This is a genomic window from Pseudomonas sp. GM60 (assembly GCF_000282415.1).
GTDB lineage: Bacteria > Pseudomonadota > Gammaproteobacteria > Pseudomonadales > Pseudomonadaceae > Aquipseudomonas > Aquipseudomonas migulae.
Map to the genome: position 1 here is coordinate 1 of NZ_AKJI01000039.1, position 57,001 is coordinate 57,001.

At 59.7% G+C, this 57,001-nt stretch carries 52 protein-coding genes and 1 pseudogene (1 of these 53 cut by a window edge); 20 read left to right on the forward strand and 33 right to left on the reverse strand.

What is annotated here, in order from left to right; all coding sequences use genetic code 11:
• Positions 1-71 precede the first annotated feature (71 nt).
• The gene (hexR, locus tag PMI32_RS19470) at positions 72-938 is read right to left on the reverse strand and encodes a transcriptional regulator HexR (RefSeq protein WP_008027445.1); all 867 of its coding nucleotides are present in this window, start codon (positions 936-938) and stop codon (positions 72-74) included.
• Positions 939-1,291: 353 nt separating this feature from the next.
• On the opposite strand from hexR, the gene PMI32_RS19465 reads away from it, so the two are divergent.
• Positions 1,292-1,606, forward strand: a complete 315-nt coding sequence (locus PMI32_RS19465) for a hypothetical protein (RefSeq protein ID WP_008027448.1) — start codon at positions 1,292-1,294, stop codon at positions 1,604-1,606.
• Positions 1,607-1,665: 59 nt separating this feature from the next.
• Here the strand turns inward: PMI32_RS19465 and PMI32_RS19460 are convergent, their stop codons facing one another.
• Complete coding sequence (locus PMI32_RS19460; RefSeq protein ID WP_008027449.1) at positions 1,666-4,533, reverse strand: EAL domain-containing protein; 2,868 nt, start codon at positions 4,531-4,533, stop codon at positions 1,666-1,668.
• 258 nt (positions 4,534-4,791) lie between these two features.
• Between PMI32_RS19460 and uvrD the strand changes: the two genes are divergently transcribed.
• From uvrD to PMI32_RS19440, 4 genes are all read left to right on the forward strand, one after another.
• Positions 4,792-6,975: a DNA helicase II gene (uvrD, locus tag PMI32_RS19455; protein ID WP_008027451.1), complete on the forward strand. Its 2,184-nt coding sequence runs from the start codon at positions 4,792-4,794 to the stop codon at positions 6,973-6,975.
• 155 nt (positions 6,976-7,130) lie between these two features.
• A complete protein-coding gene (locus PMI32_RS19450; protein WP_007934436.1) occupies positions 7,131-7,571 on the forward strand; it encodes an EamA family transporter in 441 nt (146 codons plus the stop codon).
• A gap of 178 nt (positions 7,572-7,749) precedes the next feature.
• Positions 7,750-8,622 (forward strand): Tim44 domain-containing protein, encoded by an 873-nt coding sequence (locus PMI32_RS19445; protein WP_008027453.1) that lies wholly within the window; start codon positions 7,750-7,752, stop codon positions 8,620-8,622.
• Between the two features lie 137 nt (positions 8,623-8,759).
• Positions 8,760-9,167, forward strand: a complete 408-nt coding sequence (locus PMI32_RS19440) for an SMI1/KNR4 family protein (protein ID WP_003187120.1) — start codon at positions 8,760-8,762, stop codon at positions 9,165-9,167.
• A 21-nt stretch (positions 9,168-9,188) separates the two neighbouring features.
• Here the strand turns inward: PMI32_RS19440 and PMI32_RS19435 are convergent, their stop codons facing one another.
• Complete coding sequence (locus tag PMI32_RS19435; protein WP_008027455.1) at positions 9,189-10,952, reverse strand: cation:proton antiporter; 1,764 nt, start codon at positions 10,950-10,952, stop codon at positions 9,189-9,191.
• Between the two features lie 202 nt (positions 10,953-11,154).
• Here PMI32_RS19435 and PMI32_RS19430 point away from each other — a divergent pair, with 202 nt between their 5' ends.
• The gene (locus tag PMI32_RS19430) at positions 11,155-11,637 is read left to right on the forward strand and encodes an acyl-CoA thioesterase (protein ID WP_008027457.1); all 483 of its coding nucleotides are present in this window, start codon (positions 11,155-11,157) and stop codon (positions 11,635-11,637) included.
• Positions 11,638-11,771: 134 nt separating this feature from the next.
• Here the strand turns inward: PMI32_RS19430 and pdxY are convergent, their stop codons facing one another.
• Positions 11,772-12,644 carry a pyridoxal kinase PdxY gene (pdxY, locus tag PMI32_RS19425; protein ID WP_008027459.1) on the reverse strand — a complete coding sequence of 291 codons (873 nt, stop codon included), beginning with the start codon at positions 12,642-12,644 and terminating at the stop codon, positions 11,772-11,774.
• Between the two features lie 120 nt (positions 12,645-12,764).
• On the opposite strand from pdxY, the gene PMI32_RS19420 reads away from it, so the two are divergent.
• Positions 12,765-13,178, forward strand: a complete 414-nt coding sequence (locus PMI32_RS19420; RefSeq protein ID WP_008027461.1) for a DUF3301 domain-containing protein — start codon at positions 12,765-12,767, stop codon at positions 13,176-13,178.
• Here PMI32_RS19420 and PMI32_RS19415 read toward each other — a convergent pair.
• On the reverse strand, positions 13,175-14,140 hold the full coding sequence (locus tag PMI32_RS19415) for a CobW family GTP-binding protein (RefSeq protein ID WP_008027464.1): 966 nt from the start codon (positions 14,138-14,140) through the stop codon (positions 13,175-13,177). The two genes, PMI32_RS19420 and PMI32_RS19415, sit on opposite strands and share 4 nt — an antisense overlap.
• Positions 14,141-14,167: 27 nt before the next feature.
• Between PMI32_RS19415 and PMI32_RS19410 the strand changes: the two genes are divergently transcribed.
• Positions 14,168-14,524 carry a hypothetical protein gene (locus PMI32_RS19410; RefSeq protein WP_008027465.1) on the forward strand — a complete coding sequence of 119 codons (357 nt, stop codon included), beginning with the start codon at positions 14,168-14,170 and terminating at the stop codon, positions 14,522-14,524.
• A gap of 4 nt (positions 14,525-14,528) precedes the next feature.
• Here PMI32_RS19410 and PMI32_RS19405 read toward each other — a convergent pair whose 3' ends face one another.
• On the reverse strand, positions 14,529-15,179 hold the full coding sequence (locus PMI32_RS19405; protein WP_008027467.1) for a DUF1826 domain-containing protein: 651 nt from the start codon (positions 15,177-15,179) through the stop codon (positions 14,529-14,531).
• Complete coding sequence (zigA, locus tag PMI32_RS19400) at positions 15,179-16,387, reverse strand: zinc metallochaperone GTPase ZigA (RefSeq protein ID WP_008027470.1); 1,209 nt, start codon at positions 16,385-16,387, stop codon at positions 15,179-15,181. Before zigA ends, PMI32_RS19405 begins: the two co-directional genes overlap by 1 nt.
• 144 nt (positions 16,388-16,531) lie before the next feature.
• Here zigA and PMI32_RS19395 point away from each other — a divergent pair, with 144 nt between their 5' ends.
• Positions 16,532-16,909, forward strand: a complete 378-nt coding sequence (locus PMI32_RS19395; RefSeq protein WP_008027472.1) for a hypothetical protein — start codon at positions 16,532-16,534, stop codon at positions 16,907-16,909.
• Here PMI32_RS19395 and PMI32_RS19390 read toward each other — a convergent pair.
• A complete protein-coding gene (locus PMI32_RS19390; protein WP_008027474.1) occupies positions 16,906-18,102 on the reverse strand; it encodes an N-acetylmuramoyl-L-alanine amidase in 1,197 nt (398 codons plus the stop codon). The genes PMI32_RS19395 and PMI32_RS19390 overlap by 4 nt on opposite strands.
• Before the next feature lie 85 nt (positions 18,103-18,187).
• Here PMI32_RS19390 and folE2 point away from each other — a divergent pair, with 85 nt between their 5' ends.
• From folE2 to PMI32_RS19355, 7 genes are read left to right on the forward strand one after another with little or no spacing between them, the layout of a single operon-like run.
• Positions 18,188-19,084, forward strand: coding sequence for a GTP cyclohydrolase FolE2 (gene folE2, locus PMI32_RS19385; protein WP_008027475.1), 897 nt, complete (start codon positions 18,188-18,190; stop codon positions 19,082-19,084).
• Positions 19,081-19,749 (forward strand): metal ABC transporter ATP-binding protein, encoded by a 669-nt coding sequence (locus PMI32_RS19380; RefSeq protein ID WP_008027477.1) that lies wholly within the window; start codon positions 19,081-19,083, stop codon positions 19,747-19,749. The genes folE2 and PMI32_RS19380 overlap by 4 nt, the downstream gene beginning before the upstream one ends.
• Positions 19,749-20,615: a metal ABC transporter permease gene (locus PMI32_RS19375; RefSeq protein ID WP_008027479.1), complete on the forward strand. Its 867-nt coding sequence runs from the start codon at positions 19,749-19,751 to the stop codon at positions 20,613-20,615. Before PMI32_RS19380 ends, PMI32_RS19375 begins: the two co-directional genes overlap by 1 nt.
• 11 nt (positions 20,616-20,626) lie before the next feature.
• On the forward strand, positions 20,627-21,502 hold the full coding sequence (locus PMI32_RS19370; protein ID WP_008027481.1) for a metal ABC transporter substrate-binding protein: 876 nt from the start codon (positions 20,627-20,629) through the stop codon (positions 21,500-21,502).
• Positions 21,499-22,059: a gamma carbonic anhydrase family protein gene (locus PMI32_RS19365; RefSeq protein WP_008027482.1), complete on the forward strand. Its 561-nt coding sequence runs from the start codon at positions 21,499-21,501 to the stop codon at positions 22,057-22,059. Before PMI32_RS19370 ends, PMI32_RS19365 begins: the two co-directional genes overlap by 4 nt.
• Positions 22,060-22,061: 2 nt before the next feature.
• Positions 22,062-23,399, forward strand: a complete 1,338-nt coding sequence (locus PMI32_RS19360; protein ID WP_008027484.1) for a dihydroorotase — start codon at positions 22,062-22,064, stop codon at positions 23,397-23,399.
• Between the two features lie 22 nt (positions 23,400-23,421).
• Positions 23,422-24,327 (forward strand): His/Gly/Thr/Pro-type tRNA ligase C-terminal domain-containing protein, encoded by a 906-nt coding sequence (locus tag PMI32_RS19355; RefSeq protein WP_008027486.1) that lies wholly within the window; start codon positions 23,422-23,424, stop codon positions 24,325-24,327.
• Positions 24,328-24,406: 79 nt separating this feature from the next.
• Here PMI32_RS19355 and PMI32_RS19350 read toward each other — a convergent pair whose 3' ends face one another.
• On the reverse strand, positions 24,407-24,928 hold the full coding sequence (locus PMI32_RS19350) for a DUF3617 domain-containing protein (RefSeq protein ID WP_008027488.1): 522 nt from the start codon (positions 24,926-24,928) through the stop codon (positions 24,407-24,409).
• A gap of 132 nt (positions 24,929-25,060) precedes the next feature.
• Between PMI32_RS19350 and cls the strand changes: the two genes are divergently transcribed.
• Positions 25,061-26,500 (forward strand): cardiolipin synthase, encoded by a 1,440-nt coding sequence (cls, locus tag PMI32_RS19345; RefSeq protein WP_008027490.1) that lies wholly within the window; start codon positions 25,061-25,063, stop codon positions 26,498-26,500.
• On the opposite strand, the gene cfaB is transcribed toward cls, so the two are convergent.
• From cfaB to hflK (PMI32_RS19320), 5 genes are all read right to left on the reverse strand, one after another.
• Positions 26,497-27,681: a C17 cyclopropane fatty acid synthase CfaB gene (gene cfaB / locus PMI32_RS19340; RefSeq protein WP_008027492.1), complete on the reverse strand. Its 1,185-nt coding sequence runs from the start codon at positions 27,679-27,681 to the stop codon at positions 26,497-26,499. The two genes, cls and cfaB, sit on opposite strands and share 4 nt — an antisense overlap.
• A gap of 190 nt (positions 27,682-27,871) precedes the next feature.
• On the reverse strand, positions 27,872-29,782 hold the full coding sequence (locus PMI32_RS19335; RefSeq protein WP_008027494.1) for a cation-translocating P-type ATPase: 1,911 nt from the start codon (positions 29,780-29,782) through the stop codon (positions 27,872-27,874).
• The gene (hflK, locus tag PMI32_RS19330; protein WP_008027495.1) at positions 29,779-30,837 is read right to left on the reverse strand and encodes a protease modulator HflK; all 1,059 of its coding nucleotides are present in this window, start codon (positions 30,835-30,837) and stop codon (positions 29,779-29,781) included. The genes PMI32_RS19335 and hflK (PMI32_RS19330) overlap by 4 nt, the downstream gene beginning before the upstream one ends.
• Positions 30,834-31,874: a protease modulator HflC gene (gene hflC, locus PMI32_RS19325; RefSeq protein ID WP_032828679.1), complete on the reverse strand. Its 1,041-nt coding sequence runs from the start codon at positions 31,872-31,874 to the stop codon at positions 30,834-30,836. Before hflC ends, hflK (PMI32_RS19330) begins: the two co-directional genes overlap by 4 nt.
• Positions 31,871-33,829 (reverse strand): protease modulator HflK, encoded by a 1,959-nt coding sequence (hflK, locus tag PMI32_RS19320; protein ID WP_008027501.1) that lies wholly within the window; start codon positions 33,827-33,829, stop codon positions 31,871-31,873. The genes hflC and hflK (PMI32_RS19320) overlap by 4 nt, the downstream gene beginning before the upstream one ends.
• 217 nt (positions 33,830-34,046) lie before the next feature.
• Here hflK (PMI32_RS19320) and lpdA point away from each other — a divergent pair, with 217 nt between their 5' ends.
• Positions 34,047-35,447 carry a dihydrolipoyl dehydrogenase gene (gene lpdA / locus PMI32_RS19315; protein ID WP_008027503.1) on the forward strand — a complete coding sequence of 467 codons (1,401 nt, stop codon included), beginning with the start codon at positions 34,047-34,049 and terminating at the stop codon, positions 35,445-35,447.
• 121 nt (positions 35,448-35,568) lie between these two features.
• Here lpdA and PMI32_RS19310 read toward each other — a convergent pair whose 3' ends face one another.
• A complete protein-coding gene (locus PMI32_RS19310; protein ID WP_008027506.1) occupies positions 35,569-36,042 on the reverse strand; it encodes an Lrp/AsnC family transcriptional regulator in 474 nt (157 codons plus the stop codon).
• Between the two features lie 144 nt (positions 36,043-36,186).
• On the opposite strand from PMI32_RS19310, the gene PMI32_RS19305 reads away from it, so the two are divergent.
• A complete protein-coding gene (locus tag PMI32_RS19305) occupies positions 36,187-36,816 on the forward strand; it encodes a LysE family translocator (RefSeq protein WP_008027508.1) in 630 nt (209 codons plus the stop codon).
• On the opposite strand, the pseudogene PMI32_RS19300 reads toward PMI32_RS19305, so the two are convergent.
• The 5 genes and pseudogenes from PMI32_RS19300 to PMI32_RS19280 form a co-directional block, all read right to left on the reverse strand.
• Positions 36,817-38,937, reverse strand: a pseudogene (locus PMI32_RS19300) (hypothetical protein).
• A complete protein-coding gene (locus PMI32_RS19295; RefSeq protein ID WP_008027511.1) occupies positions 38,924-40,120 on the reverse strand; it encodes a DUF3142 domain-containing protein in 1,197 nt (398 codons plus the stop codon). Before PMI32_RS19295 ends, PMI32_RS19300 begins: the two are co-directional and overlap by 14 nt.
• 115 nt (positions 40,121-40,235) lie before the next feature.
• Positions 40,236-42,266: a 2Fe-2S iron-sulfur cluster-binding protein gene (locus PMI32_RS19290; RefSeq protein ID WP_008027513.1), complete on the reverse strand. Its 2,031-nt coding sequence runs from the start codon at positions 42,264-42,266 to the stop codon at positions 40,236-40,238.
• 63 nt (positions 42,267-42,329) lie between these two features.
• The gene (locus PMI32_RS19285) at positions 42,330-42,956 is read right to left on the reverse strand and encodes a glutathione S-transferase family protein (RefSeq protein WP_008027515.1); all 627 of its coding nucleotides are present in this window, start codon (positions 42,954-42,956) and stop codon (positions 42,330-42,332) included.
• Between the two features lie 130 nt (positions 42,957-43,086).
• Complete coding sequence (locus PMI32_RS19280) at positions 43,087-43,989, reverse strand: LysR family transcriptional regulator (RefSeq protein WP_008027518.1); 903 nt, start codon at positions 43,987-43,989, stop codon at positions 43,087-43,089.
• 106 nt (positions 43,990-44,095) lie between these two features.
• On the opposite strand from PMI32_RS19280, the gene ppk2 reads away from it, so the two are divergent.
• Complete coding sequence (gene ppk2, locus PMI32_RS19275; RefSeq protein ID WP_008027519.1) at positions 44,096-44,917, forward strand: polyphosphate kinase 2; 822 nt, start codon at positions 44,096-44,098, stop codon at positions 44,915-44,917.
• A gap of 69 nt (positions 44,918-44,986) precedes the next feature.
• On the opposite strand, the gene glmS is transcribed toward ppk2, so the two are convergent.
• From glmS to PMI32_RS19210, 13 genes are all read right to left on the reverse strand, one after another.
• On the reverse strand, positions 44,987-46,819 hold the full coding sequence (gene glmS, locus PMI32_RS19270; protein ID WP_008027520.1) for a glutamine--fructose-6-phosphate transaminase (isomerizing): 1,833 nt from the start codon (positions 46,817-46,819) through the stop codon (positions 44,987-44,989).
• Position 46,820: 1 nt separating this feature from the next.
• The gene (locus PMI32_RS19265; protein WP_008027522.1) at positions 46,821-47,597 is read right to left on the reverse strand and encodes a DeoR family transcriptional regulator; all 777 of its coding nucleotides are present in this window, start codon (positions 47,595-47,597) and stop codon (positions 46,821-46,823) included.
• Positions 47,598-47,788: 191 nt separating this feature from the next.
• A complete protein-coding gene (gene glmU, locus PMI32_RS19260; protein WP_032828681.1) occupies positions 47,789-49,156 on the reverse strand; it encodes a bifunctional UDP-N-acetylglucosamine diphosphorylase/glucosamine-1-phosphate N-acetyltransferase GlmU in 1,368 nt (455 codons plus the stop codon).
• Positions 49,157-49,272: 116 nt separating this feature from the next.
• Entirely contained in the window at positions 49,273-49,698 is a 426-nt protein-coding gene (locus PMI32_RS19255) for a F0F1 ATP synthase subunit epsilon (RefSeq protein ID WP_007969909.1), read from the reverse strand.
• 45 nt (positions 49,699-49,743) lie between these two features.
• Positions 49,744-51,123 carry a F0F1 ATP synthase subunit beta gene (atpD, locus tag PMI32_RS19250; protein WP_008027526.1) on the reverse strand — a complete coding sequence of 460 codons (1,380 nt, stop codon included), beginning with the start codon at positions 51,121-51,123 and terminating at the stop codon, positions 49,744-49,746.
• Positions 51,124-51,150: 27 nt separating this feature from the next.
• Positions 51,151-52,011, reverse strand: a complete 861-nt coding sequence (gene atpG / locus PMI32_RS19245; protein ID WP_008027528.1) for a F0F1 ATP synthase subunit gamma — start codon at positions 52,009-52,011, stop codon at positions 51,151-51,153.
• Between the two features lie 50 nt (positions 52,012-52,061).
• Positions 52,062-53,606: a F0F1 ATP synthase subunit alpha gene (gene atpA / locus PMI32_RS19240; RefSeq protein ID WP_008027530.1), complete on the reverse strand. Its 1,545-nt coding sequence runs from the start codon at positions 53,604-53,606 to the stop codon at positions 52,062-52,064.
• Between the two features lie 21 nt (positions 53,607-53,627).
• A complete protein-coding gene (locus PMI32_RS19235; protein WP_008027533.1) occupies positions 53,628-54,164 on the reverse strand; it encodes a F0F1 ATP synthase subunit delta in 537 nt (178 codons plus the stop codon).
• Between the two features lie 12 nt (positions 54,165-54,176).
• Complete coding sequence (locus PMI32_RS19230; protein WP_008027535.1) at positions 54,177-54,647, reverse strand: F0F1 ATP synthase subunit B; 471 nt, start codon at positions 54,645-54,647, stop codon at positions 54,177-54,179.
• Positions 54,648-54,703: 56 nt separating this feature from the next.
• Complete coding sequence (gene atpE, locus PMI32_RS19225) at positions 54,704-54,961, reverse strand: F0F1 ATP synthase subunit C (protein ID WP_002555987.1); 258 nt, start codon at positions 54,959-54,961, stop codon at positions 54,704-54,706.
• A 133-nt stretch (positions 54,962-55,094) separates the two neighbouring features.
• Entirely contained in the window at positions 55,095-55,964 is an 870-nt protein-coding gene (atpB, locus tag PMI32_RS19220) for a F0F1 ATP synthase subunit A (RefSeq protein ID WP_008027537.1), read from the reverse strand.
• 16 nt (positions 55,965-55,980) lie between these two features.
• Complete coding sequence (locus PMI32_RS19215) at positions 55,981-56,388, reverse strand: F0F1 ATP synthase subunit I (protein WP_008027539.1); 408 nt, start codon at positions 56,386-56,388, stop codon at positions 55,981-55,983.
• Positions 56,389-56,536: 148 nt separating this feature from the next.
• Positions 56,537-57,001: the 3' portion of a ParB/RepB/Spo0J family partition protein gene (locus PMI32_RS19210; protein ID WP_008027541.1), read on the reverse strand. It continues 408 nt past the right edge of the window; only the last 465 of its 873 coding nucleotides appear in the window; its start codon lies beyond the right edge, outside the window; its stop codon occupies positions 56,537-56,539.

The window sequence follows — 57,001 nt, forward strand, 5'->3', positions numbered from 1 at the left end:
AAGCCTCGCTCCTACAAATTACACATACCCGTAGGAGCGAGGCTTGCCCGCGAAGACGCCCTCAAGACGAATCAGTCGTCCAGGGCTTTCACCGATTTGGGCGACAACCGCAAGCTGCGCAGGCTGCGCTTGACGCTCTTGAGGTGGTTGACCAGGCTCGGCCCGCGCGCCATGGCTACGCCCATCGCCAACACGTCGATCACCACCAAATGAGCGATGCGCGAGGTCAGCGGTGTATAGATTTCGGTGTCTTCATGCACGTCGATGGCCAGGTTGACGGTCGACAGCTCGGCCAACGGAGTCTGGCTCGGGCACAAGGTGATCAACGAGGCACCGCTTTCACGCACCAGATTCGCGGTAATCAACAGATCCTTGGAACGCCCGGACTGGGAAATGCAGATCGCCACGTCAGTCGGCTTCAAGGTGACCGCCGACATCGCCTGCATGTGCGGGTCGGAATACGCGGCCGCCGTCAGTAGCAACCGGAAGAATTTGTGCTGGGCATCCGCCGCCACCGCACCTGAGGCGCCAAAGCCATAAAACTCGACACGCTGGGCCTGGGACATCAGCGATACCGCTCGCTGCAACTCCACCGGGTCGAGCTTCTCGCGAACCTCCATCAGGGTGTGCAGTGTGGTGTCGAAAATCTTCAGGCTGTAGTCGGCGACCGAATCGTCTTCATGGATCGCGAACTGGCCGAAGCTCGCACCGGCGGCCAGGCTTTGCGCCAGCTTCAGTTTCAGATCCTGAAACCCGGAACAACCGATGGCGCGGCAGAACCGAACGATGGTCGGCTCGCTGATGCCCACGCTGTGGGCCAGGTCGGCCATGGAGCTGTGCATCACCGCCGCCGGGTCAAGCAGCACGTGGTCGGCGACCTTGAGCTCCGACTTGCGTAACAGGTGGCGTGACTGGGCGATGTGTTGCAGCAGATTCAAGGGGCTGGACTCTTTGTTATTGGCAGGCGCCGGGGATGTAGCAAGCTTGTAGTTATACTACATGAATCGGCTTTTTGCCTGCTCAATGCGCAACCGAATCCCTCGTTTTCAGGCGTGCGCGCTTCATGTAGCACTCATTATCAGAGCGGCAACGCAACCGAAGCACACCCTTAGGCTAACAACCCTCCCTGATCGACTCACTCAAAGTAGCAGGGCCTTAGTTGCTATAAGAGCAAAAAAACAAAACACTCAAACTTACAAATACAAATAACAACCCTCTTCCAAAAACAACTTCGCCTAGTTACCTTGATCGTGCAGGAAGCAATCAAACTTAATTAAAGGAGTTACACACTATGAGCATTAAAACCAAAGACTGGACCGCACAAATTGACCGCATGCCTGGCGCCGCTTCTTTCCGCGCCTTCGGCACCGTAACCGTTGCAAACACAGGCATTACCCCTAAGCTGGTATTGACCGATCTTCAGGATAAATCCTTTGATCTGCGACTGGAGTTGATTCTTGAAAACTCCAACGGAATTTCGCTGCAAGTTGAAACAGACAAAGTTGTCGAATATAAAGCGCTGGGCAATTCCAATGTTTCCGGCGTGAGCATTTTCTATAAAGGTGAAAAAATTCACCACATCGATAAAGTTCTGATTACAAACTAAGTTTATAAACACCTTCCCGTCATTTTAGTGGCGGGAAGGTGTGATTGTGCGGCACACCTTCAGTAGGCGGATTGCGCTCGCAGAAGGTCCGCCAACCCACCCGCTTCTATCGGGCGACTGATCAAATACCCCTGCACTTCATCGCAGCGCTCAGCCTGCAAAAACTCAAGCTGCTCCGACCGCTCCACGCCTTCAGCCACCACCTTCAACGACAACCCGTGGGCCATCGCAATGATCGCCCGGGTGATCGCCGCATCCACGCTCCCCTCCCCCAGGCCGCGAATGAATGCCTGATCGATCTTCACGTAATCCACCGGGATGCGCTTGAGGTAGCTCAGGGACGAATAGCCGGTGCCGAAATCGTCGATGGCCAGCTTCACCCCAAGATCACGCAGCTGCTGGAACGTCGCGATGATGTGCTCAACGCTGTCCAGCAACTGGCTTTCGGTAAGCTCCAGTTCGAGGTAGTGCGGTGCCAGGCCGGTTTCTTCCAATACCTGACGCACCAGACTGACCAGCTTGCCCTGGCGCAATTGATGCACCGACAAATTGACCGACACCCGAATCGGTTCCAGCCCCTGACGCTGCCATTCGCAGGCTTGCCAGCACGCCTGTCGCAACACGAACTCGCCGATCGGGCCGATCAGCCCGGTTTCCTCGGCCAGGCCGATGAAGTCCGACGGCGGCACGCGGCCCATGGTCGGGTGATCCCAGCGCACCAATGCCTCGGCGGCATTCAGCCGGCCTGTGGCGAGGCAAAGCTTGGGTTGGTAAAACACTTTCAGTTGTTTTTCTTCGATGGCTTTACGCAGCTGGTTTTCCAGCTGCAAACGCTCAAGCGTGCTGGCTTGCAGACTGTCGGTGTAGAACTGGAAATTGTTGCCGCCCAAGTGTTTGGCGTGTTGCATGGCCATGTTCGACTGACTCACCAGCGCGGAGATTTCCCGTGCGTTGTCCGGCAACATGCTGATGCCCATGGACGCGCTGACCACCAGCTCATGCCCCTCGACCGTCACCGGCAAACGCAGCTTGGCCGACAGGCGAGTCGCCACCCGCGCCAGGCTCGAAAGGTTGCCGTAAGCGTCGAACAGCACGGCGAACTCATCGCCGGACAATCGGGCGATGGTGTCTGCTTCCGGCAGAGCATTGACCAGCCGCCGGGACATTTTCTGCAACAGCTGATCGGCGATTTCATGGCCAAGGCTGTCGTTGAGCAACTTGAAGCGATCAAGGTTGATGTGCAACAGCGCCAGACTGCGCCCGCCCTGGCGCACGCGCTGATGGGCTTCACGCAACCTTTCGCGGAACAATGAACGGTTGGCCAGGCCAGTCAGTTCATCGTAGTGCGTCAGGTAGCGCATGCGCTCTTCGGATTCGCGCCGCGCCGAGAGATCGGCGAAGAAGCCGACGATATGGCTGACATTTCCCCGCGTATCGCGCACGGCGTTCAATTGCAGCCATTGCGGATACAGCTCGCCGTTCTTGCGCGTTTCCACCAGCTCGCCCTGCCAACTGCCGTGTTGCTCCAGCGCCTGATGAATCGCCCCGTAGTGGCGACGGGCATCGCGACTGCACGGCAGCTCCACGACGTTACGCCCGAGCATGTCGTCGATGTCGTAGCCCGTTAAGCGGCTGAACGCCTGGTTTACCGCGATAAGTGCGTAATTCGGATCGAAAATCATGATGCCTTCGCTGGCGGCCTCGAACACCGTCGCCGCCAGTTGCTGCTGGGCTTCCAGACTTTTGCTGGCGCTGATGTCGCGGCGGGTGCCGACCATGCGGATCACCCGACCGCCGTCACTGCGCTCCACCGCTCGACCGCGGTCCTCGATCCAGACCCAATGACCATCGCCATGGCGCACGCGGTATTCGATCTGATAGTCCTCGCTGCGGCCCTTCAGATGCTCGACCAGTGCGCGCCTCAGCGACGGCAAGTCCTCGGGATGCAGGCGCGGCTTGAGGTGACGCAGCATGGCCGTCACGAATTCCGGCTCCAGGCCGAACAACTCTTGAATATGGGTGTGATGGACTTCGTCGGTTTGCAGGTTCCAGTCCCACAGCCCCAGTTCACTGGCCTTCAAGGCCAGCGCCAGGCGCGCCTCGCTTTTGCTCAGAGCCTGGTTGGCAGCATCCAGCTCCAGGCTGCGCTGGGCGACGCGGCTTTCCAGCCCAATCTGAATTTCTCGCAACTCGTCTTCGGCACGACGGCGCTGTTCGATTTCTTTGGCAAGATCATGGTTCAGCTGGTCGCTACGGCTCTGGGCCTGCTGCAAGTGCTCGATCAATGCCTGATTCTGGAAGCGGCGCAACAACCCACGATCAATCAGCCGATTGACCTGCCAGGCGACCACGCTCAACGCCCCCAGCAAAATCAGGCCGAACCAGCCCCAGCCCTGCTCCTGCTCGTCACCGCCCCAGAACAGATAGGCGATGGCCGGTAACAGGCACGGCAAGGTGAAGGACAGGAAGGCTGGCAGGCTGACGGCGTAAGCGACGCTGGCCGAGAGGGCTGCCGCGCCGATCAGGCCGAACACCCAGGCTTGCTGGATGAAATTGTCGGCGGGCACCAGGGCAATGCCGGCGCCGGCCAGGGTCAGGCCGGTCATGGCCGAACCGAGCAAAAACATGCGACGCCAGACCGGATGGGCCTGGCGATTGGGAATGGCCGAATCGAAAGCGGCGACCTGAATCACCCGCAGCGCCACCAGCGACAACAGCCACACCAGCCAGACGCTGACCAGGAAGTAGCGCTGCGGACTCCAGAGCAGTCCCGCACACACCAGGCCATTGATCAGCATGAACAGCGTCGGCAGCAACGAGCCTTGATAAAGCAGGCGCGTGCGCTCGACCGCCATTTCCATGGCGTACTGTTTGCGGATAACCCGGGGCTCCACAGTGGGGCCCGACAGGTCGGAGCTGAGGGTCATAGGCAATGTTCTTGTTCTTATAATGATGAGCATGAGCCCGAAACGTGGACGGAGCATACACAAGCCAATGCCCTTACCAAACTGCTCCAGATCATAATTTCTGCAAAAGCCCGGAGCCCTTTTACCCCCTGAAAACGCTGGAAGCGAGCCCCGTCAACGCCTGCAGCCAGTGACCGACCGGTCGTCCTTCGCGTTTCTTTCATCGGCTAAAGCAAAGCGGGGTTTGCCCGGTGTGGCGCCGCCCCCTAGAATGCCCCGATGCGCGATGATCTCTCCCTTCTGCTGAACTCCCTCAACGATGCCCAACGCCAGGCCGTAGCTGCCTCCGTGGGTCGTCAGTTGGTCCTGGCCGGTGCTGGTTCCGGTAAAACCCGAGTGCTGGTGCACCGTATCGCCTGGTTGATCCAGGTCGAAAACGCCTCGCCCCACTCAATCCTGTCGGTGACCTTCACCAACAAGGCCGCTGCCGAGATGCGTCATCGCATCGAGCAGTTGATGGGTATTAACCCGGCCGGCATGTGGGTCGGCACTTTCCACGGCCTGGCGCACCGCTTGCTGCGGGCGCACTGGCAGGAAGCCGGCCTGAGCCAGACCTTCCAGATTCTCGACAGCGACGACCAGCAACGCCTGGTCAAACGCGTTATTCGCGAATTGGGTCTGGACGAGCAACGCTGGCCGGCCCGTCAGGCCCAGTGGTTCATCAACGGGCAGAAAGACGAAGGTCTGCGTCCGCAACACATTCAAGCCAGCGGCGACCTGTTCCTGGCGACCATGCGCAGCATTTATGAGGCCTACGAGGCCGCGTGCCTGCGCGCTGGCGTGATCGATTTCTCCGAATTGCTGCTGCGCGCCCTCGACCTGTGGCGCGATCACCCGGGTTTGCTGGCGCACTATCAGAAGCGCTTCCGGCACATTCTGGTGGACGAATTCCAGGACACCAACGCCGTGCAGTACGCCTGGCTGCGACTGTTGGCCAAGGGCGGCGACAGCCTGATGGTGGTGGGCGACGACGATCAGTCGATCTACGGCTGGCGCGGCGCGAAAATCGAGAACATCTATCAGTACTCCGACGATTTCCCGGACGCCGAGACCATTCGTCTGGAGCAGAACTACCGCTCCACTGCCGGCATCCTCAAGGCAGCCAACGCCCTGATCGCCAACAACACTGGGCGCATGGGCAAAGAGCTGTGGACCGACGGCGGCGAAGGCGAAGCGATCAATCTGTACGCGGCGTTCAACGAACACGATGAAGCGCGCTACGTGGTGGAAACCATCGAAAGCGCGCTGAAAACCGGCTTGGCTCGCAGCGATATCGCGATTTTGTACCGCTCCAACGCCCAATCCCGCGTTTTGGAAGAAGCCTTGCTGCGCGAGCGCATCCCGTACCGCATCTATGGCGGTCAGCGCTTCTTCGAGCGGGCTGAAATCAAGAACGCCATGGCTTACCTGCGCTTGCTGGAAGGCCGGGGCAACGATGCGGCGCTGGAGCGGGTGATCAACGTTCCGGCACGCGGCATCGGCGAAAAAACCGTTGAAGCGATTCGCGACCATGCGCGCCACAGTGATGTGTCGATGTGGGAAGCCATGCGCCTGCTGGTCGCCAATAAAGGCCTGACCGGTCGCGCAGCGGGTGCGCTTGGCGCGTTTATCGAGCTGATCGAGAACCTCGCCGCCAAGTGCATGGAAATGCCGCTGCACCTGATGACCCAGACCGTCATCGAGCAGTCCGGACTGATTGCCTATCACGAAGCGGAAAAAGGCGAAAAAGGCCAGGCCCGGGTAGAAAACCTTGAGGAGCTGGTCAGCGCAGCGCGCAACTTCGAGAACGCTGAAGAAGACGAGGACCTGACCCCACTGGCGGCGTTCCTCGGTCATGCGTCGCTGGAGGCGGGTGACACTCAGGCCGATGAGCACGAAGACAGCATTCAGCTGATGACGTTGCACAGCGCCAAAGGCCTGGAATTCCCTTACGTGTTCCTGGTGGGCATGGAAGAAGGCCTGTTCCCGCACAAGATGAGCCTGGAAGAGCCGGGTCGTCTTGAGGAAGAGCGCCGTTTGGCCTACGTCGGCATTACCCGGGCGATGCAGAACCTGGTGATGACCTATGCTGAAACCCGACGCCTGTATGGCAGCGAAACCTACAACAAGGTGTCGCGTTTCGTACGTGAAGTGCCGAAAGGCCTGATTCAGGAAGTGCGCCTGTCCAACAGTGTCAGTCGCCCGTTTGGCGGCGGCCAGCAGCAGAGTTCCAGCAGCCTGTTTGGCGGCAGCGAGATTCCCGACACCGGGTTCAGCCTCGGTCAGACCGTACGGCATTCGGTGTTTGGCGACGGCGTGATCCTGAACTTCGAAGGTGCCGGCGCGCAGGCCCGGGTGCAGGTGAACTTCAGCGAAGGCAGCAAGTGGCTGATGTTGGGTTACGCCAAACTGGAAGCGATCTAAGGGCCACAGAGGTCCAATGTGGGAGCGGGCTTGCTCGCGAAGGCAGCACCGCGGTTTGTCAGAAACACCGCGTTATCGTTCTTCGCGAGCAAGCCCGCTCCCACAGGGTTTCACGTTGAACCTACCTCAACGGGCTGATCTGAAAAGGCGAAATCATGGGCTCAGGTTTCTTTTCTTCCTGGACATTCTGGGCCCTGATGTCGGCAGCCTTTGCCGCCATGACCGCGATCTTTGCCAAAATTGGTATCGAAAACGTCAACTCCGACTTCGCCACTTTGCTGCGCACTGTGGTGGTGTTGGTCAGCCTGGCCTTGATTTTGTACGCCACGGGCCAATATCAGTCATTAGGATCGATCTCGGCCAGGAGCTACCTGTTCCTGCTGCTGTCGGGACTGGCCACCGGCGCCTCGTGGATCTGCTACTTCCGCGCATTGAAACTGGGGCCGGCCTCGCTGGTCGCTCCGGTGGACAAACTCAGTGTGGTACTGGTGGCGGTGCTCGGCGTGATCTTGCTGGGTGAAAAACTCGACCTGCGCCAATGGGGCGGAATCGGCCTGATCACGGCCGGTGTGGTCATGCTTGCGCTACGACGCTAGGCCCCTTCCTACAGAACCTATCCACTCGTCCTACGGGCCGAAGTTAACAGGCCTTATTGCCCTGACTGAAGCTGAACACGACCTGTCAGGCAAAAGCCCGAAACACTCTGCCGCTAGCCAGTAACACTTCAGCTGTGCAACATGGCGCGCGTGCCATCCACAAATGGGAATTCCCTTTATGAAACGTTTTCTTAGCATCGCCATGGCGTTGTGCATCGGCCTGACGATGAGCCTCGACGCCAACGCCAAGCGCTTTGGTGGCGGCAAGAGCTCCGGCGCTGCGCCGACTCACCAGACCAGCCAAATGGCTCCTTCTTCTGCTGCAGGTGGCGCTGCTGCCACTGCAGGCGCGGCCGGTGCCGCTGGCGCTGCCACCAAGGCCGGCGGTGCTTCGCGCTGGCTCGGCCCTCTGGCCGGTATCGCGGCCGGTGGCCTGCTGGCTTCCATGTTCATGGGCGGCGGCTTCGAGGGCATGCAGTTCTTCGACATCCTGATCATGGCCGTCATTGCCTTCCTGGTCTTCCGTTTCATCGCCGCTCGTCGTCGCAAGCAACAGGAGCACCTGGCTCCGGCTGGCGCACCGATGCAGCGTGAAGTGTTCGAGCAGAAGCCAAGCGCAATGGGTTCGATCTTCGGTGGTTCGGCCGCTCCGGTTGCCGCCCGTCCGGTCATCAACGCGCCAGCCTGGTTCAATGAAAAGAACTTCATTGAAGCGGCCCGCAACCACTTCCAGTCCCTGCAGCAACACTGGGACGCCAACGAAATGGACAAGATCGCCGAGTTCGTGACCCCGCAGCTGCTTGAGTTCCTCAAGCGCGAACGTGCCGATCTGGGTGAGGGCTTCCAGTCCACCTACATTGATAACCTCAATGTTCAACTGGATGGCGTCGATGATCGCGCCGACAAGACCATCGCCACCCTGACCTTCAGCGGTGTGTCGAAAACCTCGCGTTTCGACCAGGGCGAAGTGTTCAGTGAAAGCTGGAACATGGAACGTCCACAGGGCGAAAACCAGCCTTGGCTGGTTGCCGGTATCCGCCAGAACGGCTGAACCGACCTGCGTTAAATGTGTCGCAACAAAAACCCCGGCCTCGGCCGGGGTTTTCTATTTCACGGTTGCATCTATAGCGAGCTACTGTATAAACCGCCCCAACTAAACCGCGCCATACAAGCAAGAGGATCCCGGACGTGGAAGAAATCATCGAACAACTGCGTGAAGCCAACGAACCGGTACCGGTCCCCTTGGAGCTGCCCGACGAAGATCTGCTGGTCGAAATCGAAGAACAACTGTTCATCGACATCCCATTTGTTTTCAGAGAATTTTTGCTGACCGTCAGCGACGTGGTCTACGGCAGCCTGGAGCCGGTGACCGTCACCGACCCGCAATCCCACACCTACCTGCCGGACGTTGCCGCCAACGCCTGGGACGCCGGTGTCGATCGCAGCCTGATCCCTATCTGCCAGGACGGTGATGACTACTACTGCGTCGAAGAAGACGGCACTGTAGTGCTGTGGCAAGCCGAAGAAGAGCTGATCGCCGAAGAAACCTGGGAATCGGTGTGGCACTGGGCGCGAGACGTCTGGCTGGAAAGCTGAGCCGTCTGACGCGCCGCGTGGTCAATGCCCCGAAGATTCCTTGTGATTGTCCAGGGTTTCCAGCAAGGCCACCTGCATCCGCGTGTGCACGCGGATGAACCAGCGCCAGAGCAGCGCCGCCACGGCGGCAGCGACCACGACAATTAACACCAGCAACTTGTTGGTCGGCAGAATACTGGCCGACAAGGCTGCCAACAGCAGGAAGATCACCAACAGCGAAAGGATCGGGATCACCTCGGCGATCACCCGACGCACTCGCTGCGTGTGACGGCCGGCCATCTCCGGTTTCACGCCCATCTCCGCCAACAACATCGACAGCGCCTTGAGCTTGCGATAGGCGGCGATCAGGAACGGCAGCGACAACAGTAATGCCCCACCCCAGATCAACGCCTTCTGCCAGCTTGGGTCGCTGATCCAGTCTTGCAAATAGGGCGACATCCGCTCGGCAAAAAAAGCGCCCGAGAAAAAGATCGCAATCACCAGCGCCAGATTGACCCCCACCTGCAACAGAATCCTCCGGATCATCGACGCCAATAGCGCGCCCTCGCCTTGAGGCTGGATGCTGCGCAGCCATTCGCCATACATCCCCAATACGCGGCCCAACCGCTGCGGCATCACGCCAGCCAGTTTGATCGACAGCGGATCAGCCGCGCGGATCAGATACGGCGTCAGCAGCGTGGTGATCACCGACACCGCCACGGCGACCGGGTAGAGGAAGTTGCTGGTGACCTGCAGGGTCATCCCCAGTGCCGCGATGATGAAAGAAAATTCGCCAATCTGCGAAAGCCCCATCCCCACGCGCAGTGAGGTGCGTCCGTCATTGCCGGCGATAAAGGCACCGAGGCCACAGGACAGCATCTTGCCGAGTACCACAGCGACGGTAATGACTGCGATTGGCCAGGCGTATTGCAGCAGGATCATCGGGTCGAGCATCAGCCCGATGGCGACGAAAAAGATCGCACTGAACAGATCGCGAACCGGCTCGATCAGTCGCTCGATCTTCAGCAATTGCCGAGACTCGGCCATGATCGCGCCAATCAGGAACGCGCCGAGCACCATGCTGTATTCGAGCTTGACCACCAACAGGCAGAAGCCGAAACACAGGCCCAGCACGGTGATCAGCAGCATCTCGTTGCTTTCGAATTTGGCCACGTAGGCCAGCAGGCGCGGTACCAGCAGAATCCCGATCACCAGCGCGACGATCATGAACAGCGAGAGCTTGCCGACCGTGGAAAACACTTCGCCGGAACTGACCGTGCCACTGACCGCGATACTCGACAGCAAGGCGATGATGCCGATGCCGAGAATGTCCTCGACGATCAGTACGCCGAAAATCAGCTGCGCAAAACGCTCGTTTTTCATCTTCAGGTCATTGAGCGCCTTGACGATGATGGTGGTCGAAGAGATGGCCAGGATCGCGCCGAGGAACAGCGAGTCCATGGTGTTCCAGTCGAACCAGCGGCCGATTTCGTAGCCGATCCAGATCATCAGCACGATTTCCAGGAACGCCGCGATAAACGCCGTGGCGCCGACCTTGAACAGTTTGCGCAGGCTGAACTCCAGGCCCAGGCAGAACATCAGGAAAATCACCCCGAGTTCGGCGAGGGTCTTGATGGTTTCTTCGTCGTGGATCAGGCCGAAGGGTGGCGTGTGCGGGCCAATGATGAACCCGGCGACGATGTAGCCGAGGACGACCGGTTGTTTGAGGCGGTGAAACAGTACGGTCACCACGCCTGCGACCAGCATGATCACTGCCAGATCCTGAATAAAACTGATGGCATGCATGGCGTGGGGCTCCTTAAGGTCGACTTTCGGAGGTTAACACCGCGACTTCCGCCAGAAAGGCGGTGCAATATATGGAAACAGATCGATCCGGCGTGACGGCGATCACCCGCCCGGCGTCCCGATAACTGTGGTTTGAAAAAAACCGAACAGGCACCCGCAGAGGTGCACTCCTCCGAAACCTGCCTTGAACCGTGAGAACGTTATGGAACCCGGAAACGCCCAGCTGTCGATGACGGTACTGATGACTCCCGACATGGCCAACTTCTCTGGCAATGTCCACGGCGGCACCTTGCTCAAGTACCTGGACGAAGTGGCCTACGCCTGCGCCAGCCGCTATGCCGGCCGCTACGTGGTGACCCTGTCGGTGGATCAGGTGATTTTTCGCGAGCCGATCCATGTCGGCGAACTGGTGACCTTCCTGGCGTCGGTCAACTACACCGGCAACACCTCCATGGAGGTCGGCATCAAGGTGGTGACCGAAAACATCCGCGAGCGCTCGGTGCGCCACACCAACAGCTGCTTCTTCACCATGGTCGCGGTGGATGACGACCGTAAACCGGCCGCCGTACCGCCGCTGCAACCACAGAACAGCGAAGACAAACGCCGCTACATGCAGGCCCAGCAGCGTCGGCAGATTCGTCAGGAGCTGGAAAAGCGGTATCAGGAGATCAAGGGCGACGCCTGAGGTCTGTTATCAGCCTCAGATAGCTTTCGCGAGCAAGCCCGCTCCCACAGTTGATCTTTAGTGGACACATATTTTGTGTACGACTAAGAACAAGTGTGGGAGCGGGCTTGCTCGCGAATGGGTCCGACGCGAATTCAGAGGCTGATCGCGGTCGCTTCAAACCGCACACGCGGATGCGCAATACGGTCCTGCGCCCGCACCAGCTCCAACTCGTAGCTGGCGCACGCCTGGGTCTCCAGCAGCACTTCATGCACCGCCGACGCAGCAAATTCGAACGCAGCCACCAGGCTGTCGCCCAGCAGCACACGCGCCAGAAACAGGCCGGACGTCAGGTCGCCAACGCCCACCGGCTGACGCGGAAACGCCAGCATTGGACGTCGCAGGTGCCAGCTGCCTTCGCTCGTCACCAGCAACATTTCGAACACATCCTCCGGTTTGCCGGGATAGGCCAGATGCTTGACCAGCACCGCCTGCGGACCGCGTGCCAGCAACGCTTTCGCCATGGCCAGGCAATCGAACAGCGACTGCGGCTTGCGGCCCGAGAAGCTGTCCAGCTCAAGTTGGTTCGGGCACATGAAGTCCGCCATGGCTGCCGCTTCTTCCAGCAGAAAATCGCTGACTTCGGCCGGCACGCTGCACCCCTTCTCTGGATGGCCCATCACCGGGTCGCACAGATACAGTGCCTTGGGATTCATCGACTTGATCCGCGCCACGCCCGTCAGGATCGCCCGGCCCTGGGCTGCACTGCCGAGGTAACCGGACAACACCGCATCGCAATTGCCCAACTCGCCAATCGCTGCGATGCCTTCGACCAAATCGGGAATCTGCTGCGGTGCCAGCACGTCGCCCGCCCATTGCCCGTATTGGGTGTGGTTGGAGAACTGCACGGTATTGAGCGGCCAGACATTCACCCCGACCCGCTGCATCGGGAAAACCGCGGCGCTGTTGCCAGCGTGGCCGAACACCACGTGGGACTGAATGGCGAGCAGATGGGGCGTACGTTTCATGCGGTGAGTTTTCCGTAAACCGATTGAAATTCAAGCCGCGCAGTATGCGACTAAACGCAGCCTGTACGACAGACCGGCGACGCAGTTAAGCTGACACTATCTAGTTGGAGCACCCTGTTGATGCTGACCCTCGGAAATATCTTCGTGCTGATGCTGCTCGCCACTGGCGGCGCGTGGCTGTGGCACAACCATGGCTTGCGCGAGCGCGCGCTGGAGCGGGTCAAGCTGCATTGCGTCAAGCTCGGGATCGAGTTGCTGGACGGCAACGTGGCGCTGAAAAAAATCGCCTTCATCAAGGATGCCAACGGGCGGCGACGCTTGGCCCGCGTGTATAACTTCGAATTCACGGTGACTGGCGAAACCCGCCACAACGGCACCATCACCCAGTTCGGCGCCCACAGCGCGCAGATCGAACTGGCGCCCTACCCGATGCCGTTCGACGACACGCCTCCGGTGGTCGACGTGGCGAAGCCTCGCGCTGAAGTGATTGAGCTTAGTCAGTGGCGGCAAGAACACACAAAATGGCGTCCTTAATTCAACCGACAGTCGGCCAGTGCGCTCTGCAATGAATCAATCTCCTGCGGCTCACTGAAGATCAGCTCGATCCGCGAATCCCGACGCCACTCGCAGGGCTGCCACGCCAATGGCGAGTTATCCAGGGCATTCGCTGAAACCCAGCCGTCGCTGCTGTGGATAACCAGCTTCGCCCGCCGCCAGGCAAGGCTTTCAAGCCAACGGCCAACGCGCTCCGAATCAAACGTCTGGCTCGGATGCCAGCGCCAGCCAATGCTCCAGCCCCCCTCCTGCTCCTGACTCAAGCAAATCGGCACCTCGGGATCGGTCCAGACGGCCGGCATCTGCGCCATTCCTTGGGGTTGGATGAAGTTATCCACACCCACCACAGCCTTCGCCTCCAGGCCGGGCAACTCGCTCAGTGGCAGCCGCGCCTGCTGCGTCCAGTACACGCGCCGCGCCGGCAACTGCGCAACGATTCGCTGACGATCGCTCGTGTCGAGGTTTTCCGACTTGTTCAGCAGCAGCAACCCGGCGCTGCCCAACGCCTCCTGCTGCGTCACAGGCAGCGGTTTGCCGGCTGCCAGCGCTTGGGCGTCCAGCACCAGCACGCTGGGCTGGACGGCCAGCACACCCAACCACGGCGCCTCTTGCAGTTGCCTGAGCAACTGCGCCGGATGGCCTAGCCCGGACGGCTCGATAAACAACCGATCCGGCCGCGCCTTGCGCAGCAAACGTCCGAGGCCGATCTGAAACGGCGCACCATTGACGCAACACAAACAACCCCCGGCCACTTCGCCCAGTGCGATACCATCGGCGTCCCGGGTCAGCAACGCGGCGTCGAGGCCGATCTGGCCGAACTCGTTGATCAGCACCGCCCAGCGCTCGTTCGCCGGCCGCTGCGCCAACAGATGCTTGATCAAACTGGTCTTGCCTGCGCCCAAGGGGCCGGCAATGACGTGCGTGGGAATGTTCTGCAACATGGTCGGTGTTTTCTGAGGAGGTAAAGGATGCGGTTGATTGGCTGGACGTTGCTTCTGGCGCTGGTTTGCGGCGAGGCGCTGGCCCAGGCTTGCGTAGTACATAGCACGGCTGAGCGACTCGACGTGAAAGTCTGCCAGCAGAACCGCAACATCCCGGAAAAGCTCTTCGCTGACGGGTTCTGCCAGCCCAACCTTGCAGGCCAGAAAGTCGACGTGCAATACGTCGACCAATGCCCCGGCGGTGCATTCGGTGTATGCAGCAATGCCCAAGTCGCCAATATGCCTTACCGGCAGGATATTCACTATTACGGCGTGGCCACTGACGCGGCGTACCTGAAGCCGTTTTGCGAAGGCCAGAGCCAGGGCAACTGGCTCAAGCCTTGATTCGCTAACCCAACCAGTCGAGGGTCAGAATCAAACGGCGCTCGCCCGGCGCGAGTTGCGGCGAGCGGTGGATCAGGCCAAAGCCTTCGTTGCCGTGCCATTTCTCGCCCTTGAGTAAAGCCACGTAACCGCTGCCGATGTGCTGGATCAGCGAATCATCCGTGGGTTCGGCTTCGGGCTTGCTCAATTGGCGGCGATCCATTGCCCCTTCCTTCAGCCATTCGCTGCCGATTCCGGCGTACGTGGTGATCAAGCGCACGGGTACATGATCGACGTGAAAACGCGGGCACATGGCTTTGTCCAGAACCCGTAGACGCACGCCGATACGCTTGGCGCCCAACAGGCAGGCGAATGCGCTGACCAACCAGGAAACGTCGGCGATAAAGCCTTCGTAGCCCTCAAGATCGTTGAAGCCCGAGGCCAGTCCTTGCAGATTGGGCTCGGTGTCGTCAGCGGGCATTTCCAGAACCAGCGACTCGGCCAATGGCTCGTTCAGGGACAGCAACAATCGGCCGAAATCGGCGATGTGCACCGGGAGTCGGCGCTGCCAAATGGCGAGGTTCACGCCGTCGTCCAGAATCCGTGCGAGGGCTTGCGGCGTCTCGCCCTGAACCTGGCAAATGACCGGTCGTAACTTCAAGGTCGGCGCCAGCATCACGCGGCTTCCTCTTCATGCCAGGGGCCAAACGGATCTGGCAACAATCGCCAGCCCTCGACGCCGGACGCCATTTCTTCATCACTCAGCAGGCAGTCGTCGAGTTCCGCAGTGAGTAAGTTGAAGTCGATGTTCTGGCCAATGAACACCAGTTCCTGCCGGCAATCGCCAGTGGCGGCGGTCCAGTTTTCCATGATCCCGGCGGTGCTTTCTTCGTCCTGCGGCCATTGGGTTTTCGGCACGAAACGCCACCAGCGTCCGGCAAAACCATGGCGCATCAAACCGCCCGCCTGAGACCAACTGCCCGCGTCCATGGGTTTGCTCGCCAGCCAGAAAAAACCTTTCGAGCGCAGCAATTTGCCGTTCACCCACGGACGGTCGATGAAGCTGAAAAAGCGCTGTGGATGAAACGGCCTGCGTGCTCGATACGCCGTGGAAGCGATGCCGTATTCCTCGGTTTCCGGCACGTGCTCGCCGCGAAGCTCCTGCAACCAGCCAGGCGCCTGCGCCGCTTTTTCAAAGTCGAAACGACCGGTGTTGAGGATCTTTTTCAGCGGGATTTCGCCCATGACCATCGGGATGATTTCGGCTTGCGAGTTCAAACGCTCGAGGATCGCGATCAGCTCCTGACGCTCGCGGCTGCTGATCAAATCGATCTTGCTGATCAGGATCACGTCGGCGAATTCGATTTGCTCGATCAATAGATCGGTGATCGAGCGCTCGTCCTCTTCGCCCAGGGTTTCGCCACGCGAGGCGAGGCTTTCGGCGGCCTGATAATCGAGCAGGAAGTTCATGCCATCGACCACAGTGACCATGGTGTCGAGACGTGCGATGTCGGCCAGGCTTTGCCCTTCTTCGTCGCGGAAGGTGAAAGTTTCCGCCACGGGCAGGGGTTCGGAAATGCCGGTGGATTCGATCAGCAAGTAATCGAAGCGGCCGTCCCTGGCGAGTTGGCTGACTTCTTCGAGCAGGTCTTCGCGCAAGGTGCAGCAGATGCAGCCGTTGCTCATTTCCACGAGTTTTTCTTCGGCGCGGTTCAGGGTGACATCACGCTGAACTTCGCTGCCATCGATGTTGATTTCGCTCATGTCGTTGACGATCACGGCGACTCGCAGGTTGTCGCGGTTACGCAGCACGTAGTTGAGCAGCGTGCTTTTGCCGGCGCCGAGAAAGCCCGACAAAACGGTCACGGGGAGACGATTGGGCATCAGGTAATCCTCACAGGAGATGCCCGGTCGCAGTGTCGGGCTTAACTCAATGTTATAGTATAACAACGCAATTAAACCACTCCCCTCTTGCCGGCAGTGACAAAGGGCAGGATGCTGAAGCCCGTTCGCCCCGAGAGAAACCCCATGCGCACTGCCTTGAAATTAACGCTGATGAGCGTTTCGTTGCTGCTCGCCGTAGACGCCTGGGCGCAAATCCCGAGCCTGGCCAAATGCACCCGCAGCGCCAATCTGCTGGCCTGCGTGGATGCCGACGGCAACGCTTACAGCGTCAACACCGCCGGCAGCACGATCTACTTGCGGGGCTTCGAACGGGCGGGCAAGCGCTATTGGGCGCAAACCAACAGTCGCTACGGGCAACTGACATTCTTCACCGGGATCGCTTCCGACGGCGAAGCCTGGGTGGGCTACAACCGTCGGGTTGGCTGGACCACCATCAACCGGTTTTCCAGTTCCGGTGGCAGCAGTGCCAGGTTCACTTGCAGCCGGATTACCGGCTGCTAGGCCTGCGCTTTTTGCTGTTCCTGCTGCCAGGCGATGTAACTGTTGACCGGCGGATTCTTCTGGAAGTAGCGCTGTAATCCTTCGAACAATCCGTCAGCCACGGCCTGCTGATGCCGCGCCGTGACCAGCCGCTGACTGTCGCGAGCGTTGGAAATGAAGCCGGTTTCCACCAGGATCGAAGGCACGTCCGGCGATTTCAGCACGGCAAATCCTGCCTGCTCCACGCGCTTCTGATGCAACGTGGTGATGCCCGCCAGACTACCAAGCACCGTGTTGCCCAACTGCAAACTCGCGGCGAGGGTGGCGCTCATCGACATGTCGAGAATCACCCCGGCCAGCATCGGGTCCTTGTCCTTGAGATTGAGCAGGCTGGTGGCGCCCAGCAGGTCCGCGCCGTTCTCTCGCTGAGCCATGAAGCGCGCCGTGGCCGACGTCGCTCCGCCCTCAGACAAGCAATACACCGACGCGCCAGAAGCCGTGAGACGCGGCGCCGCATCGGCATGCACCGAGATGAACATGTCGGCGTTGTGTTTGCGGGCGATCTCCACGCGCTTGCGTAGCGGGACGAAGAAGTCGTCGTTGCGCACCAGTTTCACGTCGAAGCCCTTCTCCCGTTTCAGCCGTTTGGCCAGCAGCTGAGCGATGGACAACACCACGTCTTTCTCACGCTCGCCTTTGGCGCCGACTGCGCCTGGGTCTTTGCCGCCATGGCCGGGGTCGACCACCACGATGATGTCCCGTTTCGGGTGAGCCTTGTCGATGGCTGCCACGGGCGCGGCGGCTATTTGCAAGGGGGCCGCGGTCTTCAGGTCGAGCACCAGCCGATGACCCTGCCCGTCCTGCGGCGGCAACAAAAAGCTGTTGAGCTGCACCGGGCCGCTGAGGTCGAGGACGATCCGCGTATCGCCCTGACCAAAGTGCCCGGAGCGGATCGAGCGAATCACCGTGTTGCCAAGCACCAGCTGACTGAAGTCGCCACTGAGGTCGGCGCCACTGAGGTCAATGATCAGCCGCTCAGGCGCGCTCAGTGAAAAGGTTTTGTACTGCACCGGCCCGCTCAGATCGAACACCAGGCGCAGCTTGTCATCCGAGCGCCAGAGCCGCGCGTTGCGAATTTGCGTGGCGCCAACACCGAAGGGCAATGCGAAGGCCGCGCTGGCCAGGATCAAGTTGAGCAAGTGACGTCTGTGCATGGTGAAAGCCGCTCGTGAAAAAGGCGTAGTCGATTTTAATGTAATAACATAACATGTCGAACCGACTTCCACGATGGACCTGCTCATGAATGCGCTGACTCTGCCGGATATCGCCGCGCAGGCCTCACGCCAAGCCCTGCCACTTGAATGGGTGGGCATGTGCGGCATTGCTCTTCCAGTTTTGTTCGATGGCCAACGATTGAGCGCGAAGGCCGATGCGGGCGTGAGCCTCGATGATGGAGAAGCGCGCGGCATTCATATGTCGCGGCTGTACCTGGCGCTGGAAATGCTCGAACAGGAACGCCTGACACCCGCCCTGTTGCGGCGGGTCCTGCAGCGATTTCTCGATACCCATGAAGGTCTATCCAACAGCGCTTACCTGAACATTCACGCAGATTTACTGCTCAAACGGCCAGCGCTGATCAGTCCATTGTCCGGTTGGAAATCCTATCCAGTCAGCATCAATGCGCGTTTGAAAAACGCGATGTTCCACGTGGAACTAAACATCGACATCCCCTATTCCTCAACTTGCCCCTGTTCAGCTGCACTGGCGCGGCAGTTGATTCAGCAGCAATTCGTCGACGACTTTGCCAACCAGCCACTGCAACACGCCGATGTTTTGGCTTGGCTCGGCACCACAAAAGGCATCGTTGCCACGCCTCACAGCCAACGCAGCAATGCGCAGTTGAGGCTGCGTCTCGATGATTATCTTGATGACCTGCCACTGATTGCGCTGATCAACGATGCCGAAGCCGCCCTCGGCACCGCCGTGCAAACCGCGGTAAAGCGTGCCGACGAACAAGCCTTCGCGCTGGCCAATGGTCAAAACCTGATGTTCTGCGAAGACGCCGCTCGCCGTTTGAATCTGGCGTTGAAGCGCTCCCCCGGTATCAATGCCTTCCACTTGAAAGTCGTCCACGCCGAGAGCCTGCACGCCCACGACGCCGTCGCCGAAAGCCGATGGAATTGGGAGGCCGCATGATTCGCTGCGAGGCATTGCGCTGGGGTGCACCGGGCCAACCGCTCACGCCGCCGGTAGATTTCGAACTGAACCAAGGCAGCCTGACCGCCGTGATCGGCGCCAACGGCTCAGGCAAAAGCAGCCTGCTGAAAGTCATCGCCGGCCTGCAAAAACCACTGACCGGCAAAGTGATCCTTGATGTTCCACGCAAAGGCTCACTCTCGTTCCTTCCCCAGCAACAGCACCTCGACCGGCAATTTCCGATCAGTCTGCAAGAGTTGGTCGCCGCGGGTTTCTGGGGCAGCAAGCAATCCCCCGAAGTCCGAAGCCAACGCCTTAAAGCCGCACTGGAAAACTGGTGCCTGACCGGTCTGGAGCAGCGCCCGTTGATGGCCCTCTCCGGCGGCGAATTGCAGCGCGCCCTGCTCGCCCGATTGAGCCTCGCCGAAGCGCCCTTGTTGTTGCTCGATGAACCTCACGCCGCCATCGATGAACTCGGTCAATCTCTGCTGTGGAAAAACATCCACGCCTGGCACGCAGAAGGTCGAACCCTGGTGGTCGTGTGTCACGACCTCGCTGCCGTGCGCCAACACATTCCTCAAACGCTGTTGATCAAAAGCAGCGGCTGCGTCCTTGGCTCAAGCACCGAGCTTATCCGCCAACAACCACAGACGCAGGTGGCCTGATGCTCGCCGCTGCCCATCTTTGGCAACCATTCCACGAGTTCGTGTTCATGCGCCGGGCACTGCTCGGTGGATTGGTGTTGGCCTGCAGCACGGCACCGCTCGGCGTATTTCTGATCCTGCGACGCATGAGTCTGATCGGTGACGCGGTTGCTCACGGCATCCTGCCCGGCGCCGCGCTCGGCTTCTGGTTTGCCGGGCTGAGCTTGCCGGCATTGACCTTCGGCGGCCTCGGTGCGGGCTTGAGCATGGCCGGGCTCGCTGCATGGATCACCCGCCGCACCGGCCTGCGAGAAGATGCGAGCCTCGCCGCAATCTACCCAATCTCCCTCGCCAGCGGCGTGCTGATCCTCGGCATCGCCGGTAAACGCCTGGACCTGCTGCACCTGCTTTTTGGCTCGGCGTTGGCGGTCGACGGTCCGACGTTGACCGGCATGTTGTGGGTCTCAGGGCTCAGCCTTATCGCCATGGCACTCATCTACAAACCGTTGTTGCTGGACACCCTCGACCCACTGTTTCTGCAAACCGTCAGCCGTCTTGGTCCGTTGGCACACGGCGTATTCCTGACATTGGTGGTGCTGAATCTGGTGATCGGATTTCAAGCCATTGGTGCGTTGATGGTCGTCGGTCTGATGATGTTGCCCGCCGCCGCGTCGCGTTTCTGGAGTCGACGCTTGCCCGTGTTGATGGCCATCGCCGGGGTGTTCGGCTGCCTCTCGGTATGGCTCGGCTTGTTGCTGTCGTTCTACTACTCGCTGCCCAGCGGCCCGGCGATCGTGCTGGTGGCTGGCGGCGGGTATCTGCTGTCCGTGGTGTTCGGACCGGTGCACGGCTTGCTGCGCCGCCCGCCCTTGCTCACATCCCAATGAGGTGTTTCCCGATGCGCGCTTTACTCGTGCTGTTCAGTTTGATGCTGTCGATGTCGTTGTCTGCGGCGGAAAAACTGCAGGTGGTCACCAGCTTCAGCATCCTCGCCGACATGACCCATCAGGTCGGTGGCGAGCACATCCAGATCACCAACATGGTCGGCCCCGATGCCGATGCTCACACCTATGAGCCGACTCCGGACGATGCCAAGGCATTGCTCAAGGCCAGACTCATCATCAAAAACGGCTTGGGTTTCGAGCCGTGGCTGGACCGCCTGGTGACCAGCACCGAGACCAAAACCCCGGTCATCAGCGCGAGCCACGGCGTCATCCCACGCTCGCTGGATGAAGATGGCGAGACCGTCCCCGACCCTCACGCCTGGCACAATCTGGCGAACACCGAGCTGTACATCAGCAACATTACCAAGGCGCTGATCGCCGCCGACCCGGCGAACAAAGCCGACTATGTACGCAACAGCCAGGCCTACCTGAAACAGATCTACGCGCTGCTCGCCGAAGCCAAAGCCAAGCTCGGTTCGCTGCCGCCGGGCAACCGCAAGATCGTGACGTCCCACGACGCATTCGGTTATCTGGGTCAGGCCTATGGCATCGACTTCATGGCGCCACAAGGTCTGTCCACCGAGCGCGAACCTTCCGCCGCCGAAGTCGCTGCGCTGATCACCCAGATTCGCCAGGCCAAGGTCAAAGCGGTGTTCATGGAGAACATCAAGGATGCCCGCCTGCTCAAGCAGATTGCCGATGAAAGCGGCGCGCACATCGGCGGCACGCTGTACTCCGATGCGCTCGCCGCCACCGGTCCGGCGAGCACCTTTACCGGGTTGTTCGAGTACAACCTCAACACCTTGTACGAGGCGTTGAGCAAGCCATGATCCGCAAGAATCCCTCGGGCGATTTGCCGCTGATTGCGGAGTCCGCCTACGTCGATAAGACCGCGATCATCTGCGGCAAAGTGGTGATCGGCGAGAACGTTTTCGTCGGCCCCTACGCGGTGATTCGCGCGGACGAAGTCGACGCCTCGGGCGAGATGGAGCCGATCACCATCGGCGCCAACTCGAACATCCAGGACGGCGTGGTGATCCACTCCAAGTCTGGTGCGGCGGTGACGATCGGCGAGTTCAGCTCGATCGCCCACCGCTCCATCGTTCATGGTCCGTGCTCCGTGGGCGACCGGGTGTTCATCGGGTTCAACAGCGTACTGTTCAACTGCGCCGTCGGTGATGGCTGCGTGGTGCGGCACAACTCGGTGGTCGACGGTCGCGACTTGCCTGCCGACTTCTACGTGCCCTCCACCACCCGCATCGGGCCCAACACTGACCTGTCGCAATTCCCGCCGGTGAGCATCAGCGCCTCGGAGTTTTCCGAAGACGTGGCGCGCACCAACGTCGATCTGGTGCGTGGCTACAAAGCCCTGCAAAACGAGTTCTGACCATGAACAACGTGCTGATTCGCAATGCCCGGCTGGTGAATGAAGGACGTGAGTTTGACGGTGATCTGTTGGTCGGCCATGGTCGTATCATCAAGATCGCGAGCAGCATCGAAGGGGAAAATGCTGCCGTCGAAATCGATGCTGACGGCCAGTGGTTGATGCCTGGAATGATCGATGATCAGGTGCACTTCCGCGATCCCGGTTCGCCCGACAAGGGCAGTTTCTACACCGAATCGCGAGCAGCGGTGGCCGGCGGCATTACCAGTTTCATGGACATGCCCAACACGAATCCGGCGACCCTGACGCTGGCAGCATTGGCCGACAAGAAGCGCCGCGCAGCGATCAATTCAGTAGCCAACTACGGCTTTCACTTCGGCGTGAGCAACGACAATCTCGACATCGTCGCCGCGCTCAATCCCTGCGAAGTGGCCGGCGTAAAAGTGTTCATGGGCGCGTCCACGGGCAACATGCTGGTAGACGACCCAAGGGTTCTCGAGCGGCTATTCGCTGAAGTGCCGACGATCCTGTTGGCCCACTGCGAACACACGCCGAGCATCGACGCCAATGCGGTGAACCTGCGAGAGCTGTTCGGCGAGCACATTCCCGCCGCAGCCCATCCGCTGATCCGCAACGCCGAGGCCTGCTTCCGTTCGTCCTCGATGGCTGTGGATCTGGCCAAGCGACATGGCACCCGGCTTCATGTGTTGCACCTGACCACCGCCCGCGAACTGGCGTTGTTCGAAGACAAGCCACTGACACAAAAACGCATTACCGCCGAAGTCTGTCTACACCATCTGCTCTTCGACGATCGCGACTACGCAACGCTCGGCAACTTGATCAAATGCAACCCGGCGATCAAGACTCAGGCCGACCGAGACACCTTGCGCCGGGCCCTGATGAGTGATCGACTGGACGTCATCGGCAGCGATCACGCGCCTCACACCTGGGACGAAAAGCAACGTCCCTACTGCCAGGCACCGTCCGGCTTGCCATTGGTGCAACACGCCCTGCCCGCCCTGCTGGAGTTGGTGGCGGATGACGTTCTACCGATCACCACCCTTGTGGCCAAGACCAGTCACCGTGTCGCCGATCTGTTTGCGATTCCTGACCGAGGCTATTTGCGCGAAGGGTATTGGGCCGACCTGGTGTTGATCAAACCCGAACCTGGTGGCGTTGCCGTCTCCCAACAGCCGATCCTGTCTCAATGCGGCTGGACGCCCTTCGCGCAGCGGCGCTTTCGCCACAGCGTGAGCACCACGTTGGTTTCGGGGCAAATGGCGTGGCACGACAAATGTCTTAATGACAGCTGCCAGGGTTTACCGCTACGGTTTACACGCTAGTGCAGCACTCGAGAGCACCGACATGATCCACATCACTCTGAGCGATGGTTCATTGCGTGAATACGACCAACCGTTGTCGGTGTACGAGTTCGCCGCGAGCATTGGTCCCGGGCTTGCCAAAGCAGCCGTCGCCGGCCGGGTGGACGGCGTATTGGTGGACTGTCAGTTCTTGATCGAGGCCGATGCCCGGGTCAGCATCGTCACGCCCCAAGAGCCCGATGGCCTGGAGATACTGCGCCGCTCCTGCGCATTGATGCTGGCGATGGCCGTGAAACAGCTCTATCCAAAAGCGCAATTGCAGACCGGATCGGCGCTGGGTGACGGGTTCTATTATGAGTTTGCCTTTGAACGACCGTTAAACCCGGACGACCTTGCGGGCATCGAAGCGCGCATGAAGACCCTGGCGGCGACCAATCATTCGATCCGCCGGCGCGAGCCGTCACCGCGCTCCAAGTACATGGAAAAACTTGCGACCTACCTGCTCGGGGACTTCGAATGTGTGTCGATGGGCCCGCATGCTCCGGCAACCAGAGTGTTGCAGGCATTCGCACTCGATCACATCAGCGGCCTTGCGCCACAGCGGATCTATGGCACGTGCTGGTCTTGCCAGGAGGAACTGGACGACTGGCGGGCACCGCCGCACGTGATGGTCGTGAGCATGGATGATCGCCAAACGGATTACGCACAGTGGGTGACCGAGGCCTTGCGCCGAAGCGGCGTACGCGCCCGTGCGGACCTGCGCAACGAAAAGGTCCGCCACAAGATTCGCGAACACAGCCAGCAAGTGCCGTATCTGGTGGTGATCGGGGAGAAAGAAAAAGAAGGCGGGTTTGTCAGCGTGCGCAGTCGCACCGGAGAGGATTTTGGCCGGATGGCCATTGAGGCGGTGTGTGATTGGCTGAGATCAACGGGGATTGCGGGTGTCTGAACGGACGCCTTCGCGGGCAAGCCTCGCTCCTACAGGATTTACACCGACCCTGTAGGAGCGAGGCTTGCCCGCGAAGCTTTTAAGCCCTTGGCTTCACTGTCCCGCAATCCTGCCCCAACCACACCGCGCGAGTATCAAGGCTACCCTTCTGCTGAATGCCGGTAGCGTTGAACGTGCCATTCACCTTGGTGGTGAACTCACGATCACTGAGGAATGTGGCGACACCCGCACCCTGCGCTTTCGGGCAGCTGAAGCGGAATTTCCACTGGTTACCGGTGCGCTCGGTGATTTCCTGCTTGCAGCCCGATTGCGGATCCGTCAGCGGAATGTTGTCGGTCTTCACTTGCTCCGGCGTCAGGCAAGCCCGGATCCCCTTGCCGCCCATAGTGATGCCCTGCTTCTCCAGCTGCGCACGCTGTTCAGGCGTCATTTGGCTCTGTATCTGACCGAGGATCAGTTGCAGATCCGGCAGGTTCTGGTCATCGACTTTCATGTTGCTCGAGGTCAATTCCCACAAACCCGGCTGCAGCATCTGCGCCTGAGCGGCCACCGGAAGTGCTAAACCTAAAGCTACGGCCAAACCCAGCAGACGAACGTTCATTGAGTAACTCCTGATCGATAGTGGCCGTTAGACGTCAGCCACGAGCTTCGGTTCATGGGCCAATTAAATAGCGACATTCTGCACGGAACATGGTCTGTTAAGCACTGAATCTTCAGGAGCAAGGCTGCCCCCATGGATTACTTTGGACCGCATATTTTCGGTTACCTGATCGCACTGCTGCACTCGTTAGGCATGATCGCCGCCATTCATGCCGTGTTGACCGTTCGGACCGCTCAGGGCTCGATCGCCTGGGCCTTGTCGCTGCTGTTCATTCCCTACTTCACGCTCATTCCCTATCTGGTCTTCGGCCGCAGCACCTTCGATGGCTACATCAAGGCACGGCGACAGGCCAACGAGGAAATGCGCAAGGCCATCTCCGATTTGAACTGGCGCCCGTGGGTCGAAGAAGCACTGACCGCCCGTGCCTCCAACGCCTACGCATCATTGAGGGCGATGCCAAAACTGGGCCGCATGCCCTGCCTGGCGAACAACGAAGTCAGCCTGCTGATCAACGGCCACGCCACTTTCGAGGCGATCTTCGAGGCCATCAGCCAGGCGAAGGAAGCCGTGCTGATCCAGTTTTTCATCATCCACGACGACCGTCTGGGCCAACGCCTGCAAACCTTGTTGCTGAAAAAAGCCGCCGAAGGCGTTGCCGTTTATTTACTGTACGACCGCATCGGCAGCCACTCCCTGCCCCACAGTTATGTGCAGCCGTTGCGCGATGCCGGTGTCGAGGTCAAAGCCTTCGCGACACGTAGCGGCTGGCTCAATCGCTTTCAGGTCAACTTCCGCAACCATCGCAAGATCGTCGTAGTGGACGGCGTGTTGGGCTTCGTTGGCGGGCATAACGTAGGCGACGAATACATGGGCGAGAAACCACCCCTCGCCCCTTGGCGCGATACCCACGTGCGGGTGCGCGGGCCGGTGGTGGCGTGCATGCAGGAGTCCTTCGCCGAAGACTGGTTTTGGGCAGCGCGCTCCTTGCCGCCGTTAATACTGCCGGACGCGTATCCGGACAACGGTGTGCTCTGCCAATTGCTTGCCAGCGGACCGGCAGATTCCTACGAAACCTGTTCGTTATTCTTCGTCGAAGCCATTCACGCGGCGACCGAGCGGGTGTGGATTACCAGCCCCTACTTCATCCCCGATGAAGCGGTGTTTGCCGCCTTGAGGCTGGCGGTTCTGCGCGGCGTGGATGTGCGATTGCTGCTGCCTTCACGACCGGATCACCGCATCGTCTACGCCGCCTCCAGCCTGTATGCCTTCGAAGCCGTGCGCGCTGGGGTGCGGGTATTCCGCTACCAGCCCGGTTTCCTGCATCAGAAAGTCGTGTTGATCGACAACGAAATCAGCGCCGTCGGCAGCGCCAATATGGACAACCGTTCGTTCCGGCTGAATTTTGAAGTGATGTTGCTGACTGTCGACCGAGTGTTTGCCGGCGAGGTGGAACAGATGCTCAACGACGACTTCGACCAGGCGCATGAGGTCGCCAAAGAAGAAAGCCGGGAGACCCGCCGCCTGCAACAGGTCGGCATGCGGATCGCCCGGCTTATTTCACCGATACTTTAAGGGTTGTAGATGTCGTCGCGGGTCCAGGGCAGTTCATGGCTGCCATCGGGGTGGGCTTTCACTGCAAGGATCTGGTGCAGGTTGATCCAGCCCCGGGCAAATGCATAAGCACATCCTGCCAGGTACAGCCGCCAGATTCGCAAGGCCTGCTCCGGCACCTGCCGGGCGGCCGCTTCCAGGTTGTCCTCCAGGCGCTCGCTCCAATGGTCCAGGGTGCGCGCATAGTGCAGGCGCAAACTCTCGACATCGACGATCTCCAGCCCTGCTTCGCTGATCTCGGCAGAGATCATCGACAGGTGCGGCAGCTCGCCGTTGGGAAACACGTACTTCTCGATAAAATCACCCGCGCCACGTCCCACTGGCCGGCCATCGGTGTGCTTGGCGGTGATGCCGTGGTTCATCACCAGGCCGCCCTCTTTCACCGCGCCGAACAGGGTTTTGCAGTACTCGGCCAGGTTCTCGTGCCCCACATGCTCGAACATGCCGACGCTGACCACTTTATCGAAGCGCCCGTCTTGAGGCAGATCGCGGTAGTCAAGCAGTTGCAGCTCGACCAGATCGTCGAGGCCTTCCTCCTTCACCCGCTCACGGGCCAGGGCCAGTTGCGCTTTGCTCAGTGTGATCCCGAATACCTTCGCGCCAAACTCCCGCGCCGCATAGCGCGCCAAACCGCCCCAGCCACAGCCGACATCCAGCAGATACTCACCAGGTTGCAGGCGTAGTTTGCGACACAGGTGGCGGAACTTGGCTTGCTGGGCCTGCTCAAGCGTTTCGCTGCCGGTCTCGAAATAGGCGCAGGAATACGCCATGTCACTGTCGAGCCATAGCTGATAAAACGCGTTGGAAAGGTCGTAGTGATAGGAAATCGCCTTCGCGTCGGTTTCCTTGTCGTGGGCGGTGCGAACAGGCTGACTGTCGAGGTCGCCCAGCAATGCATGACTCCATTCATCAACGACGCGGATCACCTCGCTGATAGAGCCTTCCAGCTCAAGTTTGCCCTCGACAAACGCCGCCCCGAGCGCGTCGAGGCTGGGATGTGTCAACTGGGTAACCATTTGTGGGTCCTTGACCACAATCGTGACGCTGGGCGTCGGCCCCAGATTAATTTCATGGCCGTCCCAGAGTCGCAGGCGTAGCGGTAACTGCAGATTCTGTAAGGCCGGTGGAAGTTGCGCGAGCATGGAATATCCCCCTTGTTTCAGACGTCTGATGTGAGGGTAGACCATCCTTGAAAAATAGCAGGCTATCGATTTAATAGCCGTCTTCTATGATTTGCAGCGCTTGAATCAAGCGCCGCAAATTCGCAGAAGTGATTGCCCTCACACTAGATGACTGCGAATTTCGCGCACAGTTCTGAAATGTTCACATCCCTCAGACGTCGTCCTTCATTTTTAACAACGGCTCTTGGAAACGCAGCAGCCGTCCAGCGTTGCCCAATACCAGCAACGTACTCAGGTTATGCAGCAGCGCAGCAATCATCGCCCCTGCCGCACCGAGCCAGCCGAAGGCAGCGAAAGCAACAATTGCCAGTGTCCAGCCCAGACCGATGATCACGTTGACCTGCAAGGTCTGCCGGCATTGGCGACTCAAACGTACGCAAGTGCCGAGCCGACGCAGGTCGCTGCCGATCAGCACGATATCGGCTGAAGCCAAGGCAATATCCGCACCGCCCGCACCCATGGCGACGCCCACCACACCGGCCTTGAGTGCCAGCGAATCATTGATGCCATCCCCGACCACCATCGGCCGGAAGCCGCTGCCGATTTCTTTCAGCACACGGTTGAGTTTGTCCTCGGGCAAGGCCTGGGCTTCGACATCGCTGATCCCGACATCCAGGGCCAACGTATTCGCGACGCTTTGGCGATCGCCGGTGAGCAACAATTGCCGGCCCAACCCGAGTTCACGCAACTCACTCAAGGCGAACCGCGCTTCAGGCTTCACGCTGTCCGCGAGCAACAGCCAGGCCAGGAATTCACCGTTGAGCGCCAACCCGGCGATCGGACCATCGTGTTCAGGAACCGCTGAAGTGGCGATTGCCAATTGCGCGAACAACTCCGGTCGCCCAAGTGCTGCTTCGCCCTGTTCGGTCATCGCTACCACGCCCAAGCCCTGACGTTCGTGAATGTCCGTGAGCAGCAGAAAATGTTCCTGAGTAACCAATCCGGCGAGCGCGCGACTGACCGGGTGACTGCTGGCGGAGCCCAGGCTGGCGGCCAGTTTCAGCACGTGATTGCGATCTTCCAGCGGACTGTCGATCGATTGCAGTCGCAAGGTGCCGAAGGTCAGCGTCCCGGTCTTGTCGACCACCAGCGACGTCAGATCCGCCAGCTCTTCGAGAAACGCCGAACTGCGGATCAGAATCCCGTGTCGTGCAGCAACCGCGACACCGGCAATCGCCGTGGCCGGTGCCGACAACACCAACGCACACGGACAGGCTGCCACCAACACCGCGAGCATCGCTTGCGCATCATTGGTGATGAACCAGGTCACTGCGGCCAGCAACAACACCAGCACCATGTAGCTGCCAGCGTAGCGCTCCAGCAAACGGGTGATTGGCGGCTTGGAACGCTCGGCGCTTTGCATCAGCGCGATGACTTTACCGAGTGTCGATTCATTGCCGGTACGGGTCACTTCAATGCGCAGCAGGCCATCAAGGTTGATCGCCCCGCCGAACACCGTCATGCCGACGCCCGCCTCCACCGGCACCGACTCGCCTGTGATCGATGCAGTATCGAGACTCGCCTGACCGGAAAGCACACGCCCATCGGCCGGCACTCGATCACCGGCGCGGACCTCCACGCGGTCGCCAGCCTTGAGTGTGCCGTTGTCGACTTCGACGATGGAGCCATCCGCCTGAACCTTGCGCGCATGGCTGCGCGTCAGTTTGCCGAGTGCGTGAATCGCCTCCTGGGAACCGATCACGCTGCGCTCTTCCAACACATGACCGAAGATCATGATGATCGGCAATAACGCAGCGGTCAGCAGATCGCCCGTTGCCCAGGCACCCAACATTGCCAACGCAATCAACTGATCAGTGATCCCGTGCAAGCTGGGATAACGCAGGCTGTACCAGGCCGAACGCATCACCGGCACGGCCACCAGCAACGAGGCAAAACCCAGTAGCAATTGACTGACGCCCGTCTGCTCCGGCGACCACCAGCGCCAAATCAAACCAAGCGCCAGCAAGCCGAGGGCGAGCATGGCCAGGGTCAGTTGGCGTGCTGCGCTGCGTTGTTCGGCCGAGGACAACATGCTCGGTGCGGCGGCAGTTTGGGCGGTCATTGTGCAGCTCCCTGAATGATCAGGCGGGAATCGTCTTTCGGATTAACCGTGGTCACCGAGCCGGCCTGACCGAGGATTTTCGGCAAGCGCTCGCGGTAAATACGCAACAGCATTTGCGGGTCGGTGCCTTGTTGTTGCGCCTTGGCCAGGCTCAATACCGTGGCCGTGTCGGCGGAGGCTTTGGCCAGCCGTTCGCTGGCTTGAGCGTGGGCGACTTGCAGCGCACGGTCGGCTTGCTCGTTGGCGGCCTGGGTGAGTTTCTCGGCTTCAGTGCGGGCATTGGCCACGGCTTTATCGGCTTGCTGACTTGCCGTCAGAACAGCGTTGAAAGCATTGACCGCAGGTCCTGGCAGACTCGACTGCACATCCACGCGCGCCACTTCGATCCCCAGCCCCTGCCCCGTTGCGGTCAATTGCGCGAGACGTTGATTGATGCCTTGTACCAAGTCCCCGCGCAGGCGTTCGCGTCTTTCCGCCGCTTGATTATCCGCGCCGATCAACTCAGGGCGCGCCACCAGGATGGTGTCCAGATCTCGTGCTGCGGTGAGTGCCACGGCGCTGCGAGTCACCAGGCGATCCAGTGCCGGCAGCACGTGTTCACCTTGAACAACGAATGCATACGGTTCGGTGACTTTGTAAAACACCCGCACATCCAGTTGCACCACACCCGCGTCACCCGTCAGCAGATAACCGGAACCTGCCAGCGCATCACTGAGCGGCGTGGCGAAAGTGGCTGCTCGGTCGGCCTGCAGCGCGGCATCGCTGCGCAGCAGATTATCGACCCGACGCTCGATCACCCGATCCGCCGCCGGCAACAAAACCACCTGCTCGAACGGCCTCGGCCACGCCAACAGCAGACCGGCATTCTGAATGCGATCCAGCGCGCCAAAGTGCAACACCACCGCGCGATTTTGCGGATCGATTTGCCGCACGTTGGAGAATGCCCACGCCAACGCGGCCAAGACTGTCACCGCATACAGGGCTAGAAAAGCCAATCGCCCGGCCTGAATCCAGGGGCTGCTTAACTCATTTGTTCCACGCGGAACCAAACTCATGGCTGCGATCCGGACTTGTTATCGAGTGTCGGCGGGCCGTCAACCAACACCCGGAACGGCGCGGCATCGGTGCGCAGAATCAGTTTGGTTCCAGGCGTAACGATAGTGCCCAAGGTGTCGAGGGAGCGCAGCAAGTTATACAGCTGCGGCGAACCCGCGTAAGCGCGGCCGTAAATCTGTGCGGCTTCGACCCGGGATTGAGCTTCGATGTCGGCAGCTTTAACCGTCGCATCGGCCTGGACGATTCGCGCATCACGCTCGGCAGCAGAGCGAATTTGCGCTGCCTCACGTTTGCCGATGGCCGTGCGTTCGGTGGCGATTGTTTCACGCTCGGCGCGCATGCGATCGACGGTGGCGGTCAGGGTTACCGACGGCAAGGTCAATCGTTCGATGCCGACTTGCAGTACACGAACGCCATAAGTGGCGAGTAACTGCTGATCGATTTGCTGGCGCAACTGCGCTTCAAAATCAGCGATGTGTACCTGGCTGGCATCGGTGTTCACCAGATTGGCCAGGTCAAAACTGCTGGCCGTGGTTTCCAGTGCCGAGCCGACGAAGGTGCGAATCTGCCGCGCCGCTTCGTCCGGCTGATTCTGCACGGCGCGCATGAAGCGCTGCACATTGTCCGGATCGCCCTGCACCTGCCACGCCACGTAAGCTTGAACGATGATGCGTAAACCGTCGCGCGTACCCACATCCTGCAAACCACTGGACGTGGTGCGCAAACGCAGATCGACCGGAATCGCCGCTTCAAAAGGCGCGGGCCAACGCCAGCCCAGCCCCGGCTCCAGCAACACCCGCGACGGATTGCCGAAGCGCGTGATCACCGTGGCTTCGCCGGAGCGCACCTGCACCAGGCTTGCAGCCGCGATGGCAAACGCCACCAGCAACGCCGCCCACCCCATGCGCCGCCACGGGAATGGACCCGCTTCTTGTGGATCGCCATGGTGGTGATGGTGATGCCCGTGGTGATGCCCGCCATGGCCGTGATCGTGGCCGGCGTGGTCGTCATGATCGTGAGTGTGCGACTGGCTCAATTGGCAGCTCCTGGCTGAGCAGTTTTACGCGCCGATGCAGGGTCAACCGGCAGCGTGAAAGTACGGAGGTCGATGGTCGGCGCGTTACCGCTGCCGCCCAGACGATGATCGAGAACCAGCAACCTGGCGTTGGTCAGGCCTTGGGAGAGCTGGCGGAAATACTGTTCCAGCACGAAAGCCTGGCCCGCGCTGGCATAGGCTTTTTGCTCGGCGCTGAATTTCAGATCGGCCGCTTGCGCAGCCGCATTGATTTCACGCGCGCTGGCCGTCGCTTGATCCCGTGCGATGCTGGCCTGCAATTGCGCCTGATTGGTGGCCTCTGCGGCTGCGCCGCGCTCACGCGAGATCAGGGCCTGCGCAGCAATTTGCGCCGCCTGCACGCCGTGATAAGCGTTGGCCGCGCCGGCCGGTGGGTGAATCGCTTCAACCACAGTCGCGAGAATTTCCACGCCGCTGTCGAGTTTTTCCAGGTCCGCCTGCACCGCGCGGCCAATCTCTTCGGCGAGTCCGACCCTGTCCTCACCGAGCAGACCGTCGAGGGTGCGAGAAGCGAAGTCGTGCACCAGAATCCGGCTGGCGGTGCTGCGAATCAGTGTCGGTACGTTGGCGCTGTTGTACGTCGCGGCCAACGCCGCTTGATCCGTGAGGCCGATGCGATAGACAAAACGCACGTCCATGTTGACGATCTGGAAGCTCTGTTTGTCGGCGCGACTGCTGGCAATCACCTGAGACTTGTCGTTCACGTGGCTGGCGTCCCACAAGCGATTGGCCGTCGTCGGCGCCGGACCTTCAGCCGGTTCAGCCACAATCGGCGCCGTCGCTTCGCCAACACTGGTGGCCAACTCGTGGACCACGCCGTTCTCGACACTCAACACTCGGCCCAACGGCCATGGCAGACCTGCGTGCAAACCGGGGCCGAAGACCTCCACCGGTTTGCCGAAACGCTCATAGATGCCCCGCCCTTGCAGGGAAATTTCGTGAATGCCGGTGAGCGACCAACCGACCAGTGCCACCACCGCCAGCACCGGAACGAATGCCCGGCGCATGTAAGTGAAGGCCCAGATCTGCCGCAGATCGATGCCGAAGCGGTTATGTAATTCGTGTTGCAGCACCAGCAACGGTTGGGGCGGCCAGCGCAGCATGTCGGCGACGAAACTTCGCGCCAGCAACGCAGGTTCGAGTTGTTCACGCTGCGGACTGAACAGTGACAACACCGCGCGTAGCAGCAGTTCGACCGCGACCAGACCCGGCAGCAGGCCAATCAGTACCGCCAGACGTACCGGCCAAACCGACGCCTCGCTGCCGAACAACAGGCACAGCGCGCTCAGCACAAGGCAGATGATTGCCACGCGCGTCAGCTGCGCCAGCGAACCTGCTTCGGGCCACTGGGCCACATTTTCCTGGGCAAGTTGTCGCTCCAGCACCAGCAAACCGAAGGCCAGCAGTAACGACAATGCCGCCGCGACACTCGCGGAAAAACCGAGCGCAGCGGGAGGCAGGGCCAGGTTCCAGACTTGATTGATGCTGAACACTACCAGCAGCGCCCAAGCGCCAAGCCACAGCGTCGAAGCGCCGATCTGCGCCAGCAACCGCAACCATCGCTGGCTGATCCGCTCCAGCAGCCGTTCATACCAGCCCTCCGGCGGCGATTCAGCGACGACTTCCACAGGGAGCATCGCCGGGTTCATCGCCATTTCACGCCACTGCGTCACCCACCACGCCGATTGCAGCCCGGCGACCAGCACCAGCAAACCGGCGCTCTGATTGACCAGCACCGCAGGCCAAAGCGACTGCGGTGCAAACAGCCCGACGAAAAACGCCAGCACCCAGCCTGCCCCTGCGAGCGCGCCGAGGCCGATTGCCAACTGCCGCAATCGCCGCCCTTGAAAGACTGCCTGCTGAAAGCGCGGCAGCCCGGCTACCGTTGCGCCCTCAATCTCGAGATCGACTTGCATACCACCCCAGTGATTTTCATAGCTCACGTCGCAATTCGTTACGATATAACGAAAGCCGTGAAATTTTCGTACTAAATCTCTTTATCTAAAGACGCTCAACCTGTCACTTGGCTGAAGCCTTGACCGAAAGGCATGGCTGCGCACATATTACGCTCGTAATTTTATTCAGGAACTACGTTTATCCAGCCCGATTCCCATCCAATTCAGGAGTACATCCATGAGCAACTATGACGTCGTGATACTGGGCGGAGGCCCCGGCGGCTATAACGCGGCAATTCGCGCCGGCCAGTTGGGCCTTAAAGCCGCCTGTGTCGAAGGCCGCGCCACCCTCGGCGGCACTTGCCTGAACGTCGGTTGCATGCCGTCCAAGGCATTGCTGCATGCTTCTGAATTGTATGACGCGGCCATGGGTGCGGAATTTGCCAACCTCGGTATCGAGGTCAAACCCACGCTGAACCTCGCGCAAATGATGAAGCAAAAGGATGACAGTGTTGCCGGGCTGACCAAGGGCATCGAGTTTCTGTTCCGCAAAAACAAGGTCGACTGGATCAAGGGGTGGGGCCATATCGACGGGCCGGGCAAAGTCACGGTGACGGACAGCCAGGGCGGCAAGACTGAGCTGAGCGCCAAGGACATCATTATTGCCACCGGCTCCGAGCCCACTCCCCTGCCCGGCGTGGACATCGACAACACGCGCATCCTCGATTCCACAGGTGCGCTTTCTTTGTCCGAAGTGCCCAAACATCTGGTGGTGATTGGCGCCGGGGTCATTGGCCTGGAATTGGGCTCGGTGTGGCGGCGTTTGGGCGCACAGGTGACCGTGGTCGAGTTTCTCGACCGGATCTGCCCTGGTGTGGACGGCGAAGCGGGCAAAACCCTGCAACGCTCGCTGAGCAAGCAAGGCATCAGCTTCAAGTTGAGTTCGAAAGTCACCCGCGCCACGACCTCGGCGAACGGTGTTCAACTCAGCGTCGAACCGGCCGCCGGAGGTGCTGCCGAATTACTCGAAGCCGATTATGTGCTGGTCGCCATCGGGCGCCGGCCTTACACCGAGGGGCTGGGGTTGGAGAACGTCGGCCTCGCCACGGATAAACGCGGCATGCTCGCCAACAAGGGTCATCGCACTGAAGCGGCAGGCGTGTGGGTCATCGGCGATGTCACGTCGGGACCAATGCTCGCGCACAAGGCCGAAGATGAAGCCATGGCCTGTATCGAGCAGATCGTCGGCAAGGCAGGCGAGGTCAATTACGACCTGATCCCCAACGTCATTTACACCAGGCCGGAGCTGGCCAGCGTCGGCAAGACCGAAGAGCAACTCAAGGCTGAGGGCCGCGCGTACAAGGTCGGTAAATTCCCCTTCACCGCCAACAGCCGGGCGAAGATCAACCACGAGACTGAAGGCTTCGCCAAAGTGCTGGCCGATGAGCGCACTGACGAGATTCTTGGCGTGCACCTGGTAGGCCCGAGCGTCAGTGAAATGATTGGCGAATATTGCGTGGCCATGGAGTTCAGTGCTTCGGCTGAAGACATTGCCCTGACCTGTCATCCACACCCGACTCGCTCCGAGGCGTTGCGCCAGGCGGCGATGAATGTGGAGGGGATGGCGACTCAGATGTAGGGCTCTTGGATTTGCTGCGACTGTTCCATCGCCATCGCGAGCAGGCTCACTCCTACATGGATTTTGTGTACGCCACAGACCAATGTAGGAGTGAGCCTGCTCGCGATGGGAACAACTCGGTCTAAAGCGGCAAATGCTCTAGAGGCAACGCGCCCGGCGTTTTCACCGTGTGAATCGCAAAGTTGCTGCGGATGTCGCTCACGCCCGGCAACTTCAGCAAACGCCCGGTGAGAAAGCGGTCGTACGCACGCAAATCCGGCACCACCACCTGCAACAGAAAATCCGATTCCCCTGACACCAGAAACGCCGAAATCACCTCGGGCAACGCCATCACCGCCACACGGAAGGCTTCGGCCTGTTCGTCGTTGTGGCGTTCGACCTTGACCCCGACAAACACCGTCAGCCCCAACCCGACTTCATCGCGGTCCAGGTTGGCCTGATAGCCGCGAATCACCCCGGCCTCCTCCAACATCCGCACCCGACGCAAACAGGGGGACGCGGACAGACCGATTTCATCGGCCAGTTGTACGTTGCTCAGACGACCATCCCGTTGCAGGGCCGCGAGAATTTTTCGGTCGTAAGCGTCCAGTTTCATGTTTGGCAGATCCTGATGGTTTAAGCGTCACAGAATGGCAGGTTATGCCAATTAAAGACTGTTTAGAAGCAAACTACGCAACCACCTGCCCTGTGTTTCAGCCCTAGACTGGCGCTACCGAATCGACAACGAAAGGGGTGCAGCATGGCGGGGCTTTGGCTGTTTTTCATGGCGCTGGCAGTGGTTTACCTGCTCCCAGGCCCGGACATGATTCTGCTGCTGCAAACCGGCGCTCGTCAGGGCAAAGGCGCGGCGCTGGCCACGGCGGTGGGTTTGGGCATTGCCCGAGGATGTCACGTGGCGTTGGCGGCACTGGGGCTGGCGGCACTGTTCAAGGCCGCGCCCTGGACGTTCGATATGGTGCGCCTGGCCGGGGCCGCGTACCTGTTGTGGATCGGCATTCAATGCCTGCGGACCACAATGCTCCCGAGCCTGAACGGCGCAGATTCAGCCTGTGGAAAACCTCGTTGGCGCGAAGCCATTCAGCGCGGATTGTTGACCAACCTGCTGAACCCCAAGGCGCTGCTGTTCTGCTCGGTGCTGCTGCCGCAGTTTATCGATCCGCATGCAGGGCCGGTGCTCGCACAATTCGCGACCCTGGGCGTGGTGCTGGTCAGTGTCGGTTTGTTGTTCGACAGCGCGTACGCCTTGGCCGGCGCCGCGCTTGGCCGCTGGCTGCAACGCAGTCCTTCGGCCCAGCGCGTACAGCAGTGGTTGTTTGGCAGCCTTTTGATTGGTTTTGCCCTGCGACTGACCTTTGTTCAACAGGCGTGATTACAGACGCACCCTACGCTTGCGACGGTTGATCAGTACCAGCGCAATGCCTGTAACTGCCACGACAGCGCCCATTTCCAGCCACTTTTTGTAAGGTCGCAATGTCGCGCGGATCGGACTCAATGCCTGGGTGACATAGCGTTTGTCTGCATTATGGAAATCCGGATAAGGTCACCGCTCGCCGAAGAATAATGCCCAATCCACGTAGGGACCTTCTTTGACATAGCGTTGATAGAAAGCGCTTTTCTCCTCCTGACCCGTGTTCCATCCCGCCGCCGCGCACAGCACCGCCGCAAAGGCCTGACTGGTATGTGGCAAGTAATCAGCGGCGCGACTGGCCAAGGCATTCGCGACATAACGGTAATGGAAACGCTGATCGGGTTGAGCGGCACTGGCCTGTTGGCGCCTGACCTCCTCTTCAGCCACTAATGGACCGACCTTGAGCTCGTTGCTTTCGAGGCTGTAATTGCCCCCGAACGTCGCGTAATCCGGGGACATCTCGTAGCCCAAGAGCTCCATCCCGTTGAAACGGGCCAGCGTCGCAGCATTGTAGTAAGCGAAGGCACGTTTGCTCGGCCACCATTTCGATTCGGCGTCGTGGCGCAACTCCCCGTACCACTTGGCCCGATGGTGCAACGTCTCGCTGTCGAAGTACGCGGGCGCTTCGTCATAACGGCCCTCACGCAGCAAGCGCCGCCCCAGCAGGTTGCGCAACTTCGCCGCCACCGGCAACGGCACGTAGTTATCGCGATCCTGTTGAGTCAGCGCTGGCGGCGCCGGCACCTGAGTGTCGACGTAATGCTTGAGTTCATCGACGGTCAGCACACGCTCAGCGACGGTCGCAGCGTCGAACCAGTAAATGTCATTGCTGCGATAAAGCTGATCGAATGCCTGCAAATAATCCCCACGTTGCAACGCCAGGATCGCGCTTTCCCCCTCGACGCGGCACTTGGGCTGAAGCGTTTCGAAATCCCAGTCCGGTGTCCGTCGCTCGCCCCAGGATTCGCTCTGCGGGAAGGCCTGGGCAGCCTTGGCGTACGCGGCGGCGGCAGCCGTTTTATCACCCTCGCGCATCGCCAGTTTCGCCCGCAGCCACCACGCCAGGCCACCGTCGCCGGCGTGTTCAAGGAAGGCCTTGGCGCTGGCGTAATCGCCCTGTTGATAATTCACGGCCGCCAGCCGATCAGCATTGTCGAGGCTGCCGCGCGTGCTGTTTTGCAGCAGCTTGATCAGTTTTTGCTCGTTCGGCGGTTGATCACCAAATGACCAACCCAACCGGCTGATCAGCGACGCCGTGACCAGCTGCTGCACCGGTTTGCCTTTAAGCAACGCGGCCAGTTGCTCGTCAGGCATCGCTGCCAGATCGGCCATCAACAGCTTCAATGAGGTGTAACCCACTGCGGAACCGTGGAGGTTTTGCGTGGCGTAGAGTCCGATGGCACTGTCCCAATCGCCCGCCGTGCGAGCGACACGCGCCTCTTCGCCGAGGCTGGCGACGCCCAGCTCCAATGGATCGCTGAAGCCGTCGATGCTCAACTGGCGCGCCTGCTCAAAGGCCTTGCGCGACTGCGTCAGCAGGTCGGGCGCGGCGTCCGCTTCGCCGCTCATGGCAAACAGCGCCCGGCCCAGCGAATAAGCGGCCCAGGTGCTGCGCAACGCGCGTTGATCCGCCGGCAATGCGAGCACTTTCTGGAAATAATCGGCGGCCAATCCATGGTCACCGCCGTTGAACGCCACGGCGCCCGCCAGATAGAGCCTGTGTTCGGTCGGCAGGCTTTCGCCCTGCGCCTCGACCTGATGAGCATCGCTCAGCGTGCGCAGTTGTTTGACCAACGCCTGCTGCGGCACCGTCAAACCAGCCTGTTCGGCGTCGTCGCGCTGCACGGCATAGTCAGGCGCGTCCATGCTGTAGACGATTTCGCTGACGTTCTTCAAACCCGTAATCGCCTGCCCGAGACGACTGATCTCGAACCGGAAGTTGCCTTCCGGCAGCTCCGCCAGCGACTGACCCCGGTTATCGAGCAGGCGCATAGGGAAATCCGGCCCGCAGGCCACTGCCGAACCCAGTGGAAAACCGAGGCTCAGGCAAAGCAAATGGCGGGGCCAGTTACGGGTGAACATTCGAACCTCCTTGATCAATGTTTGTGCAGCGTGCCCAACCGATGGCGCGCTGCCCACCAGCCGGGATCCGACCGTCGCGCAGGCGGGTGAAGGTAAGCAGATCCGGGCTTTGTTGCAACGCATAACCGGCCAGGGCGTCGGCGCCCTCACAACCTCGTGCGGCGAGCGTCAGGCGTTCGGGCCAGGCGTTGTCGAGGTTGCCTTGATTGCTGATGCTGACGTCATAGAGGCCATCCTGCGCCGAGAGTTTCAGCGTCAGGCGACTATCGAGGGCTTCGCCACGGGCTACGGCGCGCAAGGTCGTCAGGCTCCAGGCCCGGCGATCATTGGCCAATGGCAGGCGAAACCAGATCAGCCCGGCGAGATGAGCCGGTGGATCGTTGCGCAACTGGGTGGCAAGTGTGCTCAGTTGCTGCGGATCGGCCAGCAATTCCCGGCGCTCGCCGACGCGCTCAATGGGCACTTCGCTTTCCACGTCGGGTGCGCCGCCGGCCTGCGGCAACAACGCTACGCCATAGGCCGGCAGCGCCAGATAAAAAGGTTTCGACGTGATGCGGCTCCAGGCGCCGGCCCATTTTCTGGCCTGATCCGGGTCAAACAATCCCATGCGCGGGTCGCTCACCGCATGCACCTGCAACACGCTGCTATCGACTGTGGATAACAATGCAGGCAGTTCAGGACTGTCGAGCCACGCCGGCAGCGCGGTAATGCTCAACGGCATGGAAGCCGGCAGCACCGCGCGCAAATCCGTGAGGAATTTCCGATAAGCCGGTAGCCGAGCGTTCCCGGCATCGTGGTCGATTTCCACGCCGGAGAGCACCAGCCCCTGTGCCTGCCAATCGCTGAGCACTTGCAGGATCTGCGCAGCGACCTCGTCCTGATCCAGCGACTTGAGCTGGCCATCGAGACGAATCACCGCAATCAGTGGCCGGCCATCCCGTTTGAGCAGCACCGGGTCGATTCGCGCCCGGTTCCAGCCCGCCTTGGGAAACGCCTGCAAGGCCAGTACCCGCAGGGTCGAAAAATCCGCACGGCTGTCTTTGAGTGCGGCTTCGTGGGCCGGCGTCCATTGTCGTTGCCATACATAAAGTTGCTGATCGAGCGGCGGTGCGTCCTGTCGTTCACAACCGCTAAGCAAAGCCAGCATCACCAGCAAGCCTGACAGGCGAGCGAGAAAAACCATAAAACTCCTAAGCCTGAATCTCATATTTGTAGGAGCGAGGCTTGCCCGCGAAGGCGTCCTAAACTCCGCCAAAAGCTTCGCGGGCAAGCCTCGCTCCTACACACCGCGTCAGATGCTACAGGTCGAGCACCAAAGGCTGCGAGCCCTGCGCCGGAATCGCACAACAAATCAGGACGTGTCCTACTTCCGGCACTTCCGCTGGCGGCTGTGGATAATTCACCTGACCGCTGATCAGGCGAGTCTTACAGGTCCCGCAGGAACCGCCGCGGCAACTGAATTCCGGGCGCAACCCGCGGCTTTCCGCCAACTCCAGCAAACTGCCGCCCTCGGGTTGCCACCTGGCTTCTTTGGCTGAACGCTCGAACACCACCGGCACTGACGTGGTCGCGGCCGGCGGTTGCTCGATGACCACCGCGTCGGGGTCCGGCCGGCGACGCAAGGTCGACGGGCCGAAGGTCTCGGCGTGAATCCGGCTGTCACGGATGTCCAGTTCCCGCAGGCTGTCGTACAGCCCCTGGGTAAAACTGCCCGGCCCGCAGAGTACAAAATCGAGCTGATCGTAGTCCTCCACTTCAAGGATGTTCTTGAGCAACGCGGCGTCGATCCGTCCGGTCAGGTCAAAGTCCTCGCCCTCGTGAGCATCGGCCTCCGGCTGACTGAGCAGACGCAGCACCCGCACCGAATCACCGGCGTCATCCAGCAAACGATCCAGCTCGGAGCGAAACGGTTGATCCGCCAGCGTGCGTGAACTCTGGAAAAACCACGTAGGCCGAATGTGCCGGGTGCGCAGACCTTGATACACCACCTCCCGCACCATCGACAGCAAAGGCGTAATGCCTACGCCGGCGGCCAATAACACCAGCGGCCGACGTTCATGGGTTGCCACGGTGAAGTGCCCTTGAGGCGCGCGGGCTTCCAGCAGATCACCGACACGAACCTGCTCATGCAGATGCGAAGACACCCGCCCTTCTCGCTTCACGCTGATGCGGAAAAAGTCATCGGACGGCGCGCTCGACAGGCTATAGGTGCGGATATGCACCTCACCGCCAATGTTGAACCGCAGTGGTAAATGCTGCCCCGCTTGAAACAGCGGCAACCCGGCGCCATCGGCGGGCTCCAGATAGATCGAGCGGATGTTGTGGCTTTCCGCTTCGATGCGCACCACCCGCAGCGGCCGCCAATGATCACCCAGCGCCCGGGCTTGCAGGCGTGCGTTGGCCTGCTCCCAGGTGCCCGTCAGCAAACTGGTGGGCGATACGCCGTCGAAGCGCCAGCGCAGAGCCAGTGCTGCAGGCCGACGCACCACCTGCTCCACCTCGAATGTCCACAGACGCTCGGCGCCTTGAAAGGCTTCGACTTGGGGGCCATCAAGGATGATTTCGGTGCGACCGCTGAGGTGCAGCAGGTCGCCGGAGTTGAAATCGATAAACAGCAAACCCGCCCGTGGATTGATCAACAGGTTGCCCAGGGTATTGAAGAACAGATTGCCGGCGAAGTCCGGGATGGTCAGACGATTACCTTCCACGTGTACGAAACCGGCCTGACCGCCACGGTGGGAAACGTCCACTGAGCGCCGACCGTCGACATCCACATAACTGGCGACGAAGAAGGTATCGGCGTCGGCAATCATGGCTTTGGCAGCGTCATCCAGAGCGCCCAGGTGCTGCGCGATGCGCGTCGAGGGATCCGCCAGCGGCACCGAACGAAACTGCCGCAATTGAATGTATTGCGGACAGTTGCCGAAGGACTGTTCGACCGTTACGCCGAAGCCATTCGCCGTCACGGCGTCGACGCGACCATTGAGGCGGTTGCGCCGCCGCGTGTGCAGTTCGATCCCCAACAAGCCGATCGCCGCGCCATCAGTCAATTGCGCCGGGTCATCCGCCCCCGGCAAGCTGTCGAATTGCAGCGCACCTGGCTCGGGCGAGTGAGCGAATCCCGGCTGCCCTTCAAGAATGCTCGCCCAAGGATTGCCGTCGGCATCCACTGCGCCGTACAGCATGAACGGCAGTTGCTCATAGAATTTGCGGTGTTGGTCCGGCATCTCAGTGCGAACCACCCTACGACCCAACTCCTCCATTCGCTCGGCAACACCGACGTGTGCCTGCAACTGTTTTTCGCCCGCGTGCCAAGTTGACTGGTCCATTACGGCTTCTCCCCTGCGCGTCAGGCGCAGTGTGAACGGCCCGACAATGCCGGGCCGCAGGTATCAGGCAGTTTTTTGCAGGCCGGCGACGGTGCGCGGCATGCCGACAAACCCTGGCAAGGCTTCGATGCGCGCCAGCCAGGCTCGCACGTTGGCGTAGTCCTCGAGCGACACGTTGCCTTCCGGTGCGTGGGCGATGTAACTGTAGGCGGCCACGTCGGCAATGGTCGGTTCGCTGCCGGTCAGGTAAACCGTATCCGCCAGTTCCTGATCGATCAGTTTGAGCCAGACGTGGGCGTAAGCGATCGTCTCTTCAGCCCTGTAAGGCGCGCCAAACACCGTGATCAGCCGGGCCCGGCCCGGGCCAAAGGCAATCGGTCCAGCCGCCACTGACAACCAGCGTTGAACCTTGGCGGCGCCGAGCGGGTCGTCTGGCAGCCAGCGACCGTTACCGTATTTTTTCGCCAGATAAACCAGAATCGCGTTGGAATCGGCCAGCACCACGCCTTGATCGTCGATGGCCGGGACCTGTCCGAACGGGTTGATCGCCAGGTAATCCGGTTGTTTGTGCGCGCCCTTGGCCATATCGACCAGGATCAGCTCGGTCGGCAGTTGCAGCAGGGACAACATCAGCTCCACACGGTGAGCATGGCCGGAACGTGGGAAGTTGTAGAGTTTGATCGCTAGCATGGTCGACTCCGCTGGGTGGTGGCGCCGTTCTGAAACGATCAGCGCCGATGGGAGCCATCTTCCACCCCCAACCAAAACAACAGAATAACCAGCAAACGCAATCAATTATTTCAGCCAGTGCAATAACCCATCAACCTTGCAAGGCCGGGTGTTCCCGCAGCGCTTTCACCGTGAAGTCGACAAAACTGCGAATCCGGGCCGGCGCATTGCGGCCGCCCTGATACACCACATGGATGGGCAATGGCGGCAGTTCGAAGTCAGCCAATACGATTTCCAGTTCGCCGGAAGCGACTTTACTGGCGACCTGATAAGACAGGACACGGGTGAATCCCAGCCCGAGACACGCTGCCGTAATGGCTGCCTGATTCGCCGTCACCACCAATCGCGATTCAACCCGTACGCTGAAAGGCTCGCCCGCTTCCTGAAAAGGCCAGCTTTTAAGCTGACCGATAGCAGACGTTGAAATAACCGGTGCACGCGCCAGATCCTGAGGATGCACCGGCCTGCCCTGCGTCTCCAGAAATGGCGGAGCAGCGCAAATCACCCGCCGTACTTCGCCGACGCGGATAGCGTGCTGGTTGCTGTCGGGCAACTCACCGATGCGCACAGCCACATCAATCCCCTCCTCGACCATGCTCACCACCCGATCGACCAGCAAGCCGTTGATGCAGACTTCAGGAAACTGCTTCAGATAACTCACCATCACCGGCGTAACGAACAACTCGCCAAATAACACCGGCGCGGTGATCGTCAGTTGCCCACGGGGTTCGGCATGACTGCCCGCAGCTGAATCCTCCGCTTCCTGCACCTCGGCAAGAATCCTCCTACAGTCTTCGAGATACCGCTGACCCGCCTCACTCACATGCACGCTGCGGGTGGTGCGCGTCAGCAAGCGTGTGCCAATGCGTTTTTCCAGCGCGGCCACGGCACGGGTAACACTGGCCGCCGACAGGCCCAAACGCCGCGCCGCAGCCGAAAAACCTTGGTCCTGGGCGACGGCGGCGAAGACCTGCATTTCCTGGAATCGGTCCACTGGGTATGTCCTCTACTCAGATATTCGCTACCGTCAGGCTGCGAATCCAATACGGCGTTCAAAACAATCTAGTCTGACATAACCGGGAATTTGCGAGGTCTTGATTATGGCAAAGGATAAGAAGCGCCCGCTTAAGCAGAACGCTGCCGACAGCTCGAAGATGTCTAACAAGGACTACCTGGAAGAACTGCGCCGACTGCACGTCGAAACCGTCAAGTTGCAGGAGTGGGTACGGCAAAAAGGGATCAAGGTGTGCATTGTTTTCGAGGGCCGCGACGGTGCCGGCAAGGGAGGGACAATCAAGGCCCTGACTGAACGGGTGAGCCCACGCATCTTTCGGGTGGTGGCGTTGAGCGCGCCAACCGAACGTGAGAAAACCCAGATGTATGTCCAACGGTACCTGCCGCATCTGCCGGCGGCTGGCGAAGTGGTGATCTTCGATCGCAGTTGGTACAACCGTGCGGGCGTTGAGCGCGTGATGGGGTTCTGCACCCAGGAGCAGGTCGACCGTTTCCTGAAGTCGATTCCGTTGGTGGAACGTGCAATCGTCGATTCGGGCGTCATCCTGATCAAATATTGGCTGGAGGTCAGCCAAGAGGAACAGACACGACGTCTTCAGGCACGCATCAAGGATGGACGCAAAATCTGGAAGCTCACCGGCATGGATCTCAAGTCATACAGCCGCTGGTACGACTATTCACGCGCCCGTGACGACATGTTCAAGATGACCGACACCGAACATGCCCCCTGGTTCGTGGCCAACTCCAATGACAAGCGACGGGCTCGCCTGAACATCATCACCGACCTGCTCAGCCGCATTCCCTATAAGGATGTTCCGAGGGAGCCTGTGAAGTTGCCCAAACGCCAGAAACCAGGCAGCTATCGAGAGCCGGATTATCCACTGCGATTGATAGAGGAAAAATTCTGAGCTGAATGTAAAAGGGGCAAGGTCCAGTGAACAACAGGAACCCTGCCCCTCGATTCAGCTGTGGATAACTTATTCCACGGTGACTGACTTCGCCAGGTTGCGCGGCTGGTCAACGTCTGTGCCTTTCAACACCGCGACGTAGTACGACAGCAACTGCAGCGGGATGGTGTAGAGGATCGGCGACAGGATGTCGTGAATGTGCGGCATGTGCACAACGTGGGTGCCTTCGCCGTTGGTCATGCCGGCCTGTTCGTCTGCGAAGACGATCAGTTGGCCGCCACGGGCGCGCACTTCCTGGAGGTTGGACTTCAACTTCTCCAGCAGTTCGTTGTTGGGCGCCACGGTCACGACCGGCATGTCGTTATCCACAAGCGCCAACGGGCCGTGTTTCAGTTCGCCGGCCGGGTAGGCTTCAGCGTGGATGTAGGAGATTTCCTTAAGTTTCAGGGCACCTTCCATCGCTACTGGGAATTGCGCGCCACGACCGAGAAACAGAGTGTGGTGTTTCTCGGCGAACAGCTCGGCGATTTTCTCCACCGTGCTGTCCATGGCCAGGGCTTCGCCCAGACGGGTAGGCAGGCGACGCAGTTCTTCGACCAGGGTGGCTTCGACGCCTTTGGCCAAAGTGCCGCGCACCTGACCGAGGGACAGCGTCAGCAACAGCAGGCCAACCAACTGAGTGGTGAAGGCTTTGGTCGAGGCCACGCCGATTTCGCGACCAGCCTGGGTCAGCAAGGTCAGGTCGGACTCACGCACCAGCGAGCTGATGCCAACGTTGCAGATCGCCAGGCTGGCGAGGAAGCCCAGCTCCTTGGCGTTGCGCAGCGCGGCCAGGGTGTCGGCGGTTTCGCCGGACTGGGAAATGGTCACGAACAGGGTGTCGGGCTGCACCACGACTTTGCGATAGCGGAATTCGCTGGCGACTTCGACCTGGCACGGGATGCCGGCCAGCTCTTCCAGCCAGTAACGGGCGACCATGCCGGCGTGGTAGCTGGTGCCGCAGGCGACGATCTGCACGTTGCGCACTTTGGCGAACAACTCGGCAGCCTGTGGGCCGAAAGCTTGCACCAACACACCGTCCGGGCTCAGACGACCTTCGAGGGTGCGCTGCACCACAGCCGGTTGTTCGTGGATTTCCTTGAGCATGAAGTGGCGGAACTCGCCCTTGTCAGCCACGTCGGCACCGTCACGGTACTGCACGGTTTGGCGCTCGACGACCTTGCCGCTAACGTCCCAGATCTGCACGCTATCGCGACGAATCTCGGCGATATCGCCTTCTTCCAGGTACATGAAGCGGTCAGTGACCTGGCGCAGGGCCAATTGGTCGGAAGCGAGGAAGTTTTCACCCAGGCCAAGGCCGATCACCAACGGGCTGCCACTGCGAGCGGCGAGCAGGCGATCCGGTTGCCGAGCGCTGATCACGGCCAGGCCGTAAGCACCGTGCAACTCTTTAACGGTGGCCTTGAGGGCCACGGTCAGGTCGTTCAGATCTTTGAGTTTGTGGTTCAGCAGGTGGGCGATGACTTCAGTGTCAGTGTCCGATGTGAACACGTAGCCCAATGCCTTGAGTTGTTCGCGCAGGGCTTCGTAGTTCTCGATGATGCCGTTGTGCACCACCGCCAGATCACCGGAGAAATGCGGGTGAGCGTTGCGCTCGCACGGCGCACCGTGAGTGGCCCAACGAGTGTGGGCGATGCCCAGGCGACCGACCAGCGGCTCGGCTTCGAGCGCCAGTTCCAGCTCGCTGACTTTACCCGGACGACGCATGCGCTCGAGCTGTTGGTCATTGGTATAGACCGCCACACCGGCGCTGTCATAGCCACGGTATTCCAGGCGCTTGAGGCCTTCGAGGAGGATGGCAGTGATGTTACGTTCTGCGACTGCACCGACAATTCCACACATGCTATTTCTCCTGACTGACAGCCGCGCATATCAGCGTGATACCGCGGGCTTGTATCTGATCGCGTGCCTCCAGCGGCAGGCGATCATCGGTAATTAGGGTATGGACGCTGCTCCATGGCAGCTCCAGGTTGGGAATCTTGCGGCCTATCTTGTCGGACTCCACCATCACGATCACTTCGCGGGCAACATCCGCCATGACGCGGCTGAGTCCCAGCAATTCATTGAAGGTGGTGGTACCGCGCACCAAGTCGATGCCGTCGGCACCGATGAACAACTGATCGAAATCGTAGGAGCGAAGTACTTGCTCGGCGACCTGCCCCTGGAAAGACTCGGAATGCGGGTCCCAGGTACCGCCAGTCATCAACAGCACCGGCTCGTGCTCGAGTTCACTCAAGGCATTGGCGACATGAAGCGAGTTGGTCATCACCACCAGGCCCGGCTGCTGACCAAGTTCCGGAATCATCGCTGCCGTGGTGCTGCCACTGTCGATGATGATCCGGGCATGCTCGCGGATCCGCGCAACGGCAGCACGGGCGATCGCCTGTTTGTACCTGGAAACCGGCTGCCCGATATCGGCAACCAGTTCCTGAGGCATGGTGATCGCACCGCCATAACGGCGTAACAGAAGACCATTGCTTTCGAGTGCTGCCAGGTCCTTGCGAATCGTAACTTCCGAGGTTTCGAAGCGCTTGGCCAGTTCATCAACACTGACTTCGCCCTGCTCATTGAGCAAGGCGAGGATATTGTGACGGCGTTGAGGTGTGTTGCGCTTCGACATGACCTGGTAAGTTTCGATTCGAAAGATAACGGAAGCAATCAAAACCTATTGGCGAAACTTCGTCAAGCGCGAGGCGATAAAAAGGTCTGTGGATAACCTTGTAGGAGCCGGCTTGCCGGCGATGGGCCGACGCGGTGTTTCAGGTAAACCGCTATCGCCGGCAAGCCGGCTCCTACAGGATTGTGGATAACTCAGGCCTTTTTGATTTTCTCTGGCCGCTTCCAGCCATCGATATTCTTCTGGCGCGCACGGCCGACAGCCAACTGCGCGTTATCCACATTCTGGGTAATAGTCGATCCGGCCGCAGTGGTCGCACCGCTAGAGATATCCACAGGCGCCACCAATGAATTGTTGGAACCGATGAACACATCCTCACCCAACACGGTTTTCCACTTGTTGGCACCGTCATAGTTGCACGTGATGGTGCCCGCACCGATGTTGGTGCGTGCGCCAATCTCGGCATCGCCCAGATACGCCAAGTGACCGGCCTTGGCGCCTTCGCCCATGTGAGCGTTTTTCAGCTCGACAAAGTTACCCACATGCGCGCGAGCCTCAAGCACGGAGCCGGGACGCAAGCGTGCGAATGGACCGGCATCACTGCCTTCGCCCATGATCGCGCCTTCGATATGACTGTTGGCCTTGATCACCACACCTTTGCGCAAAGTGCTGTCCTTGATCACGCAGTTCGGACCGATCACCACGTCATCTTCGATGACAACCTTGCCTTCGAGAATCACGTTGATGTCGATCAGCACATCGCGACCAACAGTAATGTCACCGCGGACATCGAAACGTGCCGGGTCGCGCAGGGTCACGCCCTGGGCCATCAAACGACGACCTGCGCGCAGTTGATAATGACGCTCGAGCTCGGAAAGCTGCTTGCGATCATTGGCGCCCTGCACTTCCATCGCATCGTGAGGCTGCTCGGTCGCCACCACCAGACCATCGCTGACTGCCATGGCAATCACATCGGTCAGGTAGTACTCGCCCTGGGCGTTGTTGTTGGAAAGACGGCTCATCCAGCCGCCCAGTTGCGCGAACGGCAGCGCGAGAATGCCGGTGTTGCCTTCAGTGATCGCACGCTCGGCTTCGTTGGCGTCTTTCTGCTCGACGATAGCCGTCACCTTGCCGGCAGCATCACGAACGATGCGGCCATAGCCGGTTGGATCATCCAGCTCAACGGTCAACAAACCCAATTGCTGCGGTGCAACCTGCTTGAGCAAACGTTGAAGGGTCTCGACTTCGATCAACGGCACGTCGCCGTAAAGAATCAGGACGGTGTCGGACTCAATGAACGGCACTGCCTGAGCAACCGCGTGGCCAGTACCCAGCTGTTTGTCCTGCAGGACGAAATTCAGATCATCGGCTGCCAGTCGCTCACGAACGGCGTCGGCACCATGGCCAATCACCACGTGGATGCGCTGTGGATCAAGTTGCCGCGCGCTGTGGATAACATGACCAAGCATCGAATTGCCGGCAATCGGATGCAGGACTTTCGGCAGTGCCGAACGCATGCGAGTGCCTTGGCCGGCAGCGAGGATAACAATTTCAAGAGACATGACTGGCTACCAATCCTGGATGGTCAGCGGCTGCGACCTGGTTATGAAAATCGGAAAAGAAAAAAGGGTAGCCGAGGCTACCCTTTTTAATCAATCGCGCAACAAGTGATGGCCTGTTAGTGGCCAAACTTCTTGCGGATCTGCTGGACGGTGCGCAGCTGAGCTGCAGCCTCGGCCAGACGTGCGGCAGCAGAACCGTAATCGAATTCCGCGCCCCGCTCATGCAAGGCCTTCTCGGCAGCCTTAACGGCTTCCTGAGCGGAGGCTTCGTCCAGGTCGGCAGCTCGTTGCACGGTGTCGGCAAGAACCTTGACCATGTTCGGCTGAACCTCGAGGAAACCACCGGAGATGTAATACACCTCCTCTTCCCCGCCCTGCTTGACCAGGCGGATCGGGCCAGGCTTGAGATTAGTGATCAGCGGCGCGTGGCCCAGGGCGATACCAAGATCACCCAGTGCACCGTGCGCAATCACCATCTCGACCAGGCCGGAAAAGATTTCTCCTTCCGCGCTGACGATATCGCAATGGACTGTCATAGCCATCTGATTGCCTCAACCTAAATTAGCGCCCGTTGCCGGGCGCCGGGATTACAGTTTCTTGGCTTTCTCGATCGCTTCTTCGATGCCGCCGACCATGTAGAACGCTTGTTCTGGCAGGTGGTCGTAGTCACCGTTGAGGATGCCTTTGAAGCCAGCAATGGTGTCTTTCAGGGAAACGTATTTACCCGAGGCACCGGTGAAGACTTCAGCCACGAAGAACGGCTGCGACAAGAAGCGCTGGATCTTACGAGCACGGTTTACCAACTGCTTGTCGGCTTCCGACAGCTCGTCCATACCCAGGATCGCAATGATGTCCTTCAGTTCTTTGTAACGCTGCAGAACGTACTGTACACCGCGAGCGGTATCGTAGTGGTCCTGGCCGATTACGTTCGGGTCCAGCTGGCGCGATGTCGAGTCGAGTGGATCGACCGCTGGGTAGATACCCAGGGAAGCGATGTCACGGGACAGAACGACGGTGGCGTCCAAGTGGGCGAAGGTGGTCGCTGGCGACGGGTCAGTCAAGTCATCCGCAGGTACGTATACCGCTTGGATCGAGGTGATCGAACCGTTTTTGGTCGAAGTGATACGCTCTTGCAGAGTACCCATCTCTTCGGCCAGGGTCGGCTGGTAACCTACTGCGGAAGGCATACGGCCCAGCAGTGCGGATACTTCAGTACCGGCCAGGGTGTAACGATAGATGTTGTCGACGAACAGCAGAACGTCGTTACCTTCGTCACGGAACTTCTCGGCCATGGTCAGGCCGGTCAGTGCTACGCGCAGACGGTTACCCGGCGGCTCGTTCATCTGACCGTAAACCAGTGCCACTTTGTCCAGAACGTTGGAGTCCTTCATCTCGTGGTAGAAGTCGTTACCCTCACGAGTACGCTCACCCACACCGGCGAACACGGAATAACCGCTGTGCTCGATGGCGATGTTACGGATCAGTTCCATCATGTTTACGGTTTTGCCTACACCGGCACCACCGAACAGACCAACTTTACCACCCTTGGCGAACGGGCAAACCAGGTCGATAACCTTGATGCCGGTTTCCAGCAGGTCGTTGCCGCCCGCTTGCTCAGCGAAGGTTGGCGCAGGACGGTGAATGCCCCAGCGCTCTTCGGTGGCGATCGGACCAGCTTCGTCGATCGGGTTGCCCAGTACGTCCATGATCCGGCCCAGAGTCGCTTTACCGACCGGTACGGAGATGGCTGCGCCAGAGTCGGTGACTTCCAGACCGCGCTTCAAGCCCTCGGTGGAACCCATCGCAATGGTACGAACCACGCCGTCGCCCAGCTGCTGCTGAACTTCGAGAGTGGTGCCTGCATCGCTTTTTACACTCAAAGCGTTGTAGATGCTCGGTACGCTGTCGCGTGGGAATTCCACGTCGATAACGGCGCCGATGATTTGAACGATACGTCCGCTACTCATAGCTGGATCCTCTGAATATTTGAACCGTTAAACCGCGGCAGCGCCGCCGACGATTTCCGAGATCTCTTGGGTGATCGCAGCCTGACGCGCCTTGTTGTAGACCAGCTGCAAATCGCTGATCAAATCACCGGCGTTGTCGGTAGCGTTCTTCATCGCGATCATCCGCGCAGCTTGTTCAGCCGCGTTGTTCTCGACCACCGCCTGGTAGACCTGCGACTCCACGTAACGGACCATCAAGCCGTCAAGCAGCTCTTTGGCGTCCGGTTCGTACAGATAATCCCAGTGGTGCTTGAGTCCTTGATCCGGGGTTGCCACCAATGGAATCAACTGCTCCACGGTAGGCGTTTGCGTCATGGTGTTGATGAACTTGTTGGACACCACGGACAGGCGGTCAATACGGCCGTCCAGGTAGGCATCCAGCATCACCTTGACGCTGCCGATCAGGTCATTGATCGACGGCTCTTCACCCAGGTGGCTGATAGCTGCTACGACGTTACCGCCGAAGTTGCGGAAGAAAGCCGCACCCTTGCTACCAACTACACACAGATCAATCTCGACGCCGTTTTCGCGGTTTACCGCCATGTCCTTGACCAGAGCCTTGAACAGGTTGGTGTTCAAGCCACCACACAGACCACGGTCACTGCTCACCACGACATAACCAACACGCTTTACTTCACGGTCGATCATGAATGGGTGGCGATATTCCGGGTTAGCGTTGGCCAAATGGCCAATAACCTGGCGGATGCGCTCCGCGTAAGGACGGCTAGCAGCCATGCGCATTTGTGCCTTGCGCATTTTACTGACCGCCACTTTTTCCATGGCGCTGGTAATCTTTTGCGTGCTTTTGATGCTCGCAATCTTACTGCGAATCTCTTTTGCGCCTGCCATGTAACACCTATCAGGTTAGCAAGCGGGAGCCTTGCGGCTCCCGCTGCGGCTTACCAGGTTTGGGTGGCCTTGAACTTCTCGATACCGGCTTTCATGCCAGCGTCGATTTCGTCATTGAAGTCACCCTTCACGTTGATCTTCGCCATCAATTCGGCGTGATCGCGGTTGAAGAAAGCAATCAGCGCTTGTTCGAAGCTGCCGATCTTGGCGATTTCAACGTCAGTCAGGAACCCACGCTCAGCGGCATACAGCGACAGCGCCATGTCAGCGATCGACATTGGTGCGTATTGCTTCTGCTTCATCAGCTCGGTAACGCGCTGACCATGCTCAAGTTGCTTACGGGTCGCTTCGTCCAGGTCAGAAGCGAACTGGGCGAATGCCGCCAGTTCACGGTACTGAGCCAGAGCGGTACGGATACCACCGGAGAGCTTCTTGATGATCTTGGTCTGAGCGGCACCACCCACACGGGATACCGAAACACCGGCGTTCACAGCAGGACGGATCCCGGAGTTGAACATGGCCGATTCTAGGAAGATCTGACCGTCGGTGATGGAAATCACGTTGGTCGGAACGAACGCGGAAACGTCGCCAGCCTGGGTTTCGATGATCGGCAGTGCGGTCAGGGAACCGGTTTTGCCGGTCACTGCGCCGTTGGTGAACTTCTCTACGTATTCTTCCGAAACGCGGGATGCGCGCTCCAGCAGACGGGAGTGGAGATAGAACACGTCGCCTGGGTAAGCTTCACGGCCTGGTGGACGGCGCAGCAGCAGGGAAATCTGGCGGTAAGCCACTGCTTGCTTGGACAGATCGTCATAAACGATCAGCGCGTCTTCACCGCGGTCGCGGAAGTATTCACCCATGGTGCAACCGGAGTACGGTGCCAGGAATTGCAGTGCTGCAGATTCCGAAGCGCTCGCTGCCACGACGATGGTGTTAGCCAGTGCGCCGTTTTCTTCCAGCTTGCGAACCACGTTGGCGATGGTCGATTGTTTCTGACCGATCGCTACGTAGACGCAGAAAATGCCGCTGTTTTTCTGGTTAATGATCGCGTCGATCGCCAGAGCGGTTTTACCGATCTGACGGTCACCGATGATCAGCTCACGCTGGCCACGGCCGACAGGGATCATGGCATCGACAGCCTTGTAGCCAGTCTGTACAGGCTGGTCTACCGACTTACGCCAGATCACGCCTGGAGCAACTTTCTCGACCGCGTCGGTCTCGGTGTTGTTCAGCGGACCTTTGCCGTCAACTGGGTTACCCAGTGCGTCGACTACGCGACCCAGCAGTTCCTTACCAACCGGAACTTCGAGGATACGGCCGGTGCACTTGGCGCTCATGCCTTCAGCCAGAGTCTGGTATGCGCCCAATACAACGGCACCTACAGAGTCTTGCTCCAGGTTGAGGGCCATACCGAAGACGCCGCCCGGAAACTCGATCATCTCGCCGTACATAACGTCGGCCAGACCGTGAATCCGCACGATACCGTCAGATACGCTGACGACAGTGCCTTCGTTACGGGCTTGGGAGGTCACATCGAGCTTGTCGATGCGGCCCTTGATAATTTCACTTATTTCGGAAGGATTGAGTTGCTGCATTGCTCTGCTGCCCCTTCAAACTCAAGATTTCAATGCTTCGGCAAGGCTCGCGAGTTTGCCGCGAACCGAGCCATCGATAACCAGGTCGCCGGCGCGGATGACAATGCCCCCAATAAGGGATTTGTCTTCCTCGACTTGCAGGCGCACTTCCCGGTTGAGTCGTGCACTGAGAACCTTGGCGAGTTTGTCTTGCTGTTCTTGGTTCAATGCAAAAGCACTGGTCACTTCAACGTCTACCGACTTCTCTTGTTCGGCCTTGTACAGGTCGAACAGAGCGGATATCTCCGGCAACAGCGGGAGACGGTCGTTTTCGGCAACGACGTTGATGAAGTTCTGTGCCTTGGCATCAAACTTGTCGCCGCACACGTCAATAAACGTGGCGGCCTTGTCTGCGCTCGTCAGTCGCGGGGCCTTGAGCACGCGCTGCATGGTGTCGTCTTGCGACACTGCTGCAGCCAGGCCGAGCATGGCTGACCAAGAGGCCAGTTGCTGGTGGGCCTGGGCGTGCTCGAAGGCTGCCTTAGCGTAAGGTCGGGCCAACGTGGTCAATTCTGCCATGATCGCCCTCGCTTAAATTTCAGCAGCCAGTTTGTTTACCAGCTCCGCGTGCGCGTTTTGATCGATTGTGGCACCCAGGATCTTCTCGGCGCCGCCAACGGCCAGTGCACCCAGTTGGGCACGCAGCGCGTCTTTGACACTGTTCAGTTCCTGCTCGATCTCGGCCTGAGCCTGAACCTTCACACGGTCAGCGTCGATACGGGCTTTTTCAACAGCCTCTTCAACGATCTGATTACCGCGTTTCTTGGCTTGCTCAATGATTTCAGCTGCCTGAGCCTTAGCTTCGCGCAGTTGTTGACCCGCTTTATCTTGGGCCAACTCCAGGTCGCGAGCTGCTCGGGCGGCAGCGTCCAGTCCATCCGCGATCTTCTTCTGACGTTCGTGCAAAGCCGCGATGACCGGAGGCCACACGAACTTCATGCAAAACAGTACAAAAATGAAGAACGCAACGGACTGGCCAATCAGGGTTGCATTAATGTTCACGCCAACACCTCGCTCGTTCGTTGCACATCAAACCAATCACTCGAAGGTTCGAGTGATTAGCCAGCGAGTTGACCAACGAATGGGTTCGCGAAGGTGAAGAACAGAGCGATACCAACACCGATCATGGTTACGGCGTCGAGCAGACCGGCAACGATGAACATTTTAACTTGCAGCATTGGAACCATTTCTGGCTGACGCGCTGCGCCTTCCAGGAACTTGCCGCCCAACAGGCCGAAACCAATTGCGGTACCCAGTGCGCCCAGGCCGATCAACAGTGCAACAGCGATAGCGGTTAGACCAACTACAGTTTCCATCTTTCCTCCCGACTTTTACGTCGTATGGTTTAGGTTTTTTAGATTTTAAAGCGGTAAAACAAATCGTTTCATAGCCCTGTTCGGGCCCCCACCCGTTTGACCGGGTGGGACATCAGACTAGTCGAGACTGGCCTTAATGGTTCTCTTCGTGCGCCATCGAAAGGTAAACGATGGTCAGCATCATGAAGATAAACGCCTGCAGGGTGATGATCAGGATGTGGAACACAGCCCACGCCCACTGCAGAACTACGCCCAGGCCGCTAAGCCAGAGCAGACCGCTGCCGAACATCACAGCAATCAGAATGAAGACCAGCTCGCCGGCGTACATGTTGCCGAACAGACGCAGTGCCAGGGAGATTGGCTTGGCTACCAGCGTCACGAACTCCAGCAGGAAGTTCACCGGAATCAGCAGGGCCTGAACGAAGATGTTCTTGCTGCCGAACGGGTGCAGGGTCAGCTCGCCGACAAAGCCGCCGATGCCCTTGACCTTGATGCTGTAGAAAATGATCAACGCGAACACCGACAGGGCCATGCCCAGGGTAGCGTTCGGGTCAGTGGTCGATACGGCACGGAACGGAATGTGCGCATCGCCAGTGATCAGGATGGCCAGCTGAGGAATCCAGTCGACCGGGATCAGGTCGACGGCGTTCATCAGGAAGACCCAGACGAAGATGGTCAGTGCCAGCGGTGCAATCACCGGGCTACGGCCATGGAAGCTGTCTTTCACGCTGCCATCGACGAATTCGACCAATACTTCAACGAAGTTCTGCAAAGCACCAGGCTGACCGGAAGTCGCTTTCTTTGCCGCCATGCGGAAAAGAAGAACGAAGATCAGACCCAAAGCGACCGACCAGCCGAGGGTATCGACGTGGAAAGCCCAGAAGCCCATTTCTTTGGCTTCTGCTGCGGTGTGGGCAAAACCCCACCCGCCGGTTGGGTGCTGACCGAAGGTCAGGTTCTGCAAGTGGTGCTGGATATAGCCCGAAGCGGTTGTTTCTGCCATGGTTGCCTCAAACGCCCTAAGGTCTCGAAAGTCTTGTTCTCATCAGCAGGGGCGCGAACCAGCTGACCAGTTGGGTCAACACGAAGACGCCGAATACAGCTAGCGGCGCCAATGGCTTCACACCTGCAAACGTCAATGCAAAGAGCACTGCCGTCAAAATCAGTTTGCCCGCCTCGCCAGCATAAAAAGACCGGACGATGGCTTGAGCTGCTCGGGCGCCGGAAAACCGAAATGCCCTGTGAGCGAAATAAACATTGGGCAGCAAGGCTATCAGGCCCCCGCAGAGTCCTGAGTACCCGGCAACGACTCCGTGCCATTGCCAAAGCGCCAAAGCGGCGATCAGCAACACGACAAACTGAGCCATCAACACCGGAAAAACTGCCAGGCGATGGAACGGCAAGCGGTTTGGCGTGCGGGTTTCCATCACTATTGCTCTCCAATGGTCGGCTGCCAGAATTCAATAACTTGGCATAATTTGTGCCGACAAAATGCGCGCAGAGTATAGGGGCGGTTCTGCCCCTATTCAACTGTCAGGTAGTGATTTCCGACTGCACGCTACATGAGGAAATGTTTCAGCGAATGTGTGCGAGCACACCCTGAAGCTCATCGAGGGAGTTGTAACCAATGACCAACTGCCCTTTCCCCTTCTTTCCGTGTCGGATCTGCACCGCAGAGCCTAGGCGCTCAGCCAGACGCTGCTCGAGTCGGGCGATATCCGGGTCCGGTTTTACCGGTTCGGCAGGCTCCTGTTTGCCACTCAACCACTGGCGAACCAGTGCCTCAGTCTGGCGCACAGTCAGCCCCCGTGCGACAACATGTCGCGCCCCTTCAACCTGTTGATTCTCCGGCAAACCAAGCAAAGCTCGGGCATGACCCATTTCGAGGTCACCGTGCGACAGCATGGTCTTGATAACTTCCGGCAACGCGATCAAGCGTAGCAGGTTGGCCACAGTCACGCGGGATTTGCCCACCGCTTCGGCCACTTGTTGCTGAGTCAGCTGGAATTCCTGCTGCAAACGCTGCAAGGCCACCGCTTC

Excerpts from the sequence above, each read along its gene's own strand:
- PMI32_RS19465 (WP_008027448.1), top strand. The coding sequence starts at position 1,292 with ATGAGCATTAAAACCAAAGACTGGACCGCACAAATTGACCGCATGCCT.
- PMI32_RS19460 (WP_008027449.1), bottom strand. The coding sequence starts at position 4,533 with ATGACCCTCAGCTCCGACCTGTCGGGCCCCACTGTGGAGCCCCGGGTT.
- uvrD (WP_008027451.1), top strand. The coding sequence starts at position 4,792 with ATGCGCGATGATCTCTCCCTTCTGCTGAACTCCCTCAACGATGCCCAA.
- PMI32_RS19450 (WP_007934436.1), top strand. The coding sequence starts at position 7,131 with ATGGGCTCAGGTTTCTTTTCTTCCTGGACATTCTGGGCCCTGATGTCG.
- PMI32_RS19445 (WP_008027453.1), top strand. The coding sequence starts at position 7,750 with ATGAAACGTTTTCTTAGCATCGCCATGGCGTTGTGCATCGGCCTGACG.
- PMI32_RS19435 (WP_008027455.1), bottom strand. The coding sequence starts at position 10,952 with ATGCATGCCATCAGTTTTATTCAGGATCTGGCAGTGATCATGCTGGTC.
- PMI32_RS19430 (WP_008027457.1), top strand. The coding sequence starts at position 11,155 with ATGGAACCCGGAAACGCCCAGCTGTCGATGACGGTACTGATGACTCCC.
- pdxY (WP_008027459.1), bottom strand. The coding sequence starts at position 12,644 with ATGAAACGTACGCCCCATCTGCTCGCCATTCAGTCCCACGTGGTGTTC.
- PMI32_RS19420 (WP_008027461.1), top strand. The coding sequence starts at position 12,765 with ATGCTGACCCTCGGAAATATCTTCGTGCTGATGCTGCTCGCCACTGGC.
- PMI32_RS19415 (WP_008027464.1), bottom strand. The coding sequence starts at position 14,140 with ATGTTGCAGAACATTCCCACGCACGTCATTGCCGGCCCCTTGGGCGCA.
- PMI32_RS19410 (WP_008027465.1), top strand. The coding sequence starts at position 14,168 with ATGCGGTTGATTGGCTGGACGTTGCTTCTGGCGCTGGTTTGCGGCGAG.
- PMI32_RS19405 (WP_008027467.1), bottom strand. The coding sequence starts at position 15,179 with ATGCTGGCGCCGACCTTGAAGTTACGACCGGTCATTTGCCAGGTTCAG.
- zigA (WP_008027470.1), bottom strand. The coding sequence starts at position 16,387 with ATGCCCAATCGTCTCCCCGTGACCGTTTTGTCGGGCTTTCTCGGCGCC.
- PMI32_RS19395 (WP_008027472.1), top strand. The coding sequence starts at position 16,532 with ATGCGCACTGCCTTGAAATTAACGCTGATGAGCGTTTCGTTGCTGCTC.
- PMI32_RS19390 (WP_008027474.1), bottom strand. The coding sequence starts at position 18,102 with ATGCACAGACGTCACTTGCTCAACTTGATCCTGGCCAGCGCGGCCTTC.
- folE2 (WP_008027475.1), top strand. The coding sequence starts at position 18,188 with ATGAATGCGCTGACTCTGCCGGATATCGCCGCGCAGGCCTCACGCCAA.
- PMI32_RS19380 (WP_008027477.1), top strand. The coding sequence starts at position 19,081 with ATGATTCGCTGCGAGGCATTGCGCTGGGGTGCACCGGGCCAACCGCTC.
- PMI32_RS19375 (WP_008027479.1), top strand. The coding sequence starts at position 19,749 with ATGCTCGCCGCTGCCCATCTTTGGCAACCATTCCACGAGTTCGTGTTC.
- PMI32_RS19370 (WP_008027481.1), top strand. The coding sequence starts at position 20,627 with ATGCGCGCTTTACTCGTGCTGTTCAGTTTGATGCTGTCGATGTCGTTG.
- PMI32_RS19365 (WP_008027482.1), top strand. The coding sequence starts at position 21,499 with ATGATCCGCAAGAATCCCTCGGGCGATTTGCCGCTGATTGCGGAGTCC.
- PMI32_RS19360 (WP_008027484.1), top strand. The coding sequence starts at position 22,062 with ATGAACAACGTGCTGATTCGCAATGCCCGGCTGGTGAATGAAGGACGT.
- PMI32_RS19355 (WP_008027486.1), top strand. The coding sequence starts at position 23,422 with ATGATCCACATCACTCTGAGCGATGGTTCATTGCGTGAATACGACCAA.
- PMI32_RS19350 (WP_008027488.1), bottom strand. The coding sequence starts at position 24,928 with ATGAACGTTCGTCTGCTGGGTTTGGCCGTAGCTTTAGGTTTAGCACTT.
- cls (WP_008027490.1), top strand. The coding sequence starts at position 25,061 with ATGGATTACTTTGGACCGCATATTTTCGGTTACCTGATCGCACTGCTG.
- cfaB (WP_008027492.1), bottom strand. The coding sequence starts at position 27,681 with ATGCTCGCGCAACTTCCACCGGCCTTACAGAATCTGCAGTTACCGCTA.
- PMI32_RS19335 (WP_008027494.1), bottom strand. The coding sequence starts at position 29,782 with ATGACCGCCCAAACTGCCGCCGCACCGAGCATGTTGTCCTCGGCCGAA.
- hflK (WP_008027495.1), bottom strand. The coding sequence starts at position 30,837 with ATGAGTTTGGTTCCGCGTGGAACAAATGAGTTAAGCAGCCCCTGGATT.
- hflK (WP_008027501.1), bottom strand. The coding sequence starts at position 33,829 with ATGCAAGTCGATCTCGAGATTGAGGGCGCAACGGTAGCCGGGCTGCCG.
- lpdA (WP_008027503.1), top strand. The coding sequence starts at position 34,047 with ATGAGCAACTATGACGTCGTGATACTGGGCGGAGGCCCCGGCGGCTAT.
- PMI32_RS19310 (WP_008027506.1), bottom strand. The coding sequence starts at position 36,042 with ATGAAACTGGACGCTTACGACCGAAAAATTCTCGCGGCCCTGCAACGG.
- PMI32_RS19305 (WP_008027508.1), top strand. The coding sequence starts at position 36,187 with ATGGCGGGGCTTTGGCTGTTTTTCATGGCGCTGGCAGTGGTTTACCTG.
- PMI32_RS19295 (WP_008027511.1), bottom strand. The coding sequence starts at position 40,120 with ATGGTTTTTCTCGCTCGCCTGTCAGGCTTGCTGGTGATGCTGGCTTTG.
- PMI32_RS19290 (WP_008027513.1), bottom strand. The coding sequence starts at position 42,266 with ATGGACCAGTCAACTTGGCACGCGGGCGAAAAACAGTTGCAGGCACAC.
- PMI32_RS19285 (WP_008027515.1), bottom strand. The coding sequence starts at position 42,956 with ATGCTAGCGATCAAACTCTACAACTTCCCACGTTCCGGCCATGCTCAC.
- ppk2 (WP_008027519.1), top strand. The coding sequence starts at position 44,096 with ATGGCAAAGGATAAGAAGCGCCCGCTTAAGCAGAACGCTGCCGACAGC.
- glmS (WP_008027520.1), bottom strand. The coding sequence starts at position 46,819 with ATGTGTGGAATTGTCGGTGCAGTCGCAGAACGTAACATCACTGCCATC.
- PMI32_RS19265 (WP_008027522.1), bottom strand. The coding sequence starts at position 47,597 with ATGTCGAAGCGCAACACACCTCAACGCCGTCACAATATCCTCGCCTTG.
- glmU (WP_032828681.1), bottom strand. The coding sequence starts at position 49,156 with ATGTCTCTTGAAATTGTTATCCTCGCTGCCGGCCAAGGCACTCGCATG.
- PMI32_RS19255 (WP_007969909.1), bottom strand. The coding sequence starts at position 49,698 with ATGGCTATGACAGTCCATTGCGATATCGTCAGCGCGGAAGGAGAAATC.
- atpD (WP_008027526.1), bottom strand. The coding sequence starts at position 51,123 with ATGAGTAGCGGACGTATCGTTCAAATCATCGGCGCCGTTATCGACGTG.
- atpG (WP_008027528.1), bottom strand. The coding sequence starts at position 52,011 with ATGGCAGGCGCAAAAGAGATTCGCAGTAAGATTGCGAGCATCAAAAGC.
- atpA (WP_008027530.1), bottom strand. The coding sequence starts at position 53,606 with ATGCAGCAACTCAATCCTTCCGAAATAAGTGAAATTATCAAGGGCCGC.
- PMI32_RS19235 (WP_008027533.1), bottom strand. The coding sequence starts at position 54,164 with ATGGCAGAATTGACCACGTTGGCCCGACCTTACGCTAAGGCAGCCTTC.
- atpE (WP_002555987.1), bottom strand. The coding sequence starts at position 54,961 with ATGGAAACTGTAGTTGGTCTAACCGCTATCGCTGTTGCACTGTTGATC.
- atpB (WP_008027537.1), bottom strand. The coding sequence starts at position 55,964 with ATGGCAGAAACAACCGCTTCGGGCTATATCCAGCACCACTTGCAGAAC.
- PMI32_RS19215 (WP_008027539.1), bottom strand. The coding sequence starts at position 56,388 with ATGGAAACCCGCACGCCAAACCGCTTGCCGTTCCATCGCCTGGCAGTT.